The organism is Marivita sp. (assembly GCF_020055675.1).
Lineage (GTDB): Bacteria > Pseudomonadota > Alphaproteobacteria > Rhodobacterales > Rhodobacteraceae > Marivita.
This window is the reverse complement of record NZ_JAIPUS010000002.1, coordinates 169086-225803: the sequence shown is the minus strand read 5'-3', so window position 1 is coordinate 225803 and position 56718 is coordinate 169086. Positions and strand designations below refer to the sequence as shown.

51 protein-coding genes and 4 pseudogenes (1 of these 55 cut by a window edge) are annotated in these 56718 nt (G+C 62.4%); 30 read left to right on the top strand and 25 right to left on the bottom strand.

The annotated features are described in order from the left end of the window. A protein-coding gene (locus LCF59_RS02935) for a tripartite tricarboxylate transporter substrate binding protein (RefSeq protein ID WP_292285407.1) crosses the window boundary here: on the bottom strand, positions 1-569 show its 5' portion. Its footprint begins 385 nt before the window's first position; 569 of the gene's 954 nt are visible here — the first part of the coding sequence; the start codon lies at positions 567-569; its stop codon lies off the left edge, out of view. Positions 570-683: 114 nt separating this feature from the next. Between LCF59_RS02935 and LCF59_RS02930 the strand changes: the two genes are divergently transcribed. Next, positions 684-1589, top strand: coding sequence for a LysR family transcriptional regulator (locus LCF59_RS02930; RefSeq protein ID WP_292285405.1), 906 nt, complete (start codon positions 684-686; stop codon positions 1587-1589). On the opposite strand, the gene LCF59_RS02925 is transcribed toward LCF59_RS02930, so the two are convergent. From LCF59_RS02925 to LCF59_RS02915, 3 genes are all read right to left on the bottom strand, one after another. Beyond that, positions 1579-1941: an isoaspartyl peptidase/L-asparaginase gene (locus tag LCF59_RS02925; protein ID WP_292285464.1), complete on the bottom strand. Its 363-nt coding sequence runs from the start codon at positions 1939-1941 to the stop codon at positions 1579-1581. The two genes, LCF59_RS02930 and LCF59_RS02925, sit on opposite strands and share 11 nt — an antisense overlap. Before the next feature lie 863 nt (positions 1942-2804). Next, positions 2805-3995, bottom strand: coding sequence for a CaiB/BaiF CoA-transferase family protein (locus LCF59_RS02920; protein WP_292285403.1), 1191 nt, complete (start codon positions 3993-3995; stop codon positions 2805-2807). Beyond that, positions 3992-4960 carry a hydroxymethylglutaryl-CoA lyase gene (locus LCF59_RS02915; protein WP_292285401.1) on the bottom strand — a complete coding sequence of 323 codons (969 nt, stop codon included), beginning with the start codon at positions 4958-4960 and terminating at the stop codon, positions 3992-3994. The genes LCF59_RS02920 and LCF59_RS02915 overlap by 4 nt, the downstream gene beginning before the upstream one ends. Before the next feature lie 211 nt (positions 4961-5171). Here LCF59_RS02915 and LCF59_RS02910 point away from each other — a divergent pair, with 211 nt between their 5' ends. The 6 genes and pseudogenes from LCF59_RS02910 (at position 5172) to LCF59_RS02890 (ending at position 9429) form a co-directional block, all read left to right on the top strand. Then, a complete protein-coding gene (locus tag LCF59_RS02910; RefSeq protein WP_292285398.1) occupies positions 5172-6146 on the top strand; it encodes a tripartite tricarboxylate transporter substrate binding protein in 975 nt (324 codons plus the stop codon). Further along, on the top strand, positions 6143-6580 hold the full coding sequence (locus tag LCF59_RS02905) for a tripartite tricarboxylate transporter TctB family protein (RefSeq protein ID WP_292285396.1): 438 nt from the start codon (positions 6143-6145) through the stop codon (positions 6578-6580). Before LCF59_RS02910 ends, LCF59_RS02905 begins: the two co-directional genes overlap by 4 nt. Before the next feature lie 27 nt (positions 6581-6607). Further along, complete coding sequence (locus tag LCF59_RS02900) at positions 6608-8125, top strand: tripartite tricarboxylate transporter permease (RefSeq protein WP_292285394.1); 1518 nt, start codon at positions 6608-6610, stop codon at positions 8123-8125. Then, positions 8122-8304 (top strand): annotated as a pseudogene (locus tag LCF59_RS17775) (LysR family transcriptional regulator); the annotation flags it as partial. The gene LCF59_RS02900 and the pseudogene LCF59_RS17775, both read left to right, overlap by 4 nt. 60 nt (positions 8305-8364) lie before the next feature. Beyond that, entirely contained in the window at positions 8365-9018 is a 654-nt protein-coding gene (locus tag LCF59_RS02895; protein WP_292285392.1) for a LysR substrate-binding domain-containing protein, read from the top strand. A 21-nt stretch (positions 9019-9039) separates the two neighbouring features. Further along, on the top strand, positions 9040-9429 hold the full coding sequence (locus tag LCF59_RS02890) for a carboxymuconolactone decarboxylase family protein (RefSeq protein ID WP_292285390.1): 390 nt from the start codon (positions 9040-9042) through the stop codon (positions 9427-9429). Positions 9430-9739: 310 nt separating this feature from the next. On the opposite strand, the gene LCF59_RS02885 is transcribed toward LCF59_RS02890, so the two are convergent. The 7 genes from LCF59_RS02885 to LCF59_RS02855 form a co-directional block, all read right to left on the bottom strand. Continuing rightward, positions 9740-10360 (bottom strand): methyltransferase domain-containing protein, encoded by a 621-nt coding sequence (locus LCF59_RS02885; protein WP_292285388.1) that lies wholly within the window; start codon positions 10358-10360, stop codon positions 9740-9742. Between the two features lie 309 nt (positions 10361-10669). Then, positions 10670-11662, bottom strand: a complete 993-nt coding sequence (locus tag LCF59_RS02880) for an FAD-dependent oxidoreductase (protein WP_292285462.1) — start codon at positions 11660-11662, stop codon at positions 10670-10672. After that, on the bottom strand, positions 11662-12333 hold the full coding sequence (locus LCF59_RS02875; protein ID WP_292285386.1) for a cupin domain-containing protein: 672 nt from the start codon (positions 12331-12333) through the stop codon (positions 11662-11664). The genes LCF59_RS02880 and LCF59_RS02875 overlap by 1 nt, the downstream gene beginning before the upstream one ends. Before the next feature lie 455 nt (positions 12334-12788). Further along, positions 12789-14393, bottom strand: coding sequence for an amidohydrolase family protein (locus tag LCF59_RS02870; protein ID WP_292285384.1), 1605 nt, complete (start codon positions 14391-14393; stop codon positions 12789-12791). 4 nt (positions 14394-14397) lie between these two features. Further along, positions 14398-15693 (bottom strand): TRAP transporter large permease, encoded by a 1296-nt coding sequence (locus LCF59_RS02865; RefSeq protein WP_292285382.1) that lies wholly within the window; start codon positions 15691-15693, stop codon positions 14398-14400. Further along, positions 15690-16223, bottom strand: a complete 534-nt coding sequence (locus tag LCF59_RS02860) for a TRAP transporter small permease (RefSeq protein ID WP_292285380.1) — start codon at positions 16221-16223, stop codon at positions 15690-15692. Before LCF59_RS02860 ends, LCF59_RS02865 begins: the two co-directional genes overlap by 4 nt. A 56-nt stretch (positions 16224-16279) precedes the next feature. Further along, on the bottom strand, positions 16280-17272 hold the full coding sequence (locus tag LCF59_RS02855) for a TRAP transporter substrate-binding protein (RefSeq protein ID WP_292285379.1): 993 nt from the start codon (positions 17270-17272) through the stop codon (positions 16280-16282). Between the two features lie 102 nt (positions 17273-17374). On the opposite strand from LCF59_RS02855, the gene LCF59_RS02850 reads away from it, so the two are divergent. From LCF59_RS02850 to LCF59_RS02830, 5 genes and pseudogenes are all read left to right on the top strand, one after another. Continuing rightward, complete coding sequence (locus LCF59_RS02850) at positions 17375-18277, top strand: LysR family transcriptional regulator (protein ID WP_292285377.1); 903 nt, start codon at positions 17375-17377, stop codon at positions 18275-18277. A gap of 119 nt (positions 18278-18396) precedes the next feature. Continuing rightward, on the top strand, positions 18397-19980 hold the full coding sequence (locus LCF59_RS02845) for an amidohydrolase (RefSeq protein WP_292285375.1): 1584 nt from the start codon (positions 18397-18399) through the stop codon (positions 19978-19980). A gap of 11 nt (positions 19981-19991) precedes the next feature. Further along, positions 19992-20861: a GTP-binding protein gene (locus LCF59_RS02840; RefSeq protein ID WP_292285373.1), complete on the top strand. Its 870-nt coding sequence runs from the start codon at positions 19992-19994 to the stop codon at positions 20859-20861. Between the two features lie 109 nt (positions 20862-20970). Further along, a pseudogene (locus LCF59_RS02835) lies at positions 20971-21150 on the top strand (IS630 family transposase); the annotation flags it as partial. A 154-nt stretch (positions 21151-21304) separates the two neighbouring features. Next, complete coding sequence (locus tag LCF59_RS02830; protein WP_292285371.1) at positions 21305-22780, top strand: NAD-dependent succinate-semialdehyde dehydrogenase; 1476 nt, start codon at positions 21305-21307, stop codon at positions 22778-22780. A gap of 427 nt (positions 22781-23207) precedes the next feature. On the opposite strand, the gene LCF59_RS02825 is transcribed toward LCF59_RS02830, so the two are convergent. The 5 genes from LCF59_RS02825 to LCF59_RS02805 form a co-directional block, all read right to left on the bottom strand. Then, entirely contained in the window at positions 23208-24335 is a 1128-nt protein-coding gene (locus LCF59_RS02825; RefSeq protein WP_292285369.1) for a glycosyltransferase, read from the bottom strand. 551 nt (positions 24336-24886) lie between these two features. Continuing rightward, on the bottom strand, positions 24887-26038 hold the full coding sequence (locus LCF59_RS02820; protein ID WP_292285367.1) for an acetate kinase: 1152 nt from the start codon (positions 26036-26038) through the stop codon (positions 24887-24889). Beyond that, the gene (locus tag LCF59_RS02815) at positions 26035-27069 is read right to left on the bottom strand and encodes a putative sulfate exporter family transporter (protein ID WP_292285365.1); all 1035 of its coding nucleotides are present in this window, start codon (positions 27067-27069) and stop codon (positions 26035-26037) included. The genes LCF59_RS02820 and LCF59_RS02815 overlap by 4 nt, the downstream gene beginning before the upstream one ends. Positions 27070-27076: 7 nt before the next feature. Continuing rightward, complete coding sequence (gene xsc, locus LCF59_RS02810) at positions 27077-28855, bottom strand: sulfoacetaldehyde acetyltransferase (protein WP_292285363.1); 1779 nt, start codon at positions 28853-28855, stop codon at positions 27077-27079. 33 nt (positions 28856-28888) lie between these two features. Then, on the bottom strand, positions 28889-30514 hold the full coding sequence (locus LCF59_RS02805) for a GMC family oxidoreductase (protein ID WP_292285360.1): 1626 nt from the start codon (positions 30512-30514) through the stop codon (positions 28889-28891). A 114-nt stretch (positions 30515-30628) separates the two neighbouring features. Here LCF59_RS02805 and LCF59_RS02800 point away from each other — a divergent pair, with 114 nt between their 5' ends. The 4 genes from LCF59_RS02800 (at position 30629) to LCF59_RS02785 (ending at position 34804) form a co-directional block, all read left to right on the top strand. After that, a complete protein-coding gene (locus LCF59_RS02800) occupies positions 30629-31864 on the top strand; it encodes a TRAP transporter substrate-binding protein (protein WP_292285358.1) in 1236 nt (411 codons plus the stop codon). A 100-nt stretch (positions 31865-31964) separates the two neighbouring features. Then, the gene (locus LCF59_RS02795) at positions 31965-32633 is read left to right on the top strand and encodes a TRAP transporter small permease (protein ID WP_292285356.1); all 669 of its coding nucleotides are present in this window, start codon (positions 31965-31967) and stop codon (positions 32631-32633) included. 1 nt (position 32634) lies between these two features. After that, positions 32635-33993 carry a TRAP transporter large permease gene (locus tag LCF59_RS02790; RefSeq protein ID WP_292285354.1) on the top strand — a complete coding sequence of 453 codons (1359 nt, stop codon included), beginning with the start codon at positions 32635-32637 and terminating at the stop codon, positions 33991-33993. A 13-nt stretch (positions 33994-34006) separates the two neighbouring features. Further along, a complete protein-coding gene (locus tag LCF59_RS02785) occupies positions 34007-34804 on the top strand; it encodes an IclR family transcriptional regulator (protein WP_292285352.1) in 798 nt (265 codons plus the stop codon). 152 nt (positions 34805-34956) lie between these two features. Here LCF59_RS02785 and LCF59_RS02780 read toward each other — a convergent pair whose 3' ends face one another. After that, a complete protein-coding gene (locus tag LCF59_RS02780; protein WP_292285351.1) occupies positions 34957-36150 on the bottom strand; it encodes an alpha-D-ribose 1-methylphosphonate 5-triphosphate diphosphatase in 1194 nt (397 codons plus the stop codon). Continuing rightward, on the bottom strand, positions 36119-36361 hold the full coding sequence (locus LCF59_RS02775) for a hypothetical protein (protein ID WP_292285349.1): 243 nt from the start codon (positions 36359-36361) through the stop codon (positions 36119-36121). Before LCF59_RS02775 ends, LCF59_RS02780 begins: the two co-directional genes overlap by 32 nt. Positions 36362-36737: 376 nt before the next feature. Between LCF59_RS02775 and LCF59_RS02770 the strand changes: the two genes are divergently transcribed. From LCF59_RS02770 to LCF59_RS02725, 10 genes are all read left to right on the top strand, one after another. Next, complete coding sequence (locus LCF59_RS02770) at positions 36738-37553, top strand: sugar phosphate isomerase/epimerase (RefSeq protein WP_292285347.1); 816 nt, start codon at positions 36738-36740, stop codon at positions 37551-37553. An 11-nt stretch (positions 37554-37564) separates the two neighbouring features. Next, on the top strand, positions 37565-38359 hold the full coding sequence (locus LCF59_RS02765) for a metallophosphoesterase (protein WP_292285344.1): 795 nt from the start codon (positions 37565-37567) through the stop codon (positions 38357-38359). 205 nt (positions 38360-38564) lie between these two features. Further along, complete coding sequence (locus LCF59_RS02760; protein WP_292285342.1) at positions 38565-39899, top strand: extracellular solute-binding protein; 1335 nt, start codon at positions 38565-38567, stop codon at positions 39897-39899. Between the two features lie 99 nt (positions 39900-39998). Next, positions 39999-40880, top strand: coding sequence for a carbohydrate ABC transporter permease (locus tag LCF59_RS02755; protein ID WP_292285340.1), 882 nt, complete (start codon positions 39999-40001; stop codon positions 40878-40880). Then, positions 40877-41881 carry an ABC transporter permease subunit gene (locus LCF59_RS02750; protein WP_367273336.1) on the top strand — a complete coding sequence of 335 codons (1005 nt, stop codon included), beginning with the start codon at positions 40877-40879 and terminating at the stop codon, positions 41879-41881. The genes LCF59_RS02755 and LCF59_RS02750 overlap by 4 nt, the downstream gene beginning before the upstream one ends. Positions 41882-41891: 10 nt before the next feature. Beyond that, a complete protein-coding gene (locus LCF59_RS02745) occupies positions 41892-43001 on the top strand; it encodes an ABC transporter ATP-binding protein (RefSeq protein WP_292285337.1) in 1110 nt (369 codons plus the stop codon). Then, a complete protein-coding gene (locus LCF59_RS02740; RefSeq protein WP_292285335.1) occupies positions 42998-43864 on the top strand; it encodes an endonuclease/exonuclease/phosphatase family protein in 867 nt (288 codons plus the stop codon). Before LCF59_RS02745 ends, LCF59_RS02740 begins: the two co-directional genes overlap by 4 nt. After that, positions 43864-45120, top strand: a complete 1257-nt coding sequence (locus LCF59_RS02735) for an MFS transporter (protein WP_292285333.1) — start codon at positions 43864-43866, stop codon at positions 45118-45120. The genes LCF59_RS02740 and LCF59_RS02735 overlap by 1 nt, the downstream gene beginning before the upstream one ends. Beyond that, on the top strand, positions 45117-45692 hold the full coding sequence (locus tag LCF59_RS02730) for a DUF1868 domain-containing protein (RefSeq protein ID WP_292285332.1): 576 nt from the start codon (positions 45117-45119) through the stop codon (positions 45690-45692). The genes LCF59_RS02735 and LCF59_RS02730 overlap by 4 nt, the downstream gene beginning before the upstream one ends. After that, entirely contained in the window at positions 45693-45818 is a 126-nt protein-coding gene (locus LCF59_RS02725) for a hypothetical protein (RefSeq protein ID WP_292285330.1), read from the top strand. It abuts the gene before it with no gap. Positions 45819-45943: 125 nt separating this feature from the next. On the opposite strand, the pseudogene LCF59_RS02720 reads toward LCF59_RS02725, so the two are convergent. Together LCF59_RS02720 and LCF59_RS02715 are read right to left on the bottom strand one after the other, a co-directional pair. Beyond that, a pseudogene (locus tag LCF59_RS02720) lies at positions 45944-46759 on the bottom strand (ABC transporter permease). Next, a pseudogene (locus LCF59_RS02715) lies at positions 46752-47414 on the bottom strand (ABC transporter ATP-binding protein); the annotation flags it as partial. The pseudogenes LCF59_RS02715 and LCF59_RS02720, both read right to left, overlap by 8 nt. 55 nt (positions 47415-47469) lie before the next feature. Between LCF59_RS02715 and LCF59_RS02710 the strand changes: the two are divergent. Next, positions 47470-48510, top strand: a complete 1041-nt coding sequence (locus LCF59_RS02710; RefSeq protein ID WP_292285328.1) for an ABC transporter ATP-binding protein — start codon at positions 47470-47472, stop codon at positions 48508-48510. An 8-nt stretch (positions 48511-48518) separates the two neighbouring features. On the opposite strand, the gene LCF59_RS02705 is transcribed toward LCF59_RS02710, so the two are convergent. The 5 genes from LCF59_RS02705 to LCF59_RS02685 all read right to left on the bottom strand — a co-directional run bounded on the left by LCF59_RS02705 (position 48519) and on the right by LCF59_RS02685 (position 54452). After that, positions 48519-50237 (bottom strand): iron ABC transporter permease, encoded by a 1719-nt coding sequence (locus LCF59_RS02705; RefSeq protein ID WP_292285326.1) that lies wholly within the window; start codon positions 50235-50237, stop codon positions 48519-48521. 1 nt (position 50238) lies between these two features. Beyond that, complete coding sequence (locus LCF59_RS02700) at positions 50239-51219, bottom strand: ABC transporter substrate-binding protein (RefSeq protein ID WP_292285324.1); 981 nt, start codon at positions 51217-51219, stop codon at positions 50239-50241. Positions 51220-51620: 401 nt separating this feature from the next. Beyond that, positions 51621-52169, bottom strand: a complete 549-nt coding sequence (locus LCF59_RS02695) for a hypothetical protein (protein WP_292285322.1) — start codon at positions 52167-52169, stop codon at positions 51621-51623. Positions 52170-52243: 74 nt separating this feature from the next. Then, complete coding sequence (locus LCF59_RS02690; protein WP_292285320.1) at positions 52244-53125, bottom strand: DMT family transporter; 882 nt, start codon at positions 53123-53125, stop codon at positions 52244-52246. Between the two features lie 301 nt (positions 53126-53426). Then, the gene (locus tag LCF59_RS02685) at positions 53427-54452 is read right to left on the bottom strand and encodes a LacI family DNA-binding transcriptional regulator (RefSeq protein ID WP_292285318.1); all 1026 of its coding nucleotides are present in this window, start codon (positions 54450-54452) and stop codon (positions 53427-53429) included. A gap of 212 nt (positions 54453-54664) precedes the next feature. Between LCF59_RS02685 and LCF59_RS02680 the strand changes: the two genes are divergently transcribed. The 3 genes from LCF59_RS02680 (at position 54665) to LCF59_RS02670 (ending at position 56711) form a co-directional block, all read left to right on the top strand. Continuing rightward, positions 54665-54898 carry a hypothetical protein gene (locus LCF59_RS02680; protein WP_292285316.1) on the top strand — a complete coding sequence of 78 codons (234 nt, stop codon included), beginning with the start codon at positions 54665-54667 and terminating at the stop codon, positions 54896-54898. Positions 54899-54939: 41 nt separating this feature from the next. Beyond that, entirely contained in the window at positions 54940-56085 is a 1146-nt protein-coding gene (locus LCF59_RS02675; RefSeq protein ID WP_292285314.1) for a TRAP transporter substrate-binding protein, read from the top strand. 110 nt (positions 56086-56195) lie between these two features. After that, positions 56196-56711, top strand: coding sequence for a TRAP transporter small permease (locus LCF59_RS02670; RefSeq protein ID WP_292285312.1), 516 nt, complete (start codon positions 56196-56198; stop codon positions 56709-56711). The last annotated feature ends 7 nt before the right edge of the window (positions 56712-56718 follow it).

Sequence of the window (56718 nt, the reverse complement as noted above, 5' to 3'; positions counted from 1 at the left end):
CGGATACGTTCGCCGGTGCCTTCGTAGCCGACATATTTGAATTCGAGACCGTAGGCGTCCTCGATCATGGCAGCGTGCAGATGCGGCACCCCGCCAAGGGTCACGCCGATCGTCACTTCGCCGGGGTTTTCTTCGGCGTAGGCGACGAGTTCGTCCATCGTGCCGTATGGCTGGTCGGGATTCGTGACCAGGAACTGCGGCGAGGCCGTCATCAGCGCGATCGGGTCGAAGTCCTGCCAGGTGAGATCGGTGATGCCGGTGATCGACGCGGTCAGAAGCCCTTCGTGGACCTGGCTGATCGTGTAACCGTCGGCGTCGCGGCGCGAGGCTTCTTTCAGGCCCACGGTCCCGCCCACGCCGGGCATGTTAATGATCGGCATCTCTTCGCCGAGATAGGGGTCAACATTGTTGGACACGAGCCGCATAAGCGTGTCGCTGCCGCCGCCCGGTGACCAGGGAACGATGAATTCCACCGGCTTGGTCGGGTAATCTTGAGCCAATGCGGGCTGCGCCGCAGCCGCTGTGATCGCGAAACCGAGGCCCGCTGCTACACTCTTGAGTAACGTCATACTTGGATCCCTGTGCATGCTTGGTTGATAGATATGGCAGGGCTAAAAGACCAAGGCTTCTTCAGGAAGCGAATTTACTTTGCCATTTGATTAAGAGACTCTTAATTTAAGCACATGGATATTCGCCAGCTCCAGACCTTGGTGGCCGTTGCCGACACCCGCAGCTTTGCCGCGTCTTCGCGGATCGTGAACCTGACGCCATCAGCGATAAGCCAGCAAATCCAGTCCCTTGAGGGGGAGATCGGTGTCGAGATCTTCGACCGAACACGCCGCCCGCCGATCTTGAACGCCAAGGGCGAAGAGATCGTCCGGGCAGCACGTCAGATCGTGCAGATCATGGCCGAGGCGCGCCAGTCGATCTCCGGCGGCAGTACGGCCGGTGTGCTCAAGATCGGGTCAATCCGCACAATATCTATGCGCATCGTGCCTCAGGCCTTCGCCAGAACTGCGGAGCGTTTCCCGAACATCGCCTTTCATTTAACGGTTGGAATGTCGGAGGACCTGCTGTCCGACGTGGCGGCAGGTCGGCTGGATGCCGCCGTCGTCGCAGAGCATGTCGACATTCCTGGCGGGCTTATATGGACGCCGATCCTCGAGGAGCCTCTCCTTCTCGTGGCGCCGCCCGATCTGGAAGGTCTCTCGGGGCAGGACCTGCTGAAGCGGCTGCCCTTTATTCGATACGACACCAAGGTGCCCCTGGCGCGCCAGATCGACGTCGAGTTGTCGCGCCTTGGTGTGGAGCCGCAGGAAATCGTCGTGGCCAATACCATGCCCTCGGTTGTCGGATGCGTGCTCGCCGGGCTGGGTGTAGCTGTTGTCCCCACAAGCGCCATCCACGACAAAGCCAGCGCCGATCTCTACGTTCAGTCCTTCGGGGATACCCATGCGTATCGCCGGGTCGGGCTCGTACAGCGACAGGTTTGCGCGCGTGCGGCCGTGCTGAGTGAGATGGCGAACATTCTTTCGGAGCAAGCCATGTCGTCGGGGCTGACGACCAGCACCGCAGCCGCTACGTCGTGAGGCTTGCTGCAAGGTCCAGGAACATGCGGGCAGAGATGATGAGCAGAAAAACCACGAAGGCAAGCCTGAGGCCCCTAGCCGACCAGCCTGGCCTGATCCGCAGCGTTCCGGGCAAAGCCAGAATGGCCCCCACCATGCGTCTTCGGGGATAATCTTGTGCACGGTTGCGTGGGCCGAAGATGCCGGCAACGGTCCCGGCGCGGCGCGTTGTGTCCTCCATGATGGCGGCGTCCATCTCCTGCTTGCCGTCGTCGGTGACGACTGCGCCACGTCCGGCGTTGAACAATGGCTCTTCCTCAAGCGCGCCGACCGCCGCGGTGACGGCTTCGAGAGCCGGCCCGCCATTCCGCAGGACCGCCTCGCCGGCTTCGAGTGCGGGGCCGAGACCCGCGTGATACGCGCCTCAAGCTTCGGGTTGATCTTCGATTTCAGGATCGTTCCGGCGCCGCCGTGGATGGCAAGGGCGTAGGTCATCTGTGTCCTTCCAGTCCGGCTGCCCGCGCGCAGTGGCGGGCGATGTCGGCATGCGTGGGGACCCGGCAATCGCGCCTTTCGGCGGTGCGGTCCAGCAGTCTTTCCGGGATGAACATTCGGCTGCGATACCCCGTCACTTGCGGGGTGTAGGGCCGCTGCGTGCCAAAGCGGGGTGCACGAGTTGTCTGCAACCCAATGCCGAACTGTGGCGACATCGCCTTATCAATGACCTGTTCAATGCAACGGATCACAGGGCTTGGGACAGGTTCTTGCCTGTCCGTTTCGTGCGCAGATCGGCAGTGGAAGACGTGCTCGATAATCGCGGCTGCCCAGCCTGCGAGTGTTGAGCGCGTTCCCGAGACGGTCCGACATTTCCAGAAGATCCGGTATCGCAGAGACCGAAATCAATGTCGCTCTCCAGTCCTGCAAGAAGGCGCATCCGCAATCCCTGGAGACATTGCCGATGGGCCGCCCGCCTGTTTGTCACCGACCACCCTGCTGCCGCGCCAATTATCCCGCGCCCCGTGGAAGCATTGTGACCGCACGACGGGGCAAGGTGCTGTCGATTTTTGCATGATCCTGCGCATGGCGCTGGCAGGGCAGGGGGCTTCAAGTGGCGGAAATGTCGAAAGAAGACGCAAACGAGCGTGTTTTCCGCCGGGTCGGGAAAGCTTGCGCGTCGCAACAAATGCGTCACGCCCAGTCTTGAAGACCCCTTGGCGCGGGGTTCGTTCGCGTGCCTCAGCCGATAATACCATCCTTGCGCAGGGTCTGGATTTCATTGCGCGAATAGCCGAACTCGCCCAACACTTCTTCGCTTTGCGCGCCCAGGTCGGGTGTGACGTGGCGCACCTGAAGGGGCGTTTTCGACATCTTGACAGGAAAACCGGTGGTCTTGACAGTACCATGACCGGGGTGCGGGATATCCAGCACCATGTCCTGGGCGGCGACCTGGCCGTCGGCCAGTGCCTCGATCAGGCTTTGCACCTTGCCGCAGGGCACGCCTGCACGGTTCAAGCGTGCGATCCAATGGGCCTGCGTTTCGGCCACCAACGCGTCGTCGATCAAGCGGTTGAGGGTGGCACGGTTTTCAACCCGGCGTGTATTGTCTGAAAAGCGTGGGTCATCCAGCAGATCGGCCAACCCGATTTCGCCCAGAAACCGCGCCACGAAGATATCCGTGGAAGGGGCGATGGCAATATCGCCGTCGCTGGCGCGAAAAAGGCCATAGGGCGCAACGATCGGATGGTCGTTGCCGGTTCTGACCGGGTCCTCCCCAGTGGCCAGCGCGCTGGAGGACAGATAGGCCATCATCGACAGGATCGACATCATCATCGACGCTTCAACCCGCTGCGCCGGGCCGCCTTGGTCGCGTCCGCGCAGGGCCGCGACCGCGCCGAGTGCTGCGTAAAGCCCAGCGATCAGGTCGGTCAGCGGTGGAGCGGTGCGAAGCGGTCCCGTCTCATTGGTCCCGTTCGTGGACATATAGCCCGACATCGCCTGCGCGATGAAATCAAACGCGGGCCGATCGGCGTAGGGGCCGGTACTGCCGTAACCGTTCACGCTGGTCACGATCAGGTCCGGGTTGATTTCGCCAAGCCGGTCTTCGGTCAGGCCCATTTCGTCCAGAACGCCGGGGCGGAAATTCTCTGTCAGGATATCGGCCTCGGCCAGCAAACGCTCCAGCACCGCCAACCCCTCCGGCGTCCGCAAGTCGAGCGCGAGGGAGCGCTTGTTGCGATTGAACCCCGCGAAATACCACGACAGGCCGTCGCGGATATGCCCTTGGCCCCGTACCGGATCGCCGCGCCCGGGGCTTTCGACCTTGATCACATCCGCGCCGAGATCGCCGAGGATCATGGAGCAAAACGGCCCCGACAAGATACGAGTCAGGTCGATGACCCGTACGCCGGACAGCGGCAGCGCGCTCATCCCGTAGCCCCTTCTGTCAGGCCGGGGTCGAAGCGGCGCAGGCGCGGGCCGGATTTCATGACTTGCCCGGGCAAGTCGCGCCCGAGGACCTCCTGCGTGAGCATGGCCGCCGCGATCAGCGCGTCGAGGTCGACGCCGGTGTCGTAGCCGCTTTCGTTCAGAAGATAGACGAGGTCCTCCGTGCAGATGTTGCCGGTTGCGCCGGCAGCAAATGGACAGCCGCCAAGCCCGCCGACCGAAGCATCGTAATGCGTCACGCCCTCCGCCAACCCGGTCATGACACAGGCCAGGCCGACGCCCCGCGTGTTGTGGAAATGCAGGCCGATCCCGAGGCCGGGCGCCTCAGCCCTGATTGCTTGCACCGCTGCGCGCACCGTGGCGGGCGTCGCCATGCCTGTTGTGTCGCCCAGACCGACCGACGCTGCGCCGAGGTCCTGGTAGCGCCTGGCAATTCGCGCCACCTGTTCGGGGGGCACGACCCCTTCAAAGGGGCAGCCGAACGCGGTCGCAATGCCACCCTCTACGGCCACGCCCGCCCGGTCGAGAAGAGCAAAGGTTGCCTCGAAGTCCATCAATGAGGTGTCAATGCTGCGATTGACGTTCTTGAGGTTATGGGTCTCCGAGGCGGACACGACGGTATGCACAGCATCCACTCCGGCCCCAACCGCCCTTTCGGCCCCGCGCAGGTTCGGAATCAGGGCCGTGATCATCGATCCTTCGGGACGGTCGATGCCCGCGAGCACCGTCTCTGCATCAGCCAGCTGCGGCACTGCTCGCGGGCTGACGAAGGAGGTTGCCTGCATGTGGCGCAAACCGGACGCGAAGAGCGCGTTGATTATCTCGATTTTCTTTTTGGTGGGGATGAAACTTGCCTCGATCTGGAAGCCATCACGTGGTCCCACTTCGCAAATGGTGATCCGCGCCCCTTCGGGCACGGGGTGTTTGTTGATCGCTGTGGCGGCCATACCTTGGCATCCTTCCAAAGGGGGAACGTTCTAACATCATCCTGCCTCGGCGCAATTCGATGGTGCAAGAGGTCGCGCCATAGACATCATTTCTCACGATCCAGGAGGCGCTTTTCATGTTGTCTATACGACTCATGTCGCATGACCCCTTGAAAAATCCCCCAAGATCGCCTCCCCTCTGAGTCAGGTTTTATTTGGGAGGAGAAAATCAATGATCTTACGTACATTAACAACTGCCAAGCTTGCGGCCGCCATGGCCACGGCCGTGACGGTTACAGCGGCCCCGGTCAGCGCGAACGAGTGCATCGCACCATCCAACCCGGGCGGCGGCTGGGATTTCACCTGCCGCACGATCGGCCGCATCCTGACAGACCTCGATCTTGTGGACGGCAATGTGCAAGTCACGAACATGCCCGGTGGCGTTGGCGCTGTGACCTTCGCCATGGTTGCTTCCGAACGGCCTGACGACGCCGAGTTGATCGTCGCGACGTCGACAGTGGGCATCACGCAGATTGCGCAGGGACGTTACCCGGCGCCGCTGGGATCAATGCGCTATCTTGCGATGCTTGGGGCCGATGTCGGCGTGATCGCCGTGGACGACGACAGCCCGATCCAAAGCCTTGAAGAACTGAACGCGGCAATGATGGAAGACCCCACCGCGCTCGTGACCGCGGGCTCGTCCGGTGCCGGCGGGTGGGATCACATCCGCCTGTTGATGGTTGCGGACGAAGCGGGCGTCGACGATCTGAGCGCGGTCCGCTGGGTTCAGTTCGATGGCGGCACCGACGCCGTGACGCAAATGATGGGAGGCCAGATCGACGTGGTGTCGACCGACTTGGGCGAAATCGCGGGCTTTGTCGAATCTGGCGACATCCGGGTGCTCGCGGCGCTGAGCGACGACCCGATCCCGGCCTTCCCCGAAATCCCGACCGCGGCAAGTCAGGGTATCGATGTGACCGGCTACAACTGGCGCGGCCTCTACACGGGTGGCGATGTTTCCGAAGAGGAATACGCATCCTGGGTCGAGCGGCTGGAAACCCTCTATAACTCGGACGCTTGGCAGACTGCGGCAACCGAATCCGGTCTTGTCCCGATCTGGCGTGGCGGTGACGAGTTCGAAGCCTTCGTCCGCGAACAGGCCGATGTGATGGAACAGATCTCGCGAGATATCGGCGTCATCGAATGAGCATAAGGATCCTGGGCGTCGCGCTCTTCGTGATTGCGGCGCTCTACACCAGGCAGGCAGGCACCTACGCCGTCACCTTTGGTGACGTGCTCGGGCCGACAGTGTTCCCGATCATCCTGGGCATTCCCATGATGCTCCTTTCCGCCTCGTTGGTTGTGTTTCCTTCGGGGCAGGTCGACTGGCCTGCCCCGCAACGGATCGGGCGGCAGTTGGCTGCGCTCGCCGTGCTCGTCGGCTATACCATAACGCTGGAACCGCTGGGCTTTCCGCTGGCCACCTTCTTGTTGATTGCCCTGATCGGGATCATCCTTGGAGGTGCACCTTGGCGCTCGCTTTTGCTGGGTGTGATCATGGCACCGGCGCTTTGGGCGTTGTTCGATCAGGTTCTGGGCTTGCCACTCGATTTTCTGGGAGATCTCTTCGTCGCCCACTAGGCGGCGCGAAGATAAAGGGGACGTATCATGGAAATCCTGTCGCTGCTGGGCCAAGGCTTTGTGGTCGCGTTATCGCCGCTCAATATCGCCCTTCTGCTGATGGGCTGCTTCGTCGGCACGTTGTTGGGTGCGCTGCCGGGGCTGGGCCCGGTGAACGGTGTCGCGGTGCTGATCCCCTTGACGTTCGCCTTCGGCTTTAATCCCACATCATCGATGATCCTGCTTTCGGCGGTCTATTTCGGGTGCATGTATGGTGGTCGGATCAGTTCGATCCTGCTCAACATTCCCGGCGACGAACCGGCAATCATGACCACGCTCGACGGCTACCCGATGGCTGTGCAGGGGCAGGCCGCGAACGCGCTGGCCATCTCGGGTGTTGCCTCTTTCATTGGGGCCACGACCGCGGTGATCGGTTTGTCCTTGTTCGCTCCCATACTTGCACGCGCAGCGATCCATTTCGGTCCGGCGGATTATTTTGCGCTCTACATTCTCGCCTTTGCAACCATCGGCGGCATCGCGGGGGTCGACCCGCGCAAGACATTGCTGTCTGCGTTGATCGGTCTGCTGCTGGCCACCGTGGGCCTCGACCCGATATCGGGCGTGCCGCGCTATACCTTCGACAGCTTTCATCTCTATGACGGCATCGAACCGATCGTGGCCCTTGTCGGCCTGTTCGCGATCTCTGAAATCCTGATGCTCTTGGAGAAAAGCCTCAAAAACCGGCCCAAGGCCATTCCGGTGAGCAGTTGGCTACCGCAGTGGGGCACGATCTGGCGGACCCGCTGGGCGATGCTCCGCGGGTCGGGTGTCGGATTCGTCGCGGGGGTTCTGCCCGGCGCGGGGGCCTCGCTCGGCTCGTTCATGTCCTATGTCGCGGAAAAGCAGACATCGAACAAGAAAGGTACATTCGGCAAGGGCGATCCGCGTGGTGTGGCGGCTCCCGAAGCCGGCAACAACGCCGCTTCTGGCGGCGCGCTTATCCCGATGCTGAGTCTCGGTGTTCCGGGGTCCGGCACCACGGCTGTGCTTTTGGCCATGCTTATCTCGCTCAACGTGCAACCCGGGCCGTTATTGTTCGAACGTCAGCCCGACCTGGTCTGGGGCCTCGTGGCGTCGCTCTACATGGCCAATATCACGCTGTTGTTTCTCAACCTTCCGATGATCGGTATCTTTACCCGCTTGATGATGACGCCGACTTGGGCGCTGATGCCCATTGTCGCCGCCGTCACATTCGTCGGGGTCTACGGGATCTCCAACTCGGTCTTCGATCTCAAGATGATGGTTTTCTTCGGGTTGGTCGGCTATCTGCTGCGCAAGATGGACGTAAGCCTTGTGCCACTGGTGCTGGGCCTGCTCTTGGGTGGTGACATGGAACGCAATCTGCGCCGCGCGATGTCGATCTCGGATGGCGACTGGTCGATCCTGATTGCAAGCCCGATTTCCGTCGGCCTCTACATCGTGACAGTCGCCTTCCTGATGCTGTCAGTCTGGCTTGCCGTGCGCGACCATCGTCAGGCGAAGTCCGCCCCCCTGACAGAAGAGTGAGCGCAGGTTATGACCTGACGTCGCTCGCCCTGTTCCGGGCCGTGGCGGAGACCGGCAGCATCGCCCACGCTGCCGCGCGGCACAGCCTTGCGCCCTCGGCGGTGTCGAAACGCATCGCAGACCTTGAGGCGCATGTCGGTGCCCCGCTACTGTGCCGACATCGTCGAGGGGTGGACCTGACGTCGGCAGGTGCCGACCTTCTGCGCCATGACGAAGCGGTGCAGGAGGCTCTGGCGCGCATGGCCGCAAGCATGTCCGCCCATGCATCGGGGCTTCACGGCGCGATCCGCGTGGCGGCCAATAGCAGCGCGATTTCTCAGTTTCTTCCCGAGGATTTGGCCGAGTTCGTCACCAGCCGGCCTGACCTTCGACTCCAGCTTTCTGAAATGACCAGCCCTGAAGTCCTTGACTGGATCCGCACTGACCGCGCCGATATCGGCGTTTTCAGTGGACTCACCCCGGCCAAGGACCTCGTCAAACTGCCATATCGGCGCGACACGCTGGTTGTCGTCATACCTGCCGATCATCACCTTGCCGTGCGATCGAAAATCACGCTTGGAGAGATCGCCTCCGAACCTTTCGTTGCCCTTCAGACGGGCAGTTCCATTCAATCCTTCCTTGATCGCAAGGCAAGCGAGCTCGGCACCCGGATCCACACGCAGGTTGCCGTGCAAAGCTTCGATGGTGTTCGTCGCATGGTGCAGGCGCGCCTCGGCATCGCTGTACTGCCCTTCGGTGCGGTCGAGCCATATTTGGATGCAACACGATTGGCTATGGTCGCACTGGATGAGACATGGGCCACCCGTGACCTGTTTATCGCAATTCGTGATCGCGCGGCGCTCAGCCCGCAAACGAGCGCGTTGATCACAAGCTTGACCGGGCAACCGGTTTGATCCAGCAGAGGAGTGGACAAGATGAGCACCTTCGATAGAGACCTGTTCGAAATGGGACTGGCCCGCCGCAAGGCGACGTTGGGCGAGGCGTATGTGCAGCGCAGCCTCGACGGCGCAGACGACCTCACCCGACCTTTCCAGGAAGCGATGACTGCATGGTGCTGGGGGTTCGGCTGGGGCGATGACGCGATCGATCCGAAGACGCGCAGCATGATGAACCTCGCCATGCTGGGTGGCATGGGCAAGATGCATGAGTGGGAACTGCATTGCCGCGGTGCGATCGACAATGGTGTCAGCGTCGAGGAAATCCGCGCGATCTGCCATGTTGTGGCGATCTACTGCGGCGTTCCCCAAGCGCATGAGTGCTTGCGCAGCGCGCGAACGGTTCTTGAAGAGCGCAGCCTGATCTAGCGGCAGGCTATCGTTCGAAACAGCGTAAGCCGTAAAGCGATCCTCGAGCGCGCTTGCCGGGCACACCGCATTGGTCGTGCCGGGGCGCGGTCCCGAAACGGTGCGTTGCGCAGTTCAGGCCGAGAATTCAACCAGCCTGGGCGTTTTGGCGTGGGGAGATGATGATCGTCTGGCCGCCGCCACGGAAAAGGTCCCCGAAAGAGAAACCGTCTCGCGACGTGGCTGACGACGAAAGGCCCTGCCGCAGCGATCTTGGCAAGCCTTCACGACGCTACGAAACCTGAGAATGCCACGCGTTGGCGCTCTGCAATTAAAGCCGTCGCACCGCCCACACGCGCGCCCCGAGGCCGATCGCGGGCAGATGCTCGCCGTCTTCGGCCATGAGCTTCTCAAACCGGCTGTCGGAGATCGCTTGCGTCAACCGCGTTTCGAATTGCGGATCCTCGCGCGTGTGATCGTTCAGCGAGACGACAAAAATGCCGCCGGGTTCAAGATGCGCCAAGGCCTCGTCGAGATATTCGACCGGTGCCGCGCCGGCGCCGATCGCGCCCACCGCCACGATGGCCTTGTATTGCCGTCCGCCGGCGTCGAGAACGCCATCGGGTTCCGCGCGGAAAAGGTCGCGATACGCTCCTTTGGCGCGGGCTTTTTCCAGCATGCCGTCGGAGATGTCGTTGCCGTCGATCGTTGTGAAGCCCGCCTCTTTCAGTGCCATGCCAGAGATGCCGGTGCCGCAGGCGAAATCCAGGATCGGCGCGGTCTTGTCATCGAGATGCCGCGCAAGCGCCGCGGCGCATCGACCGGGCGTCCGGTAATCGTTCTCGCGCAGGTCCGCGTCATAACTGTTCGCCCAGTCGTCATAATAACGGCGCATACTTTCGCCGCCATCGGTGTTGTAGACGTTGTCCAGAAACGAGTTCGCGAGCGCCATCTTTATCTCCTTGTCCGTTATTGCGGCTGTCTGCGGATACCACCAATGGACCAATCATTCAATAAACGACGGTTCATGGTGAAAAAGCGACGCGCCCTGAGCCGGCAAAGGAAATTTGCTGATCGAGGATCAGGCGGGCGGACGAACTCTGCCGTGATCATTTTCATAAAACCGCGCGAAACGGCTGGCCCTGTGGCCTTTTCCAGCCTGCCTGAGCCGCGCTTGCCAGGCTCTGCGTAGAGAAAGGCCGTTTCAGGGCCGCGCCATTGCTGTCTCGAAGCCTGCCAAGAAATTCTGGCTGATGGCCAGTCAGGCCAATCGCTGAGCAAGGGTTGCGTGCGCCGCTTCCGCAGCAGCAAGGGCGCCTTCCAGGAAGCCACCATCAATTGATGAGGTTTCTGATCCAGCAAAGATCAGACGCGCTGTGGGTGGGATCGCGCTATAAGCCGGATGGCCTGGTGGTGGTGTGAGATCGGCCTGCGTCGCCGTGGCGACATCATCGCTCCAGTCTTTGACAAAAACGTCATTTGGTGTCGCCGCATCTGGCCCAAAAAGACGCGTCAATTGCGCGACAGCCGAGTCGCGGACCCCCGAGTCGCGCGCGGCCCCGGGACGGGTAAAGCCAAAGAGCGCGCCGACACCTTTGTCGACCGGTGACGCGTCGTGGATTTCGGCCAGGGGCCCGTGATGCGATATCGCATCGCCGTTCAGCCCGCTGTCCCGCCAGAACGGGGTATCATAGGTGGCGATGAGCTTGGCGTGACCGGCCATCCAAGTCGGCACATCGGGGACGGCAACACCGAAACCCGCCGTTAGCCGCGGCGGCAGTGCAAAAACGACACGCGCTGCGCGCATCTCGAAGGTGTCACCCACAACCGTCACGCCCGAGGCGTCCTCGGTCACGCGGCACACCGGGTGATTGATGCGCAGGCTGTCTCCAAGTTGGACGGCCAAAGCGTCGGTCACGCGCGCCAGCCCGCCTTCAATGCGAAGCGCGCCTCCCATGGTGGCGAAGTCGAGGTCACGGCGAATTGTGCCATTGGCATCCTCAAAGACAAGACGCCCAGACGCGTATTGTGGAAAGCTGCGCAGACCGAGACGGCTGGCAAGTGCGAGCATACGGTGGTTGTGCGGCCAGATCCAGGAAGGCCCGAGATCATACCCCTGGTGCGAAAGCACCCGCCCACCAGCGCGGTCGCGCGCTTCGAGAAGTGTCACGTCATGGCCCTCGGACCGCAGTGCAGTCCCCAGCGCGAGGCCGGACAGCCCAGCGCCGATGATACAGATCTCAGTTTGGTCCATCACGCAGGGTAGTCCGGCACGTGGCGCAGGTGCCCGGTCTTGAGCCAGACCCGCGCACCGGCGTCTCCGGCCGTCGCGTCGAAGGTGCTACCCACGGGTAGGCGCAGCCAGTCCCAGGGTCCCAGGGTGTCAACGCCATCAGAAAGCGATCCCGCGATCACGAAAACCTCAAGGCCACCCGACGCGTCCAAGGACCGCGTTGTTCCCGGCGCCCAGCGTTCGAGGGACACATGTTCGCGATCATCTTCGTGCAGGTCCAGCGTTTCGACCCCAAGGGCTGTCTCCGACCAATCGGTCTTGCGGCTGTCGATCTGGACCTGCGTGCGATCGGCCGCGTCGAACTGGTGCAACTTGACCAGAATGGTCGCCCCATCCTGTGCTGCCGGGGTATGCGACGACGTGGGCGGGTTGCGCACATAAGAGCCGGTGGCAAAGTCCCCATCCTCGTCCTGGAATGTACCATCAAGAACCAGGTATTCTTCTCCGCCATCGTGGGTGTGCGGGGAAAAGCTGCTGCCGGGCGCGAAACGCACGATCGTGGTGGCCCGGGCGACTTCGCCGCCGATCCGGTCCAGCATCCTGCGCTGCACCCCGGGCATAGGTGAATCGACCCATTCATCTTCCGCAAAACGAGCAATAGCCCGTTGGCTGAAATCTGCATTCAGATACATTGTCCGCAGCTCCTTTGAATTTCTCATACCAATCATGTAGCGAAACAAGCCTGTTTCAAGCCTGCCCGAGATCCGCATCTGATGCCTGCCAGATCGGCGGCACCTCCCACGAATTGGTCGCGTCTTCAAGGTTCTGCGCCGGGCTTGTCTTGGCGCCGAAGTGGACCCACGGCCTTTGGCTCTGACTGCGTTGGCCGAGCTTTGCCGCACCAGTCGCAGACTGGTAGGGGACGTGTCGATCCGCCGCCCGCTGCGCAGATATATGTCCGGGTCTGCGTAAAACATGCAGATGATCCCGCGCACTGGATGACCTGCAACCAAGTCGATTTTCGAAGCACGCCTGAGTCTGCACATGCTGGAGGACCAGGAACACCCGGGAACCTGCGCAGTTCGAGATATCAATCGTCACAAACACACTGCACAGGGCCAAAAGGCGCAGAACGTGGTGACGGCCTTTATCCAGCTTTTTGGAAATCGCGCAGCACGACACCTGTATTGTTGGCAGTGCGTTTCCCATTGCGCATGGACAGGCTGCCATTCACCAAAACATGCGCAATGCCCGAGGCATATCTGCGGGGGTGACGCGCCGTGGCATTGCTGCAAATCGCGGCCGGGTCAAAAACGCAGATATCGGCATGGTATCCTTTTTGCAGCTTGCCTCTCCCCTTCAATCCCAACCGGTCCGCAGGGATTCCGGTGATCTTGGCAATGCCTTGCGACAGGCTCAGAAGGCTTCGGTCCCGGACATAGTGTTGCAGGAACCGGGCCGCCCAGCCATAGCCACTGAGAGAGCCGATGTGGTCGCTCAGAATGCCGTCATTGGCGATAGCGACCGTATCCGAGATCACAGCGCATTCCGGTTGCTGAAGACAAAGATCGATATCCAGATTCAGGAAACTCTTGGAGGACCACATGGTGGCCATCATGTTCTCGCCTTCCTCAAGTAGGATATCAAGAACCGCGTCGTAGGGATCAACGCCGCGTATCCGACCTATTTCGTCAAAGCTTGCGCCCACAAGGTCCTTGTTTTCAGTGGCATTCAGCAGAATGATGTCCTGCCACTGCTGCGCTTTGACGATCAGCCACATGGGCTTGGGGTTGGCCTTGATCCGGTCGCGCGCCTCGGGGTCGGCAAGCCGTTTCAGGACATCGTCGATCCCGCCTGCCTGCGCCCATTTTGGCAGGATCGCGGCCATTAAAGTGTGGTTCCAGTCATGCGGGATCACGTCAAACGCAATGTTGCCATCATAGGTGCGTGCGATGTCGATCATCTCGAGCGTGTGTTCCATTGCGTGACTCGGCGCGCCGTACTTCGGCTGAATGTGGCTGATCTGCAGCCTTGCTCCTGCCTGGCGCGCGGTGCTCATGGCTTCGGTGAAACCCAGATCGTACTCGGTGTCGCGGTTGCGCACATGGGTTGCATAAAGCCGTCCGTGTTTCGCGGCAATCTCAACCATCGGGACAAGGTGATCGGGGGCGGCAAGGCTCCCCGGAAAGTATTCGAGGCCGGAGGAAAAGCCTCCGGCCCCTTCTTCCATGCATTGATCGACAAGCGTGGCCATTTTTGCCACGTCACCGGGGTCGCCTGCGTGCAACTCGCCGCCCAGAACCGCGCGGTGGATCGTGCCGTGACCAACGAAGGCTACGACGTTCACACCAAGGTCGGTGTCGTCTAAAACATCGAGGTATTCGCCGAATCCCAACCATTTTCGGTGCTTGGCTTTCTCGGTAAACCATGGCGCGACCTGCCTGATCGCAGCGTGTGAACAGACCGGTGCGCAAGAGATGCCGCATTGACCGATGACTTCGGTTGTTACCCCCTGATGCACCTGGCTTTCGGCACGGCCATCGGCAATGAGCGTGAAATCGGAATGCGTGTGCATGTCGATGAACCCCGGGGCCACGGTCAGGCCGGAGACATCAATCACCTCGGCGCCGGTGTCGTTGTGTATCGCTCCGACTTCAGTGATGATGCCGTCCTTGATGCCGACATCAACAATTTTGCCGTCCGCTCCGGTGCCATCAAACACCTCTCCACCTTTCAGGATCAGATCGAACATCAGGTTACCTCACGGATGCGGGTCCATAGACCCAGTTGGGCAGGAACAGGGTTAATTCGGGGAAAAGGATCAGAATGATCATGCCGACGATATAAGCCCCGATGAATGGCAGAACTGCCACCGAGATCCGTTCGAGTGAAATTTTCGAGATGCGCGAGGCAATGGTCAGATTTGCGCCCAGAGGTGGCGTCAAAAACCCGATTTCGCAGGTGATGACGGTAAATATGCCGAACAGCACCGGATCGATGCCGAGCGACACCACGAGCGGCAGGAACACTGCGGTGAACAGCACGATCTGCGCGAGGCTTTCCATGAAGGTCCCAATGAAGATGTAGAAAATGCCGATCAGCAACAGCACCAGGAACGGGCTTGTTGTAAGCGACATGATCCCGGCCTGCACCGCGGCCGGCACATCGTAAAAAGCGGTCAACTGGCCGAATGCGAGCGTCGGAGTGAGCAGGATGAGGATACCTGTCAGAAGCGCCGTGAAGCGCAGCGCTTCGAGCACTTTGCGTACCGTGAGTTCCCGATAGATAAAAAGACCAACAAACAGCGCATAGAACACAGCCACACCCGCAGCTTCTGTTGGCGTGAAAATGCCACCGTAAATGCCGCCAAGGATGAGCACTGGTGCGCCGATGGACCATTTTCCCTCCCAGGCCGCAGTGAGGAATGGACCCCAGCTAAACGGGGCGCCACCGCCGCCGTATCCGCTTCGGCGGGAGATGATGTAGGTTGTCATCATCAAAAGCGTGGTCACGATGAAACCGGGGATGATGCCAGCCAGAAAAAGGCGTGGGATCGAGGTTTCCGAGACAAGCCCGTAAATGATCATGAGGTTCGATGGTGGGATCAGACTGCCCAACGCGCCGGCGCTGGCAGTAATGGCGGCTGCGAAGGGAACATCGTAGCCCTCTTTTTTCATCGCAGGGACTGTGGCCGATCCGATCGCAGCGGTCGTCGCCGGTCCGGATCCGGACAACGCGCCAAAGAGCATGCAGGCAAACACCGTCACCAGCCCCATCGAGCCGCGATAGGCGCCAACCAGCTTGGTCGCGATGCCGATCATGCGGTTCGCCATGCCGCCGGTTTCCATCAACCGTCCGGCCAACACGAACAAGGGAATGGTCAGCAGTGGAAATGGCGTGAGGCTGTTGTACCCCGTCTGCGCCAGAAGCGTGTACGGGATTTCGATCAGGAACAGCGCCAAAGCGGTTGTCAAACCTACGGCGGCAAACAACGGCACACCGATCAGCGTCAGTACGACAAAGCAGATCGCGAGGATTGAGAGCTCGTTCAAAACAAATGCTCCTCTTCCGGAACATCGCCATCTTCAACCAGCATGCCGGGCAAACCATGCGCTCCGTCGCGATACCAGATCACGTAGGTCTGGATCAGCCGGGCCAGCATCAGGCTGTAGCCGATCACCAGGATGGTCTGCGGGTAGAACTCGTTGATTCCAAGACTCGGGCTGCGAGACGGGAACTTCCAAAGAACGGTGAGGTATTCCCAACTGACCCTGATCATGATGATGCTGAATGCGGCCCAAGCGAGATCGGCCAAGAAGACCGTATAGCGCCCGATCGCAGTCGGCAGGGCCTGAACCGCGACCAGAATACGGATGTGGAACCGTTCGCGCACGCACAACGAGGCGCCCATGTAGACGGCCCATACCATACAGATCGCGGCAGTTTCCTCCGTCCAGTGAAGGGCCACTTGGAACACGTAGCGCGCCAGAACTTGCGAGATCACCGCCACAGCGATGATCGACAACGCAATGCAGCACAGCGCCTCTTCGAAATGTTTCTCGAGCCATCTCAGAACGGCCATGACCTGCCCCTAGTCTGTATTGGGCGAGAGCCTGTTTCGGCTCCCGCCAGTCTTGTTTATTCGGCCGCGGCGTTGATCATGTTGACCAAGTTAACAAACTCTTCTCCACGCTCTGCCGCAACGGCCTGCTGAACCTCTTGAGCGGCTGTGATAAAATCCGCACGATCCGGGTCTGTCCGGGTCATGCCGCCTTCGGTCGTAAGCCACTCGCGGATTTCCTCGGTCTCGGTCCGGATCTCTTCACTGAACTGATTTCCCGCATCGACGGCGGCGCGCATGATCTGTTCACGCTGTTCTTCGCTCAGACGGTCCATGAAGGTCGAGGATGCAAAGAGCGGGGCCATCGACACGAAGTGTTCCAGGATCACCAGGTTCGGCATGAACTCGTAAAAGCTCATGTCGCGAATGAAGGACGTGCCGTTGTCGCCGCCATCCACGGTGCCCGTCTGCAATGCGGTCGGGGTTTCGGACCACGCGAGCGGCACGGGGTTCGCGCCGAAAGCCTCGAAGGTCTGCAGCATCACCGCGTTGTTCGGCGTGCGGATCTTGAGCCCATCCATGTCGGCCATCGTCTCGACCGGGCGGACCGAGTTGTAGAAATCACGATAAAGCGCGGGACCATAGCTCAGCAGATGTACGCCGGTATCGGCCAAAAGCTTCGACCGGATGAAATCGCCAACCTCGCCGTCCACGACGCGGGCTAGGTGATCTGTGTTCTGGAAGATGTACGGCAGCACGGTCACATCCATCAGCGGCCAATGTGGCGAGACGTTGTTGGCGGTGATGAAAAAGCCGTCCACCGTGCCCAACTGCATCGCGCGAAAGCCTTCGTCTTCGGTCGCCACCTGGTTGCAGCAGCGCAGGCGGACATCGACTGCACCGTCCGTATAGTCTTCGGCAAGTTCCTCGAAAATCGCGCCAAAGCGGCCATAGATTGAATCCTCGGGGGCGCCGAAGCCTACATTCATCGTGATGTCTTGCGCCGAAACCGCAGTGGTTGACATCGTCAGGGCCATCAGCGTGCCAAGCGTTTTGGTGTTAAATCGCATGTTCAGTCTCCTTGTTGTATATCTGGTTTTTCTTTCAGTTTTGCATGTGACGTGTTTAGGGCATAATATCAAATATGTCTTTTTTGATACTCTTGAGGCATCATGCGCTCTGACCTTCGTCTCGTGCGGTACTTTGTGGCTGTCGCGGAAGAACTGCATTTCCGGCGTGCAGCAGACCGGCTTGGTATCGCGCAACCCGCGCTCAGCCGAGCAATCCAGACTTTGGAAATGGAACTGGGCGTGCCCCTTTTTGTCCGGTCAAATCGAAACGTTCAGATCACCCCGGCGGGTCAGGTGTTTCTGGAACGGTGCATCGAAATGCTGAGCCTGATGCGCCGTGCCACCGAAGACGTGCGCAATGCAAATGATGGGCGGGTCGGAGCCTTGCGCATCGGGTATACCGATTTTGCGATTGCGGGCCCTTTGCCGACCCTGCTCAAGGGGTTTCAGGAACGCCAGTGCCAGATCACGCTCGACCCCCAGCACGGCGTGACGCTGACCCAATTGAGCCGGCTGGCAGAGGGTCAACTCGACATCGGATTCGTCACCGGGCCAGTGAACAAAAAAGGCTACGAAGAACTTCCTGTCCAATCAGAAGCCTTTGTCTGCGTTTGTGCCGACATCCATCCGTTCGCGCCGCGCCCGTCGATCCGTCTTGCGGATCTTGCGACCGAGGATTTCGTGCATGGGAGTTCAACCGATTGGCAGCATTTTTACGACTACCTTATCCCGCTGTGCCGTAGGGCCGGGTTCACGCCGCGCATCGTGCAAGAGGCATTCAATACGGCCGGTATCTTTGGCCTCGTATCCTGCGGGATGGGAGTGACTGTGCTGACCGAAAAGGTCTGTGGCGGGTTGCCCCCCGGTCTGGTCATGATCCCCATCGAGGACGTGAGCGAGCGCCTGTTGACCACGGCGATCTGGCGGCGCGATCACATGGGCGGCCCGACACGCCACTTTGTCGAATACCTGCGCAGTCTGCCTGTGCCGGGCTCGTTCGTTTGAGGCGGAATGATCCTCGAAACTCGTTGTCTTGGTGTCATTCTGCTGTAGGCTTGAGGGAGGGCAGCTTTGGGGTATCCATGTCAGAAATCAGGCTTTTTCAAGCAAAAGAAATCGTTACCATGGATCCGAACGTGCCGACCGCCACCCATGTCGCCGTGCGCGATGGGCGCATCCTCGCCATTGGGGATGCAACCTGCGCGGACCAATGGGGGGAGGTTACGCAGGATGCTTCACTTGCCGACGCGGTGTTGATGCCCGGGTTTGTCGAGGGTCACGCACATATGATGGCGGGCGCGATTTGGGATTTCGCGTATACTGGGTACCACGACCGGATCGACCCCGAAGGCCGCCTTTGGACCGGGCTGTCATCGCTCGAGGATGTCGTCACGCGTCTGTCCGAGATCGAGGCGACGCTGCCCGCCGATGCACCGCTGATCGGGTGGGGCTTCGATCCGATCTTTCTGTCGGATGACCGCCTCAGCCGCGCGCATCTCGACAAGGTGTCGACCACCCGGCCCATTGCGATCCTGTTTTCGAACTTCCACCTGATGTGCGTGAATTCCGCCGCGCTCGACATGGTGGGATATTCTGACGCGACCAACGCGGAAGGTGTTGTCAAAGGCCCCGATGGCGCACCGACTGGTGAGCTGCACGAAATGGCGGCGATGTTCCCGATCATGCGGCGGTTGGGGATCGACTTTCGCGCCTTGTCACAGAAGCAAAGTGCGATCAGGTCTTACGCTCAGGTCGCCACCCGGGCGGGTGTCACGACGGTAACGGACCTGTTTTCCCAGCTTGAGGACGAAGACCTTGACGTGATGATGTCAGTCACGGGCGAGACGGATTTTCCGCTGCGCATCGTGCCCGCTCTGGCGGCGAGCGGTGACCCTGCAACGCTTGCCACGCGCGCTTTGGACCTCAAAGCGAAGTCCACCGACAAGGTCCGCCTTGGCGCGGTGAAACTGATGACCGATGGGTCGATCCAGGGGTGGACCGCGCGGGTCAAATGGCCCGGTTATGTCGGTGGGCAGCCAAATGGCATCTGGAACATGGCGCCAGACCAGATTTATGCGACCTGTGCCGCGCTCCATGACGTTGGCGTTCAGATGCACGTCCATGTCAATGGAGACGAGGCCTCGGAAATCGTGATCGACGCATTGGCCAACGCCATGCGCCTTCGCGCCTGGCCCGACCACGGGCATGTACTGCAACACGGGCAGATGATGGATGACGCCCAATTCCAGCGCTGTGCCGACCTCGGCATCTCGGTGAACCTCTTTGCCAATCATCTCTGGTACTTTGGTGATCAGCACATCGCGTTGACCATTGGCGCAGATCGCGCGAACCGCATGGACGCTGTGCGATCCGCCTTGGACGCAAGCCTGACGGTCGGCATCCACTCAGATGCGCCGGTCACCCCGATGGGGCCGCTTTTTACGGCGTGGTGCGCGGTCAACCGACAAACCATGACCGGCAATTTGCTGGGTGCGGCGCAGCGTATATCGGTTTCAGAGGCGCTCTATGCAATCACGATGGGCGCGGCAAAAACCCTGAAGCTGGATAACGAGATTGGCTCGATTTCGGTCGGGAAACGTGCGGATTTTGCTATTCTTGAGGCAAACCCGCTAGAGGAAGACCCGGCAACGCTTAAAGACATCCGCGTTCTTGGAACGGTCTTTGGCGGAAACGCGACAGTGCTATGACACCCTTGCCGATGAGTGTGATTTCTGGCTACCTCGGTGCCGGGAAAACCACATTCATTAATCAGTTGCTGGCCGGAGATCACGGTTTGAGCCTGATGGTCCTTGTCAATGATTTCGGCGCTGTCAACATCGACGCGGCACTGCTTGCGTCGAAAGATGACGACACCATTGCCCTGACCAATGGGTGCGTATGCTGCACCATGGGATCGGACTTGTACCTTGCTCTCGGAGACGCGCTGGATCGCCGCCCGCGCCCCGATCACTTGATCGTCGAGGCCAGCGGCGTCGCAGATCCGTCGCGCATCGCCAACGCCGCCCGGGCCGAACCCGACATGCGTTATGCAGGAATTGTGACGCTGGTCGATGGTCAGGAATTTGATGGATTGGCCCACGACCCTCTGATCGGTCCGCAGGTCCGCGACCAAGTTGCAAGGGCGGACCTTGTCGTCATGACCAAACAGGTGTCAGACAAGTTGGAAACGCGTCTAAACGAACTCACCAATGCGCCAATTCTGCGAAACCCCGATAGCGCGGCGGTTTTGGAACTCGTGTTATCCGATCCGGTCCCCGCAACAGCGCTGGACCGCGTCGGCACGCATCCTGACTACACATCGTGGATCAGCGAAAAGCTCACCAACATTGACAAGGCAGCCCTGCATCAGGCGCTGACCCGTCGCCCGCCCGGGCTTTTTCGCGTGAAAGGCTGTGTTGTCGACAGCGCGGGAGCGGCGTGGGGTGTGCAAGTCGTGGGTCAGAATATCGAGATCACACCAGCCAACGATGCCGGCGCGCTAGCGCTTGTCGGGATCGGCCTCCGCGGGCGTGTCGACTTGGCCGAGGTTGAGGCCTGGTGGGCGTCGGTGATCAAATCTGATCACTGAGACGCCGAGCCAGCCATGGTCGGACAATTTTCCGGCAGACGCGTGCATGGACGCAACCATGTCCAGCTGCGATTTGCAAATTCTGCTCCCTGCGCATTGCCGCTGGTCGTCTGCCACTCACAAGACGCCGAAAATCCGGGTCCGGTGGGCGCAGCATCCGCACTGGCCCATCCACTTCACCCCGACCTCCACCAGTTGGATCAACCAGGTCGAACCTTGGGTCGCCGAACTCCGGAAACAAGTACAACGCGGGGTGCATCGCTCCTCCGCCGAACTGGAGGCCGACATCATGGTCATGGCCCGACAAAGCCGATCATTCGACAGTATGTCTATGCTTCGAGAGGCCGTTCGAAAGACGAGCCGACTGTTTTACCCGGCAACTACCGTTACAATTCCCGGAGCCATCCAGTTACACTGCTTCTGAACAAACAGGAGGGATTCTCATGCCGGTTACCGCTTTGGCCGCACACGACGATATCCAGGACAAGGGCCTTGTTCGGTCGCTTTCTCATGTAAACGGGGAGTGGTGCGCCGCCGAAGACGGCGACACCATCCCCGTTACCGACCCCGCGACGGGAGCCTGCGTGGGAGATGTGGCATCGCTGTCAGCAGAGGAATCGGCCGCCGCCGTGGATGCCGCGCACAGGGCATTCCCAGCCTGGTCGGCGCGGTTGCCGCAGGACCGTTCGGTCCTCTTGCGCCGCTGGTTCGACCTGATGATTGCTCACAAGGAGGACTTGGCGCGCATCATGGTCCTGGAACAGGGCAAACCGATCTCCGAGGCACGCGGCGAAATCGACTACGCCGCAAGCTTTCTGGAATATTACGCGGAAGAGGCCAAGCGCCCCGATATCGAAGGTGTGACCAGCCACCTGCCCGATGCCGAGGTCGAACTGTGGCTGGAGCCGGTTGGCGTCGCCGCGCTGATCACCCCATGGAACTTTCCGTCGGCGATGCTGACGCGCAAGGCCGGCGCGGCACTGGCGGCGGGCTGCACGGTTGTTGCGCACCCTTCGGGTGAAACCCCGTTTTCGGCCCTCGCCCTGGCAGAGCTCGCGGCCCGCGCGGGTCTGCCGCCGGGCGTTTTCAATGTTGTGACCGGGCGCGCCGCGACCGTTGTGCCGCCCTGGACCTCGGATGCCCGCGTGCGGGCGCTGTCCTTTACCGGATCGACGCGGGTCGGCCAGCTGCTCTATCGCAATTCGGCCGATACGGTGAAGCGTCTGGTGATGGAGCTGGGGGGCCATGCGCCGGTGATCGTGTTCAAGGATGCCGATCTCGATACGGCGGTCGAAGAGGCGATCAAGGCCAAGTTCGCCACGTCCGGCCAGGACTGCCTCGGTGCCAACCGCATCTACGTCGAACGCCCGGTCTATGACGATTTCTGCGCCCGCTTCATCGCCGCGACCTCGGATCTGAGCATTGGACAGGGCATGGATGATCCCGACATCGGCCCGTTGATGAACGAAGCGGCCGTCACCAAGCAGGAGGAGCATGTGGCCGACGCGCTGGCCAAGGGCGCGACGCTCGCCTGTGGCGGCAAGCGGCACGCGTTGGGCCCACTTTTCTACGAGCCGACCGCGCTTGTCGATGTGCCCGACAGCGCGGCGATCATGCAGGAGGAAACCTTTGGCCCGGTGGCGCCGATCACCCCCTTCGACAGCGAGGACGAAGTGATTGCCCGCGCCAATGCCACCGAATACGGGTTGATCGCTTATCTCCACAGCCTTGATCCGCGCCGCATCTACCGCATGACCCGCGCGCTTCAATTCGGGATGGTCGCGGTCAATCGCACCAAGGTCACAGGCGCGCCGATCCCGTTTGGTGGCGTCAAGCAATCCGGCCTTGGACGTGAAGGTGCCCGGCGCGGCATGGAGGAGTTCATGGAAATCAAATATGTCTGCCGCGACTGGGCCTGAGCAGCAGAAGATGGTTCGGTTTGTCCGGAAAGGTTCCGCCGACAGTCCCCAAGTGGTCTGGGCCCGACGTCAACCTTGCCTTGTCAGGATGGTTTCTCAAGTCTTTGGCCCTTCAAAAGGGTCTGTCTTTCGTGAACGGCGCCAATGCGACCAGATCGGTCTGCATTGGCGCCCACAGGTGGCGTTATACAGCCCCCGGATAAAAACCTGCAAAGCCGGGTTCGTGCAGTTTGGGTCCGCCCCCGGATCGCGCACAGCTCTGAAGGATGCGTGGATGGCCTCCGGCGCGCCACGAACATGTGAACCGGGCAATTGAAGACGCACTTTTGTCAAAAGTGAAGGAAGGTTCTCCCGGCAACTCAACCGATATGGCACGTTCGATGCCGTTGGGCGGGGGGCCACCGCACCGGTTCAGTGTGACACAGGTTCACTTGCTGAAGAGGTCTGAATAGGTGGAAACAGGGCCCGAGGTTTCGAGATAGGCCCTTGCGATGTGTCTTGCGTTTTCGGTCAGGCAACGCCGCCGTTCCTCATCGGCAAGGATCTCGCTCAGCTTGTCTGCCAAGTCGGAGAAATCCCAGCGACAGGCGATGTAGGTTTCCCCGTCGCGATAAAGATCGGGCTCGGTGCGCAGATGCGACATGTCCGGTTTGATCAGCACCGCGCCAGCAGCGATTGCCTCGATGTCGCGCCAACACAGCTCGCCATAGCCGAAGGGGCTGAAACACGCCTTCGAGCGTTGGAGTTCATCGGCAAACACACGGCGCGACACGCCGGTCCCTTTCGCCACACGCAGACCGCTCAAGCCATCCACCGTGCGCGCGGCGTGTCGGCGCATTTCTCCGTACCAGCCTTCGGCACCGATTCCGCCGAGGCGCGCATGCAAGTCGATTTCTTTCTCGGGGGACTCTTTTGCAGGTTCGGCCATCAGCGCGGCGCTCAGGTCCGGGTCGGTCAAAAAATTGGGCGCAAGACGCAGCTTGGAAAGTACCGAGGGTGGGACGCCCCAATCCGTTGTTTCGTCCTCCAGGCCGTAGAGGCGTCCGTAATACTCGGTGAGGTTCGTATGGCCATAGGTCGGGCGGGTAAACTGTGACAGGTCCGTAAAGACCGATTTCTTGTAATAGAGCGCGGTGCTTTCAAAAATCCCGCCCCAACGCAGATCGTTATTGGCGAAGCTGTCCAGATAGGCCTTGGTGACGCTGTCGGGCAGTTCGGCCAAAAGCCGCTCGAGCTTTTCATGGCGGTTTTTCGGATCGGTCAACCAGGTCTGCGCCAAGACATGTGTTGCGGTTGAAAGCCCATCGGGAATCCCGCGTTGCAACGCGTCTTCGACGGGCATGCAGCGGATGTCGACATCGTACCGTGCGCGGAACTCTTGGGCATAGTCCAGGAAGGGAAAAACCGATGCGTAGGAAATGCGGTTCGGCTCGAACAGGATCAGCAGGCGGCACGCGGTATCCCCGAAAAAGCGGCGACCGAATAACAGGCGGTGCAGCGCCCGGTGGCGGCGTTTTTCAGGTGCAGCGGCGACCGGTCTGATAAATCGATTCATTTTTGCGCATTCATGGCTTCAGCCGGCAGGTTGTCTTGAATTTTGGGAGCCTCGCTTGTGCAGCCAGACGTGGGAAACCCGCGTGAATTTTCAGTTGCCGGTGCACAGCAAAGCCCTTTGAATACCCCCGGGCGTCTCCTCGGTAGGTCCAGGATTTAGAGGACAATTTGTTTCAAGGCGTCCATCTCTTGCTCGAGCATCAAATCGCAAATCTGCCTCTGAAAATTTCACGTGTTCACCACTCAGGTGGCCGCGGCACGGTCCTCAAGCGGACCTCGCGGCGCCCGTTGTCATGAGGACCCATTCCAGCCTTGTTGTCAACGTTCAACCAACGTGACCCGTCAAGTGGCACTCCGCTTCCACACTTTTCGAGTTGTCGCGTCATGGGTTTTCAACGCGGCAATCGTCCAGACGCCCGGTCTTCCGGAGCCACTTGGCACGCATGACGGAAGCGGTGCAGATCAGATCGCTGGTCGGTCCGGCTCAATCCCGTGCAGTCGGAAATTTGAAAAAAGCTACGAGGGGCGCCGGCTGCCCGCTGCTGGAGATTTTCACCGGGCCGGGCGCGATCCGCCTGCGACGGGTTTGAGTACTTGTTCGGTCGCGGTCAGAATTCGGCGTTCCTCGTCGGCGGGGCAGACCAGGACATCGACGCCGCGCCCGTCGTGGCCCGGCAGAAAAGCGAGCCCTTCGGCGATCGCTTGCCGGATATCGGCCGCGTTTTCGCCAATGCCGCCGCTGAACACCACGGTGTCGAGCCCGCCCATGGCGCCGGCCAAGCGGCAGATCTCCTCGACAGCACGGGCGATGAAATGCGCGATCGCGCCGCGCGCGGTATCGCTGTCGCTGGCGGCAATGTCGCGCATGTCGCCCGACGATATCCCCGACAGACCACGCAGACCTGAATCGTGATAGAGCAGCCGCTCGAGGCTGGCCGCGTCGTACCCCTCGCGCAGCAGGTGCAACAGCACGCCGGGGTCGATATGCCCACAGCGCGTGCCCATTGTCAGCCCGTCAAGCGCAGAGAACCCCATGCTGGTCGCCACCGACCGTCCTCCCCGGACCGCCGTTACCGAACACCCATTGCCCAGATGTGCGATGGCGATGCGACGCTCGGACAGCGGGTAGTCCCGTACCGTCAGGCTGTCGCAGACCGATTCGCAGGCCAACCCGTGGAAGCCGTAGCGGCGCAGCCCGTCCGCGTAATACTGAGCCGGCAACGCGTAAGCGTCGTGCACCCAGGGTTTGCCGGCATGGAAGGCCGTGTCGAGACAGGCAACCTGGCCCGCATCGGGAAAGAGCGCGCGCGTCGCGCGGATGCCTGCGATCCCGTTCGGCTGGTGCAACGGTGCGAGCGGCACCAGTGCCTCGAGCCGGGCGAGAACGTCATCTGTGACGGCCACCGGCGCGGCAAAGTCCGGTCCGCCATGCACGATGCGGTGGCCAATGCCCGTCATCGGTAAATCGGGATGACGGTCGTGGATCACATCGCACAGCGCGGCCAGCGCGGTGTGGTGATCGCACGCGCCGAGCGCGCGGGTCTCTGGATCGCCCGCACGCGGGTTGAGCCGCAGGGTACCTTCGCCCGTGCCAAGACGTTCGGCGAGGCCTGACAGCAGCGGTTTGTCGGCCTGCCCGGAGGCGGCGAGCGCGAACTTGATCGAGGAACTGCCCGCGTTCAGCGCGAGGATCGCATCGGTCATGGTCCCAGCTCCAGAAAGCTGATGCCGGCCAGCACGAGCCCGGCGAGAAATAGCGTTTCGGCAACTATGAGCGTGATCGCCCCGCCGCCCACCTGCACGATATTGCGCAGGTCGGTCTTCATGCCGACGGCCGCGATGGCCGCCAAGAGCGCCCAGGAGGACAGGTTCGCCAAAAAGGCACTGGCGACCTCGGGGATCAACCCGAAGGAGTTGAGCGTCGCAAGGCCAAGGAAACCAGCCACGAAGCCGGGGATCAAGGGTGGGCGTGCCTCGTCCGCTTCCGGCGCCGCTTGCCGCCAGACCATGGCAATCACGATCACCACGGGGGCAAGGAATGACACCCGGATCAGCTTGACAAGTGTCGAGGTCTCGCCTGCGGTCTCGGAAATCGAGAAGCCCGCGCCGACGACCTGCGCCACGTCGTGCACAGTGGCGCCTATGAAGGCCCCGGCGGTCACCTCGTCGAAGCCAAGGGCCGTGGTCAGGATCGGGTAGAGGATCATCGCCACTGTCGAGAGCACCGTGACCCCGAGCACCGTGAACAGCAGGTTGCGCTCCGATTTCTGGTCGCTGGGCAGGACGGCGGCGATGGCCATGGCCGCCGAGGCGCCGCAGATCGCCACCGACCCGGCGGTCAGTATGGCAAAGCGCGGGCCTTGCCCGATCACCCGGGCCAATCCCACGCCGAAGAGAATCGTGGCAACTACCCCCAGCACGAGCAGCCCGATCATTCCCCAACCGAGCGAGGTCAGCATCTCGGCGCTGATCCGCGCCCCGAGGATGGCCACGCCGAAGCGCAGGACAGATCGCGCGGTAAAGCCGATCCCGGCCGCCGCCGAGGTCTCTTCGCTCAGGAAATTGAGCGCGATCCCGAACAGAAGCGCCATCAGCATCGCCGGTGCGCCGTAATGTTCGGCCACGAACTGCGCGGCCAGCGCCACCAGAACGGCGACCATGACGCCGGGAAAATACGCCTTGGCCCGCCCGGCCACCTGTTGGCCGGACGCGAGGGTGAGGGGTGGCAGGTTCACGCCCGGATCAGGCCGGCTGGTCGATCATGTCGGCGGGGTCGATCCCGGCGACCTCGACGGGATTCTTCATCGCGTCTCGGCGGAATGGGTCGCCCAGTTCCTGGTTGAGCATCGTCTCGATCAGTGTGGTGGTATTGTTTTCCATCTGATCGATGATCGCTTGGTGCAGCGCGGCCGTCAACTCTTCCATGGTGCGCGCCACCACGCCCTTGAGACCGCAGGATTCAGCCATGCGGGCAAAGCTGACCTGGGTGTCGAGTTCGGTGCCGACGAAATTGTCGTCGAACCACAGCGTCGAGTTGCGCTTTTCCGCGCCCCACTGGTAGTTGCGGAAGACGATCTGCGTGATCGCTGGCCATTCCGGTCGGCCGATCGCCGTAAGTTCGTTGACCGCGATGCCGAAAGCACCGTCGCCGGCAAAGCCCACCACCGGCACGTCCGGCTGGCCGATCTTTGCGCCCATGATCGAGGGCAACCCGTAGCCGCAGGGCCCGAACAGGCCGGGTGCGAGGTATTTGCGCCCCGCGTCGAAGGCCGGGTATGTGTTGCCGATGGCGCAGTTGTTCCCGATATCGGACGAGATGATCGCCTCGCGCGGCAATGCCGACTGGATCGCGCGCCAGGCCATGCGCGGACTCATCCAGTCGGGCTTGGCGGCGCGGGCGCGTTCGTTCCAGGTGGTGCCGGGATCGTCCTCCTCGTGGTCCATGGACGACAGCTGCTGCGCCCATTTCGACTTGGTCTCGGCAATCCTGCCGCGCCGCGCCTCCCGGCCCTCGTCACCCGCGCTATCCGAGAGTTGTGCCAGGATACCGCGCGCCACCTTGGCCGCATCGCCGACGATGCCGACCGAGACTGTCTTGGTCAGCCCGATGCGGTCGGGGTTGATGTCGACCTGGATGACCTTCGCGTCCTTCGGCCAGTAGTCGATGCCGTAGCCGGGCAGCGTCGAAAACGGGTTGAGCCGTGTGCCAAGGCACAGCACCACGTCGGCGTCGCGGATCAGCTCCATCGCCGCCTTCGAGCCGTTGTAGCCCAAGGGTCCGGCAAAGAGCGGGTGCGACCCGGGGAAGGCATCGTTGTGCTGGTAGCCCACGCAGACCGGCGCTTCGAGCCGTTCGGCCAGCGCCTTGCTTGTCGCGATGCCGCCCTCGGAGAGGACCACGCCGGCACCATTGAGGATCACCGGGTTCTTCGCAGCCGACAGCATCTCTGCGGCGTGCGCCACGGAGTTTTCGCCGCCCGGCGAGCGCTCGAATTCCAGCGCCGTGGGCAACTCGATATCGATCACATGCGTCCAGTAATCGCGGGGGATGTTGATCTGCGCCGGCGCCGAAAGCTGCTTGGCCTTTGAAATCACCCGTGCCAGCACCTCGGCCATGCGCGATGGGTCGCGCACTTCCTCTTGATAGGCGACCATGTCCTCGAACAGCTTCATCTGTTCGACCTCCTGGAAACCGCCCTGGCCGATGGTCTTGTTGGCCGCCTGCGGCGTGACCAGCAGCAGCGGCGTGTGATTCCAGTAGGCCGTTTTCACAGCCGTGACGAAGTTGGTGATGCCAGGTCCGTTTTGCGCGATCATCATCGACATGCGTCCGGTTGCGCGGGTGTAGCCATCCGCCATCATCCCCGCGCTGCCCTCGTGCGCGCAGTCCCAGAAGGTGATCCCCGCCTTCGGGAACAGATCCGAGATCGGCATCATCGCAGACCCGATGATCCCGAAGGCGTGCTTGATCCCATGCCGTTGAAGGGTTTTGACAAAGGCTTCTTCCGTGGTCATCTTCATGGGTTTCAATCCTTTCGAGATTGCATGTCGGGGTTAAGTGGCGCGGGCGCGCGCGCCGTGATCCTCGCGGATCATGTCGGCGGCTTTCTCGCCAATCATGATTGCCGGGGCATTGGTGTTGCCCGAGACGATCTCGGGCATGATCGAGCAATCGGCGACGCGCAGGCCATTGATCCCATGCACGCGCAGGCGGGCATCCACAACCGCATCCCGGCCTTGACCCATCTTGCAGGTTCCGGTGGGGTGGTAAATCGTGGTGGAATGGTTGCGCGCCCAATCAAGCGTGCCCTCGTAGTCGTCGAAATCAAGCGACGCGTCGGGGCGGAACTCTTCAGAGATCTTGCTGTCGAGAGGGGCGTGGCGTGCGATGCGCCGGGCAATCCTGACCCCTTCGACGATTGTTCGGCAGTCTGTCTCGGTCGAGAGGTAGTTGGGATGGATTTTCGGATATCCGGCCGGATTGCCCGGTGCGAGACGGATCTGCCCGCGGCTTTCGGGACGCAACTGGCAGACCGACATCGTGAAGGCCGAAAAGGGATGCACGCCTTCGCCGGGGCTGTCAGCCGACCAAGGTTGCACGTGGAACTGGATATCCGGGGTCTCGACATGATCTCCGGTGCGCATGAAACCTGTCGCGAGGCTCGCTGCCATGGCCATCGGCCCGGAGCGGAACATCGCGTATTTCACCGCGATGCGTGCTTGGTCGAACACGCTGCGCACCTCATCGTTCAGCGTGGGTTCATTACACTTGAACACCAGCCGGGCCTGAAGGTGGTCCTGCATGTTGTGGCCGACGCCGGGCAGGTCGCAAAGCGGCGCGATCCCGTGCTCCTTCAGGTGCGCGGCCTCGCCCAGCCCCGAGAGCATCATCAGGTGCGGCGACCCGATGGCCCCGGAGGAAAGGATCACCTCCCGCCCGGCGCTGACCACGTGCTCAACACCCGCGCGGTCGCGGTAAACCACTCCGGTGGCGCGGCTGCCGTCGAAGGTGATGCGGCTGGCCTGTGCATGTGTGAGGATGGTCAGGTTCTCACGGTTGCGAACGGGGTTGAGAAAGGCCACCGCGGCCGAACAGCGCCGCCCCTTGCGCGCGGTGAGCTGGAAATAGCCCACACCCTCCTGCGTCGCGCCGTTGTAATCGGGATTGAATGGATAGCCCGCCTCTTGCGCGGCCGCGACCCAGGCGTCGCAGATCGGCCGTTGCAGTCGCATGTTCGACACCGAGAGCGGCCCGTCGTCGCCATGGAAGTCGTCCGCGCCACGCTCCTGTTGTTCGGAGCGCTTGAACAGCGGCAGCACGTCGTCCCAGCTCCAGCCCGGATTGTCCATCTGCGCCCAGCGGTCGTAATCCTGTGGCTGACCGCGGACATAGAGCAGCCCGTTGAGAGAAGAAGAGCCCCCCAGCACCTTACCACGTGGCCAATCGAGTGCGCGGCCGTTCAGCCCCGGGTCCGGCTCGGTGCGGTAGCACCAATCGACGGACGGGTTGTGCATCGTCTTGAAGTAGCCGACCGGGATATGGATCCACGGGTTCAAGTCCCGCCCGCCCGCCTCCAGCAGGATGACGCGCGTTTTCGGATCGGCGGAGAGGCGATTCGCCAGGACGCAGCCCGCTGAGCCGGCACCGACGATCACGTAATCCGCTGACAGGTCGGGCATTTTTGGTCGATCCTTGTGCAATATTGGGCCGGCAAAGAATTTTCTTGCCAGGTTCAAGCTATTTCAGCATTATTGAGACTGCAAGTATCATTCTTGCAAATCAGGGAGGATGTCATGAAAGTATCTAAAGCGCTTGCCGGGATTTCCCGGCGGGACCTGTTTCGTCTGTCAGGCCAGTTCGGCCTGTCATCCGTGGTACTGGGCGCTGGCGCGCTGACCGGTGCAGTATCGGTGCCATCGCTCGCGAAGGCCGCCGAGAGCACCTACACCAAACGTTTCAGCAAGGAACCCAAGCACACGCTCAAGCTTGGCGCGTCGGGCTTCAACGCGCAGAACCTGCTGATCGAGCGGGCCGGCGTTCTTGCCTTCGCGCGCGACCTTGAGGAACGTACCGAGGGCGAGATCCGCGTCGAGTTCATCGGCGACAACCAAATCTGTGGTCAGCTCAACTGTGTCGAGAAGACTCAGACCGGCGTGATCGACATGTACGCCGCCTCGACCCAGAACTCGGCCGGTGGCGCGCCGTACCTTAACGTGCTTGACTATGCCTACATGTTCCCGAGCCGGGCCTCGCAGTATCATTTCCTGTATTCGCCGGAATCCCAGCGAATCCTGCGCGATCCGCTGGAAAGGCGGCACGGGCTCAAGTTCCTGTTCAGCCATTGCGAGCTGCGCGGCATTCAACTCGGCAGCAGCTTTGCCGACAAACCGACCGTCACCAAGCTCGAAGAGCTATTCGGAACCAAGAACCGTGTCACCGGCACGCAACTCGGCCGCATCGCCATGCAGCAGCTCAATCTCAACCCGGTGCCAGTGGCCTGGGAAGAGACGCTCGATGGTCTCAAGCAGGGTCTCATCGACGGGGCCGAAACATGGGCCTCGGCGGTGGCCTATGCCAACATGTCGCCGGTGGTGAGCCAGTCGGTCGACCTCAAGTTCTTCTGCGGAACCGAACACACCTCGATGTCCGCCCGCGTGTTCGACGAGATGGAGCCGCACCTGCAGGACGCGATCATGGAATCGGCGTATCTTGCGCAGGTCTACGCGCAGCACGCCAACGAGGCGGCGCTGGTCAACACCGTCGGCTTTTCGGATCCGCAATTGCCGGGCACGATCTTCGACCAGCACAATGTGCGACCGGCCTTCCTCGCCGACGATCAGATCAGGATGGCCGAGGAGATGTGCTCGCCCGAGTTCAACCCGGAACCCTGGGTGCAGTGGCGCGAGCGGCTCGACAACTGGGCCGGCGGTATCGACACGTATACGTCGATCTACAACGTCGCCCGCGAAGTGCCGGCCGACATGCCGGCCGAGAACGTCGAACCGCGCCGCTGGTGGCGCGCGGCCTGATCCGTTTGGCTCTGGTCGGGTCGCCGCGCGTGGGCGGCCCGGCCCCGACGGCCGCCGGCAGGTGCGGCCGAAACATACGACAATTCAAGGGGAGGCGTGCATGACCGGCTGGTTTCAGGGCACCGGAGAGATTTTCGCGGCCGTCGCGGCGGGCGATTCCTGGATGCTGAGCGAGGCGATGCGCGCACCGGGGGTCTGGCCACTGGGGCTTCTGGCGATGCTGGCGCTGTCGCTGGTGATCCTCGTCCTCTACCGCATCGTGCCATGGGCCGAGCGTAATTTCGAGCAGACGCTTATGGTGGTCTCCTATCTTGCCATTGGCGGAATCATCTTCGTGGAGGTGATCCGTCGCTTCGTCTTCGAGCTGCAAGCGCCGTGGTCCACGACCTTGCCGCCTTTCCTGTTCCTCATCATGACGTGGTTCGGCTGCAGCCTGAACGTCAAGCTGCGCACGCATCTGGCCTTTGCCGAGTTTCGCAGCAACATGCCGCGCGGAGGGCAGATGGCCTGTCTCCTGCTCGATGCGCTGCTCTGGATCGGCTTTTCCTGGGTGGTCGTCGTAACCGCCGGCAAGGTGGCCGCGAATTCGGCGGCGAATTTCCAGATCATGCTGGGCACGAACAATGTCATGCAATGGTGGTTCCTGTTGTCGGTGCCGCTGGCCTTTACCACTCTGGTGGCGCGGGTGATCGAGAACCTCGTTACCGACATCAAAAATTTTCGCCGGGGCAAGACGCTTATCACCCAGGCCGTGATCGGAGGCGACTGACATGGATCTCTCAACACTGGTCACGCTCATCTCGGTCGGCGTCACCGTCCTGTTCTTGCTGGGCGTCCCTGTTTTCCTGGTGATCGGCTACTGGGTGATCGGGGTCTCACTGGCTCTCGACATGCCGCTTCAGAACATCGGCGGGGCGCTGGCCGACGTCTTCACCGACGGCTTTGCACTGTTGGCGATGCCGCTCTTCATCCTGACCGGCGACCTGATCAACCGCTCCGGGATCGCGCGGCGGCTGTCGGATTTCGCGTATGCCTGCCTTGGCTGGATCCGTGGCGGGCTGTCGATGGCGACGCTGGGGGCCTGCGGGCTCTTTGCCGCGATTTCCGGCTCCAACTCGGCGACCACGGCGACCATCGGCTCGATGCTGCACCCCGAAATGGTCAAGGGCGGCTATGATGAACGGTTCTCGGCCGCGACGGCCGCGGCAGGCGGCACGGTCGGGATCATCATCCCACCCTCGATCATTTTCATCGTCTACGGGTTCCTTCTCAACCTGCCCATCTCCGAGCTGTTCGTCGCCGGGATCGTGCCCGGCGCGCTGATGGTGGTCGCGATGATGACCGCAGCCTTTCTGCTCAGCTGGAAACACGGCTGGGGTCACGTGATCCCCCTCATCCCGTCGCGGGTCATCAAGACCGCGATCGGCGCGTGGCTTGGATTCTTCGCCATCGGGTTGGTGCTCTGGGGGATCTACACGGGCAAGTTCTCGCCCACCGAAGCGGCGGGCGTGACGGTCGGGTTCTGCGTGATCGTGGGCTTTGTGAGCCTGCCGCTGCACAAGCTCATGGGCGGCGACAAGACCCGCGACGTGAGCGAAAAGAGCGTTTCCGAGATGCTCGTGGTCGAGGGGTTCAGCCCGCTGGAACTGCCCTCGATCACCATGCGCTCGGCGCAGATCACCGGAATCCTTGCGCCGCTCATCGCCGTTTCTGTCGTCATGCAACAAATCCTGTCGGTCCTCGGTGCCCAGGCGGTGATCGGCGATTTCGTCACCTCGATGGGCGGGTATTACGCGGTGCTTTTCACTGCAATGGCCATTGTCTTTGTCGGCGGTATGGTCCTCGAGAGCCTTCCGGTGACGATCATCCTCGCGCCGATCCTCGCGCCGATTGCCCATTCGGTCGGGATCGACCCGATGCAGTTCGCGGTGGTGTTCCTGGTCGGGGCGTCGATCGGCTTCATCACACCGCCTTACGGGCTCAACCTTTATGTCGCGTCCGGGGTGACGGGCGTTCCCTATTTCAAGCTTCTGCGGTACACGATGGCGTATATCGTGGCGCTGCTGCTGGTCTGGGTGCTGATCGCGCTTGTACCCCAGCTTTCGACAGCGCTGCTGCCACAACGATGAGGACGCTTCGCACATGGACAACGAGGCCGGCAAGACGGGCGCGATCCCCAGCAACTTGCGGCTCCTGCTGGTGATCGAACAGGTCGCGCGCGCCGGCGCACCGATCACCCCGACCGCCGCAAACGCGGTGCTGGGCCTGCCCAAGCCCACCATTCACCGGTTGTTCCAGACACTCGAGCAGGAAGGCTTTCTTCAGCGCGACATCGACGGACGCAGCTACGCTCCGGGCCCGCGCCTGCGTGAACTTGCCGGCGGGGTTCTGTCATCCCCGCGGATCCGTGCCGCACGTCAGGTCGTGCTGCGCAAGCTCAGCCGCGAGATCGGTGAAACCTGCAATATCGCGCTTCCTGACCGGGACGTCATGGTCTACGTCGAAAGGGTGGAAACCGAATGGCCGCTGCGCATTCAGCTCCCCATCGGGACCCGTGTGCCCTTTTACTGCACGGCCAGCGGCAAGATGTACCTGAGCACACTTGCGCCCAATCATCTCGACAAGTTCCTGGCGGCATCGCGGCTGGACGCGCATACGCCGAACACTTTGACCGAACCGGCCGCCTTGAAACAGGAAATGGCCGATGTCCGCGCACAGGGCTATGCGCTGGACAACGAGGAATTCATGCTGGACATGATCGCCATCGCGGTCCCGATCGCCGACAGCAATGGTCGGCTGATGGCAACGCTGTCCTTCCATGCGCCCACGCAGCGCTTCGACGCCGACAGGGCGCTGAGCTACCTCAGCGCGTTGCGCGATGCGGCGGTGGCATTGTCCGAGTTGACAATGACAGGAAATACCGATCCCGATCCGGCCTGAAAGACAGCTGGCAGCATTGGTCCGCGACGACGCCCCTCCGCGTTGAACTGGAACAACTCGACGGCCTTTGTGCGGAACCTGACTTGAACGCGCATTCGGGTCAGCACAAACAGGTGACCGGTCCATTGACAGGAGCGGCTTTGGCGGCTCGTTCAGGCGATCGCCGGTGCCGTTGCCGCGGTCAGGTCGAGCGTGCCGTTGTGATGGACGATTTCTCCGGCGCAAAGCGTCAGGATCACGCGGTCATTGGCATCGGTCACGAAGAGGTCGGCGCGCTTGCCCGGTCTGAGCTCCCCCCGGTCGGTCAGCCCCAGTGCCCTGGCCGGGTTGCAGGAGGCCAGCCGGACGGCCCCGGCCAGACCGGCGCGGTCATTGTTTGCCAGCGCCCGAACCGCGGCGAGGATGGCGCCGGGGTGATAATCAGAGGCGAGTATGTGCAACAGCCCGGCGGCGTGCAGGTCCCGCGCCGAAAGGTTGCCGGAGTAGCTCTGTCCGCGCATCGCATTGGGCGCACCCATGGCGGTCATGAGCCCGCGTTCGGCCGCGATCTGGGCGGCCTGCATTGTGACAGGGAACTCGGCGATCCGCGCCCCCAGATCGGCCATCATGCGGGCCTTCTCGACGGTATCGTCGTCATGACTGGCGAGGCTGACCCCATGGTCGGCACACATGCGCGACACAGCGGTCATGTTGCGCATCAGGACCTCTTGCGGGCGCGACCGGGTGGCGATCGTGGTGGTGACCTTCTGCCGGGCTTCGGTCTCTGATATTCCGTATTCGGCGGCCTTTGCCTTGATATGCGCTTCGATATTGCGGTACTGCCCCTGGCCCGGCGTGTGATCCATCAGCGATACTAGGTCCACATGCCCGTCATCGAGAAGCTTGCCCAGTACAGCGACGGCATTGTCGAAGGTGATGTCGAAGCGAGCGTGGATGCGGTGATCGACCCGGCAAGTGCGCCGCAGATCGTGCAACTCGCGGATAACCTTGTTGGTGTGTTCGCAGGAGCGGCGCTCGCCATCTACCGCCCCGTGCGAAAACGACACGGCGGCATAGGCCGTGGTGACGCCGGCGGCTGCAAGCCGCGCATCCAGCGAGGCGAGTGCCACCTCCATGGGAAAGTCCACGCGCGCTCGCGGTTCCAGCTCCAGCTCGATCATGTCGCCATGCATGTCGATGAAGCCGGGAAAGACGGTCAGACCCGGTCCGGTGACGCCACCGGGCATCGGGCGATCCACGATCTCCGCGATCCTGCCGGCCTCGATCCGCAACGATCCGCGCCGTAGAACGCGGTCGGCCAGGACCAAGGTTATATCAGAAAGCCACATCCGTCCGTTCTTTGTCATGGGGTGCCCCTCGGGTCTGGTTGACGACACGGTCGATTGGCTGGTCGACATCATCCGGGATGATGGAATACGCCAAGCATCGCGGTTCCGGCGTGTTTGAGTTTCTGGGCCGTGACCCCAGCGCCAACCGGACGCTTGCATCCAGCGAAGCGGTGGGATTGTCCTGCATCCTGAACGCCTGCGGCAGGATCAGCGCCGGCGCGGGGGTCATCTTTTGCTGTCTTGAGCAATGCTGTTGCGGTGCGTGGTTCACGTCTGGGTTGCCATCCGTATAAACATCCGAATGAATTTTGATTAGACCGCCGAGATGACAGTTGGGTGACAGTGCAGCAGGATTCTTCAGCGGGAGGCCACTTTTTTGGTAACGCCTGCGTTGGGTGGCGCGTGCCGTTCGGTGGGTCGCATGTATATCGGGTTCGGGCGGACAGGGCGCGGGCTGTACGAAACACTCAGCGCGGTCCAGCAGCCACGTCGCTGTTCCCGACACAAACCGACACAATACTTTCATGGCAATGTCATCGCGCCGTAGCGCGCCCGTCAGCAAAGCTTGGAATAGGGGCACGACAGTTCGCCAAAGGAGACCTGATATGGCTGCCCCCGTCATCGGCGCCGCGCTGCGCGTCGATCAACTCGCTGATTACCGTGATTGGTTGCTTGAAAAGCAGCGCGATCTGGAACTGCAAAGCTTTCATTCCGCCGAGGTGCTGACCGGTGACTGGCAGCCACTTGTCGAAGAGGCAAAACGCCTGCTGGACGGATATTCCGGCCGGCTGGGCATACACGGCCCGTTCATTGGGTTGAGCATCGCCTCGCCCGATCCGGATATCCGGGAGATCGTGGTGCGCCGCATGGATCATGGGCTGGATGTCTGTGCTGCCCTGGGCGCCACTCAAATGGTGATTCATTCGCCCTATACGACCTGGGGTCATAACAACTTCGACGACAAGCCCGGTGCCCGTGAGACGATCATCGCCAACGCGCAGGAGACCCTTGGCGGTACGGTGAGACGCGCCGAGGCGCTGGGCGTCACGCTCGTGATCGAGAACATCGAGGACAAGGACCCGGTCGACCGGCTGCGCCTGGCGCAGAGTTTCGACAGCACCGCGGTGCGCCTGTCCGTCGACACAGGCCATGCGCACTATGCGCACGGCTCAACGGGCGCGCCGCCGGTGGACTACTATGTGCACTCGGCAGGTGAAATGCTCGAACATATCCATCTGCAGGACGCCGACGGTTTTGCCGACCGGCACTGGGCGCTCGGTGAGGGCACGATCCGCTGGCATGCGGTGTTCCGTGCCATCGCGGCGTTGCAGGTCAAACCGCGCCTGATCCTGGAATTGCGCGACAAGGTCGGCATTCCGCCGTCCATGGCGTTGCTGGAATCGCTCGGACTTGGACAATAAGGATTCAGACAATGCTGAAATTCATCGTGCTCAGCGACCTTCACCTCGTGGACGAAGGCGAAACCTCGCAAGGGATGGACACGTATCGCCGCCTCGAAGAGGCGGTGGCATGGATCAACACCCGTCACGCAGACGCGGATTTCTGCGTCTTTGCCGGCGATCTGGCAGACATCGGCTTCAAGGGGGCCGTGCGCCCGTATGAACGCCTGAAGTCGGCCATTGGCCAGCTGGCCGTGCCGGCACATGTCACAATCGGCAACCATGACAGTCGGGCGACCTTTGCCGATGTCTTCGGCGCCGAAACCCAGGCTGAAACGGGGTGCATCGACAAGGTCGTCGATGCAGGTGGCTACCGCGTGATCCTGCTCGACAGCGTTGGGGAGGCGGAGGAGCACAGCCATGGCGGACAGCTCTCGCAGGCACAGCTGGACTGGCTTCGCAGACGGCTGGATGAGCATGCCGGCCCTGTCGTCGTGGTGCTGCACCACCATGCCAACCCGCTGCATGTGAAGGTCGACCGGATCATCCTGGAAAACGGCGAAGCCTTCGCGCAGGTCCTGAAAACCCATGATGACGTGCGCCAGATCATCGCCGGTCATGTGCATTTCACATCCTGCGGCCTTTGGCACGGGCTGCCCTTCACGACGTTGGCCGGCAATCACTACAGCGTTACCGTGCCGCTGGATGCCGAGGCCAGACCAGACTGGCTCTGGGGGCCGGGCCAGATGGCGATCGTGCTTGGCAACGAAGACCAGACGCTGGTCCATTTCGACAACTTCCTGGACGGGAACACAGTCCTGGCGTGACGCCTCCATGCCGCAGATGTGCGGGCCAGGCCGGGTGCCATGGCCCGCACACCTGGGAGTGTCATCTTCGCGATACAAAACTGATTCTTGGCGTCAAAAAAACTTGTCTCTTTCGTTGCAAAGCTGTGGCCGCGCTGTCGCCATTCCCGCCTAGCCTGACCGAGCCGCAGGTGCGGCACAGCATAATGACATCGGGGAAGTCTCAATGAAATCCACCTACATCAGCGCGTTTGCCGTGGCTGCCGTTCTTGGCGGTGCCGCGCAGGCGCAGGACAAGATCCAATTCGAATACTGGTATGGCCTCGGCGGCTATCTCGGGGACGTGGTGCAGTCCACCTGCGACCGGTTCAACGAAAGCCAGGACACCTACGAGATCACTTGCGTGGGCCAGGAAGGCTACGCAAACGCCGTGCAGAACACCATCGCCGCTTTCCGCGCCGATGAGCATCCGACACTCGTGCAGGCCTATGACGCCGGCACGGCCGACCTGATGATGTCAGGCGAATTCTACTCGGTCACCAAGATGATGGACGACTTCGACATCGAGATCGATTGGGACGATTACTTTCCGGGGATCGCCAACTACTACGCCGCCTCGACGGGGGAGCTGTTCGCGATGCCGTTCAACTCCTCCACGCCGATGATGTATTACAACATCGACGACCTTGAAGCGGCGGGCTTCGACGCGCCGCCGGCCACCTGGGAAGCGTTCGAGCAACTGCTCGTCGCGCTCGAAGAGGCACAGCCGGAAAAGTGCAACTACGCCTATGCCCCGTCGACATGGATCGATCTCGAGCAGCTCTCGATGGCTCACAACATTCCCGTCGCGACCAAAAACAACGGCTATGACGGGCTGGACGCGGAATACGTCTACAACACCACCCAGCATGTCACTCACATGGAGAACATCAAGCGCTGGCACGACGAGGGGTTGCTGGAATTGCGCACCTCTCAGGGTGGCCTGAATGCGCGCGACAGCTTTGCCCAGAATGAATGCTCGTTGTATTTCGGCTCCATCGCCGGGCACCAGACCGTGCACAACACCGCATCCGACGACATGAACTGGGATGTCGAAATGCTGCCCATCTACGAGGGCTTCGAGCGTCACAACACGGTCGTTGGTGGCGCCGCGCTCTGGGTGCTGTCGGGCAAGACGGAGAATGAGTATCGCGGAGCGGCCGAATACCTCAAGTTCCTCGCCACGCCGGAATCGTCGATCTACTGGTCGACCAATACCGGCTACATCCCGGTCAATGACACCGCCTACCAGGCGATGCTGGAGCAGGATTTCTGGGCCGAAGAGCCGTATGCCGGCCGCGAAAAGGCGATCGAGTCGCTCACCTACACCGAACCGACAGAGCTGACCGGCGGCATCCGGCTGGGCGGATTCATCCAGGCGCGCAGTGAATGGGTGAACGAGGTCCAGGCGGCGCTGGGCGGCGACAAGACGATGCAAGAGGCCCTCGATACCGCGGTCGAGCGGTCCAACGCGGTCCTGCGTCGCTTCGAGCGCACCTATCGCGGCAAGGAACTGCCCTGATCCGAAGGGTCCGTCGGCCGCCGCCTTCAGGGCCCGAGTTACACTCATCCCGTCCCGGGTTTTCCGGGGCGGGCCGTCATCCAAAACAGAGGGTCCGCGATGCGACGCGCCTATTTCAGGAACAACTGGATCGCCGCACTGGTGGTGGCTCCGCAGCTTCTGATCATCTTCGTCTTCTTTTACTGGCCGACCAGCCAGGCGCTTTACTGGGCGTTCACCTTCGAACAGCCCTGGGGTGGCGGCAACGAATGGGCGGGGTTCGAGAATTTTCGCAACCTGCTGACCGATGACCGCTATTGGCATTCGATCCGCGTTTCGATTGTCTACGCTGCTGGCGCCACGGTGCTGTCGATGTCGGCGGCCCTGATCCTTGCGGTTTTCGCCGACCGCCAGCTGCGCGGCTATCGCGCCTACCGAATCGGGGCGATCTGGCCCTATGCCGTCGCCGCGCCCGCCGTCGGGCTGGCGTTCCGTTTCATTTTCAACCCCAGCGCCGGGGTGATGTCCTATGTCAACGAGGCCTTTCCCGGCTTCTGGGATCCTATCCTGAACGGCGATCACGCGCTGATCATGGTGATGATTGCCGGGGCGTGGAAACAGGTCGCTTACAATTTCATCTTCTTTCTGGCCGGTCTGCAGGCCATTCCCCGCTCGCTGATCGAAGCCGGCGCCATGGACGGGGCGTCGATCCTGCGCCGGATGCGCGATATCCAGCTGCCGCTGCTGGCGCCGACCTTCTTCTTCGTGCTGGTGATCAACATCAATGACAGCTTCACCGACAGTTTCGGCATCGTCGACACCATGACCGCCGGAGGGCCGGCGCGGGCCACGAACCTGATGGTCTACAAGATTTACGTCGACGGGTTCCGGGGGCTCGATTATTCGGGCGCCGCCGCGCAATCGATCATCCTGATGCTTCTGGTGATCGCCCTGACCGTCGTCCAATTCCGCTACATCGAACGCCGGGTGCATTACACATGACGCAAACCGATCTTCCCCTCGTCGCCGCCGAGACGCCCCGCAACCTGTCCGCCCGCAAGCCTCGCCGCCCGGGACTGGTGGAGAACACGCCCGGCCTCGACATCGCCACGCATGTGATCCTGCTGCTGGGCATGTTCATGCTGCTGTTCCCAATGTATCTGGTGTTCAACGCCGCAACCCAGACACTGCAGGAGGTCAACGCGATCCCGTCACGGCTGACGCCCGGCGACCAGCTCTGGACAAATATCCAAGAGGCGTGGGTGACGCGCGACTTCGGACAGAAATTCCTGAATTCGCTCATCGTGGCAGTCGGCGTGGTCACGGGCAAGGTGGTGATCGCCTGCATCACCGCCTTCGGCATCGTGTTCTTCGACCACCGGTTGCGCATGCCGATCTTCTGGGCGGTGTTCATCACGCTGATGCTGCCGCTGGAAGTTCGGATCGTTCCCACCTACGCGGTCGCGGCCAATGCGCTGATGCCGTTTCAGGCGATCCTGGACTCGACCGGGCTCAGCTGGCTGATCAACACGGTTTCGGGCATCGAGGTCAATCTCGAATGGCGTATGCTCAACAGCTACACGGGTCTGATCCTGCCGCTCATCGCCACCGCCACCGGCACGTTTCTTTACCGCCAGTTCTTCCTGACCATCCCCGACGAACTGGTCGAGGCCGCCAAGATGGATGGCGCCGGTCCGCTACGCTTCCTGTGGGAGATCCTGGTGCCCTTGTCGCGCACCAACATCGCGGCGCTGGCCACCATCATGTTTGTCTTCAGCTGGAACCAGTATCTCTGGCCGCTGCTCATCATCACCGACCCGAGTTACGGCGTGGTGGCGGTCGAACTGGGCAAGCTGGTGCCGGACGCCAATACGACGGGCGGCGATATTCCGAAATGGAACATCGCGATGGCCGGCACGCTGATCGTGACGATCCCGCCGATCATCGTCGTCGTCTTCATGCAGCGCTGGTTTGTGCGCGGCCTTATCAACACCGACAAGTAGGAGCCAAGACATGGCCGATATCGACATCCGCGAAGTCCGCAAGTCCTATGGCAAGGACGAAGTGATCCACGGCGTCAACCTGCACATCGCCAATGGCGAATTCGTGGTCATCCTCGGCCCCTCGGGCTGCGGCAAGTCCACGCTGCTGCGCATGATCGCGGGGCTGGAAGACATAACCGACGGGGAGGTCGTGATCGGCGGATCCGTCGTCAACGACCTGGAGCCGCGGTACCGAGGCTGTGCGATGGTGTTCCAGAACTACGCGCTCTACCCGCATTTCAACGTGGCCGACAATATCGGCTACGCGCTCAAGGTCGCCGGCGTGAAAAAGGCCGAACGCATGGAGAAGGTCGCCGCCGTCGCGCGCTCTGTCGGGCTTGAGGACTTTCTGGACCGCAAGCCCGGGCAGTTGTCGGGCGGCCAGCGGCAGCGCGTGGCGATGGCCCGCGCGATCATCCGCGAACCCGGCGTTTTCCTGTTCGATGAGCCCCTGTCGAACCTTGACGCAAAGCTTCGGGTCCAGATGCGTCATGAAATCCGGCGCATCCACAGCCGCATCAAGGCGACCAGCGTCTTCGTCACCCACGACCAGCACGAGGGAATGACGCTGGCCGACCGGATGGTAATCATGAACAAGGGCACCATCGACCAGGTGGGCACACCGGCCGAAGTCTACCGGTATCCCGCGACGATCTATGTCGCGGGGTTCATCGGCTCCCCGGCGATGAACTTTCTGCCGGGCGAGATCGCTGCGGATCGCGCGGCGGTGATGCTCGGCGATGGCACCGCCATCCCGATCCCCGCGCAGGTCGCCCGTAACCGGGACCGGCAGATGGTCACGCTGGGCCTGCGGCCCGAGGATTTGACGCTTGGCGATGCGGGGGCCGGGACCGTCACCGCGCAGTTCGAATTCTATGAGGAAACCGGCGCCGCCGGCCTGTACCATCTGCTGATCGAGGATCTGCCGTTCCAGGTTCTGACCAAAGAGGCGCGACCGGTGCAAGAGGGCGCGCCGGTCGGTGTTGCCTTCGATTTCGACAAGCTGCACCTGTTCGACTCCGACAGCGGACAGCGGATCGACCTGCGGACCGAAACACGCGTTATGGAGGCGGCACAATGAAGCTCGCCAGCTACAACATCCAGTACGGCAAGGGCAAGGATGACCGCTATGATCTCAACCGCATCGTGGCAGAGCTTGGTGAGCCCGATCTGATCGCGCTGCAGGAAGTGGAGACGTTCACCCGGCGTTCCGGAATGGTGCACCAGGCCGAAGAGATCGCTGCGCGGCTGCCTCACATGCACTGGGTCTATGGGCCCGGTATCGACCTCGATGCCTCCGAAGTGGTTGACGGTCATCCGGTGCACCGCCGCCGCCAGTTCGGCAACATGGTGCTGTCGCGCTGGCCTATCCTGTCCTCGATCAACCACACCCTTCCCAAGATCGCGCTGCATTCGGTCTTTCATCTGCAGCGCACGCTGATCGAAACGGTGATCGACGCGCCCTCCGGCCCGCTGCGCTTCTGCTCGATCCATCTCGACCACGTCTCGCCGGACACGCGGCATGACCAGGTCACCTACATGATGGATATCCTGCTGCGCGGGCATGAACGCGGCGCATCGGCGGGCGGAATGGCCAATGCGGACTGGGCCGATGCCACCATGCCGCCGCAGCCGATGACGGCTATCGTCATGGGCGACATGAACTTCGAACCCGACGGCCCGGAATACACCCGGCTCGTAGGCGACCTATCGCAGAACCACGGCCGCACGGTCCGCGCCCACGGGCTCGCCGATGCCTGGGTGCTGGCGGGCCATGACGAAGCGGCCGGCGACACCATTCCCCGCGACGGCCGCGCGGCGCGGCGGATCGATCATTGCTTCCTCACCACCGACCTGGCCGAAACCGTGAAAGAGGCGCGGATCGGCGAGGCGGCGCAGGGCTCCGACCACCAGCCGATCTTCGTCACGCTCGACCGCGCCTGATGCGCGCCCCGACGCTGTCCTCGGCCCGCGCGCGGATGGGCGATCTGCGCGCGGTGCTCGCGATCCCGGCGTTTCGCGACTACCAGATCGGCAATCAGGCCCACACCGTGGGTTTTTGGATGCAGCGCATCGCCGTGGGCTGGACGACATGGCAGCTCACGGGGTCCGAGGCCTGGCTGGGCGCGGTCGCCTTTGCCGAGCTGTTCCCGTCGATCTTTACCGCGCTCTGGGGCGGGCGGCTGGCGGATCGGCACCCGTCGATGGCGGTGCTCATGTGGGTCGAGATCGCGACCGCCGGGGTATCGCTCGCGCTCGCCGCGTTGTGGGCGCTGGGTTTGCTGACCCCTTGGCTGATCGTGCTGCTTATGGCGGCGCTCGGGGCGCTGTCCGGGCTGGCCCTGCCGGCGCGCTTGTCGATGGCCTCTTGGCTGGCGCCGCCCGCGCTGCTGCCGTCGGCGCTGGCGATCAACTCGACCGGATTCAACCTTGCTCGGTTCCTTGGGCCGGCAGTGGCGGCGGCGATGATCGCCGTGGGCTGGCTTGGGGCGGTCTATCTCGTGACCACGTTGACGACCCTGGCCTTCGCTCTTGCGCTGTGGCGTTTGCGGGCTGTGCCTCGGCAATCGCCGGCGCGCGCGCCGCTGCCGCCGGCGACGACATGGGAGGTGTTCCGCGCCGTCGCCTTGACCCCCGTGGTGGCCGGGGTCATCGCGTTGCAGTTCGCCCAAGGCTTGCTGATCCGCCCGGCCTCGGAACTGTTCCCTGCCTTCGCCGAAGAAGTGTTCGCGCGCGGGGCGCAGGGCCTCGGGGCGCTGAACGCCAGCCTCGGCGTCGGCGCCATCGTCGGTGCGTTGGTCCTGTCCGGGGCGCGGGCGCCACGGGCGGCCCTGCGCCAAATCCTTAAACACAGCCTGATTTTCGCGGTGTCGCTTCTGGCCTTTGTCGCCACGCAGACCTACTGGCTGGCGCTGGCGATCCTGGTGCTGCACGGCATGGCCATGTCGGCCTCCAACATCGCTGCGCTAGCCTTCGTGCAGCTCAATACGCCGCAGGAACGGCTTGGACGGGTGCTCAGCTTGTACACCATCGTGTTCCGCGTGAGCCCCGCGCTGGGTGCGCTCGCCTTCGGGGTGCTGGCCGAAGCGGCGGGGCTGATGGCCTCCGGGCTTCTGCTTGGTGGACTGGGATTGATGATGACAATTGCGCTGGGGGTCTATGTCAGCCGGCCTGCAGCGCTCGAACGGGTGATGCAATGAACCAGATGGATATCCTGACCGGCGCGTGTGCCGCCGATACACCGCGCCCGCCCGGCGGGCTTGCGAAATTCGACGCGGATGGCGCGGTGCGCCGCACACCGGGCCTGACAACGCTGTGCCATATTGATCGAAGGTCCGAGGCCTTCGCCGCGCTGGTCAAGGCGCAGAATCTGCTGAAGGCCGGACCGCATGCGGACGGATTTGCCTGGTTGCCGCCCGACAGTTTTCACATGACGGTCTGGGACGGCGTGATCGACCATCGCCGGGGCCCTGGCGACTGGCCTTGCCACCTGCCCACAAACGCGCCCATTGACACGGTCGCAGCCGATTTTGCCCGCAGGCTCGACGGGTTCGCCGCGCCGCCGCGCTTTGTCATTCGCGCAACAGAGATCCGTGCCGGTTTTTCGGTCCGGGTCATCGGCGCCGACCCGGAACAGGAAGCCGCGCTTCGCGGAACGCGCGACGCGCTGTCCGAAAGGCTCGGCCTGCGCCGTACCGATCATGGGAGCTATCGCTTTCACATCACGCTGGGCTACCCGCTCCGCTGGCTGGAGTGGGATGCGGCGGCCTAGGTGGTGGCGCGCTCGGCCGATGCCTTCGCGCTGGCAGCCGACCGGCTGGAACGGATAGAGATCAGTCCTGTCGAATTCTGCCGGTTCGAGACCATGTATCGCTTCGACCCGCTTCGCATGCTGTGATCCCTTGCACCGGCAATGGCGGTCCGGGCGCTCTCCGTGTTGTGCCGGACCCTGTGCCGGCTCGTTCCGCCAATGGCAATCGCTGCGGCTGAGCGCCAACTGATCGGTTGTCCAGCGCCCGCGTGTCATACCCGCCAGGCCAAAAGCCGGCGTTCCGCCCAGGCGATGCCCGAACTGGTCACGACTCCCAGGGCCGACAGGATCACCACCCCGGCAAACAGCCGTTCCAGATCGTAGAGGGAACCGGCCTGCAAGATGTAGGCACCGATACCGTACTGGGCGCCCAGCATCTCGGCCGCGACGAGCAGAATGATGCCGATGGCCAAGCTGACGCGCAGGCCCGACAGGATGCCGGGCAGCACGATCTTGCGCAGGATCGAGCCCCACGCCAGGCCAAAGCTCTGACCCATGCGGATAAGCGTGCGGTCGACGTTGTCCACGGCGCCATAGGTGGACACCACCGTGGGCGTGAAGATGCCAAGCGCAATGAGCGCGTATTTGCTGCCCTCCTCGATGCCGAACCGGATCACGAACAGCGGCAACAGCGCAATCTTCGGGATCGGGAAAAGCGCCGCCACCAGCGGCACCAGCCCGGCACGCAGGATGCTGAACAACCCGATCAGCACCCCGACCACGATACCGGTGCTCACCCCCATCGCCGCGCCAAGGACCAGTCGGGTCAGCGACGGTGCCATGTGGGTCCAAAGCATGCCGCTGGTCCACAAGTCGCTGAATGTCGCCAGCACGTCGGACGGGCGCGGCAGCGTCAGGTTGGAAATCCACCCGGCGCGCGTGCCCCATTACACCAAGGCGATCAGGACCACGAAGGTGGCGATGCCGACACCGCGCACCCGCACGGGGCGGAATCCGCCGCCGCGATAGGGCACCGAACGCGCGCCGTTGTCGGTCGTGTCGCCCTGTGGAGCGGTGCGCTCAGGCATCGGCAAGCTCCGCGTCGGCGGCGGCCGCCTCGTCGCGCATCAACTGCCAAAGGCGCGCCTGTTGTTGGTCCAGCGCCGGGTCGCCCAAGCGGCGCCGGCCAAGCGGTGTGTCGATCTCGACGATCTCGCGGATCACGCCGGGCCGGCGCGACAGCACCATGATCCGGTGGCCCAGGCGCACTGCCTCGGCCAGGTTGTGGGTGACATAGACGGCGGTGAACGGCTCTCTTGTCTATAACGAGACAAGATCATCCATCAGAAGCTCGCGGGTCTGGCTGTCGAGCGCCGAAAGCGGCTCATCCATCAGCATGACGGCCGGAGAAACGGCCATCGCGCGGGCGATGGCGACACGCTGCTTCATGCCGCCCGAAAGCTGCTTGGGCAGGGCGTCGCGGAACTCGGTCAGGCGCGTGCGCGCCAGCACGTCGTCGATGATGCGGGTCATCTCGGACCGCGTCAGGTGTTTGTCTTCCAGCACCAGCCGGATGTTGCCTGCCACGCTGCGCCGGGGCAGCAGCACGAAGTCCTGGAAGATGTAGGTCAATGGGTTCAGGCAGCCCACGGGCTGCGCCCCTTGTTGCAGAACCGCGCCGCGCTCGGGCACCTCGAGCCCGCCGAGAAAGCATGAAGATTTGATGACCGGCGTTGTCGACCTGGCGCGGATAGGGCACAAGCGATCAGGTTAACAGCGTGACCATAGCGGGGGCTGCGTGAGTATCGTCATTTCCGGCCTGTGCAAGGCGTTCGGCGGCCAGGCCGCTGTCGATGGGGTTTCAATAGACCTTGCGGCAGGCGAATTCCTGGTGGTTCTGGGTCCGTCGGGCTGTGGCAAGTCGACATTGCTTCGCCTGATCGCCGGCCTCGACCGTCCCGATACCGGGGAGATCCACATCGACGGGCAGTGCATCGCCGGGCCGGGAATCCAGATGCCTCCAGAGGACCGGGCCGTGGGCGTCGTCTTCCAGTCCTACGCGCTCTGGCCGCACATGAGCGTGCGCGACAACGTGGCATTCCCGGCCGAGGCGCGCGGGCTGTCGCGGGCCAAGGCGCGATCCGAAGCCGACAACCATCTAGCGACGGTAGACCTCACTGGATTCGCGGACAGGGTGCCGGCGGCCCTGTCGGGTGGACAAAGACAACGGACCGCCCTGGCGCGCTGCCTTGCCGGGGGCGCCCGCACAATCCTGATGGACGAGCCGCTGGCAAATCTCGACCCGCATCTGCGGGCACGGATGGAGGCCGAGATTGCCGGGTTTCACCGCGAAACCGGGGTGACGACGTTGTATATCACCCATGACCAGCGCGAAGCGATGGCGCTGGCCGACCGCATCGCCGTCATGGACCGTGGCCGGTTCCTGCAGGTCGCGCCACCCCAAGAGATCCACGACCGCCCGGTCAGCGAAAGCGTGGCGCGGTTCATCGGGCGTGCGGCGGTGCTTGACGCGGCGATAGACTGGTCCAGTGCGGCTTTGACGGCGCAGGTGGGTCCCTTTTGCGCTATCGCGGAAGGCGCAACACAGACAGGGCCGGCACGCATCGTTATCCGGCCCGGCGATGTCACACTGACTGATCCGGGTGGCGCGGACGCCCCCGCCTGCCTGCGCGATGTCTTCTATCGCGGCGGCACATGGGAAGCCCTGGCCGAGGTGGAGGGACTCTCCGAGCCGGTGCCCGTATCGGCCGCCAGCCCGCTGCGCAATGGTGACAGGCCGGGCCTGTATTTGCGTTCGGCCTGGGTTCTGCCGGGCTGAGCGCTAGTTCAGAGCCGCCAAGGCACCACGCCGGATGGCAGGTGCCGGCCAGCCCGGTCAAGCGCCAGCATCAGACCCACCGTCGCCAGGACCGTGATGCAGGACATCGCCGCCGCGAGCGTGGTATAGCCGCCATCCTCGTAGTTGAAGATCGTCGTTCCGATTGTCTCGTTGCCGGTCGACCACAGCAGCGCCGACACCGTGACTTCGTTATAAGCGGTAAGGAACATCAGGATTGCGCCAGACGCCGCCGCAGGCGCAAGAAGCGGGCCGAAGATCCGCCGGATCCGCTGTCCGAAGCGGGCCCCCGACACCCGGGCCGCATCGTCGAGCGCCGGGTCGAGCTGCCCGAAGGCGGCCGTTACAGGTTTGAGCGCGATCGACAGGAAGGCCGTCAGGTAGGCAAGAAAGATGATGCCGAGCGTGTTGTAAAGCGACAGGCCGATCACTGGCAGCGGCCGGATGAAGGCCAGGATGAACGCCACCGAGATCACCAGCCCCGGGATGGCGTAGCCCAGATCGGCCAAGGTCGCGAAAGCCGTGCCGACGCGCCGGGGCAGCCAGGCCGCGCGGCCCAGGAAATACGCGATCAGCACCGACACGCCCGCCAGTACCGCCGCTGCGGCACCCGCCGTCAGCGTCGAGTTCAAGAAAGCGCGCAAGGTCGAGGCTTGCCGGAACAGGATTTCTGCAAAGTTCGACAGGGTCATGGTGTCGGGTGTCAGCGGCAATCCGTATGTGCGCACCAAAGCCGTCGCCGTGAGCGCCGCCAGAGGCAGCAGCAGCGTGGCCGCCACGTAGACGAACAGTGCGCCCGCAACCAGCGGCCGTCCCCGGCCCAACATGATCTGAAGGGGGGGCTGTGGCGGGCCGGTCACCTGCGCGCGCATCCGACGCGCCAGCCACATCTGCACCGCGATGGCGAGGCAGGCCACGGCAGCAAGAATGATGGCGATGACCGCCATGTCGGTCAGCACGCTTGGCCCGAAGCTGGACAGGCGGCGCCAGATCAGCACGGGCAGGGTGGTGTAGCGCGCCGGAATGCCAAGGATCGCCTGTATTCCGAAATTTCCCAGCGCCGAGACAAAGGCCAGCATGAAACCCGCGACAAGCGTCGGCGCCAGAAGCGGCAGCAGGATACGCCGCAGCAGCCGGACGGGCCTTGCGCCGGCGATGCGCGCGGCCTCGACCATCTCGCGCGGCAGGCTCTTGAGCGCGGCGAGGACAACGAGGAAAACCAGCGGCATGTGCTGGACCGTCAGCAGGAGCATCACGCCGAACGGGGTATGGAGCGGATGTGGGCTGCCCGCCGGCGGGGCGATCCCCAGCGTGGTGAGCACCGGGCTGCCGGGGCCGAGCGCCTGAACCCAGGCGATTGCGGTGACCTGCGGCGGGATCATCATCGGCAACAACAGCAGGAACACCCACACGCCCTTGCGCCGCACATCCGTCAGGCCCATCACCAATGCCAGCACGGTGCCGATCAGCGTTGCCACAAGCGCGGAGACGGCCGAGGATTCAAGGCTGTTCCAGGCTGCACGCTGCACCGACCGGCTGCCAAGCGCGTCCACCAGGGGTCCGAGACCGGGAACGCCCCCCTCGCTCAGCCCGACCCGCAGCAGCAGTCCCAGCGGGAAGACGAAGAGCGCCAGCCCGAAAAGCACCAGCGCGGCGAGGGTCACCCCTTCGCCGCGCCGCATGTCAAAAAGCGCGCGTGGCCGCGCCATGTCAGCCTCCGAAGATGTCAATGAAGCGCTGCTTGTTCTCCATGTCGTTTGCCAGTGCCTGCGCCGGGTCGAAGTCGATCAGCTTGATCTCGTTGCGCGGCGGAAAGCCTTCGGGCGGCGTGATCGCCGGATGCGCCGGCAAGTAGCCCTGATCGGCCGCCAGTTGCTGGCCCTCGGGCGACAGCAGAAAGTCGATGAAGGCTTTCGCCGCGTCGGGATTGCGGGCGGTGGACAGGATCGCCGCAGGCTCAGTCACCGCTGACACGCCTTCCTCGGGGAAGACGAATTCGACTGGTGCACCGTCCAGCTTGTTGCGGATCGGCAGGAAGTCCACGACGAAGCCGTAGAGCTTTTCACCGCCCGCCACGGCCCTGTAGGTGCCGCCGTTGCCACCCTCGGGGATGGCGCCCTGATCGGCGAGGCCTTCATAGAGGTCCCACCCCAGATCGGGATGCGCCGTCAGCGCGGCCATGTGGATGGTCGCGGCCCCCGAAGTGAGCGGCGAGGGCATGGCGATCTGGCCCTGCGCTTCGGGCTTGAGCAGGTCGAGATAGCTCGACGGGATCATCTCGGCGGCGGTGTTGTAGACGATGCCGGTGGTGATCAGCTTGGTCGAGAAGTAGTGCCCCTCATCATCCATGATCGCCGGGTCGTAGGCGGAAATGTCGGCCTCGGGATAGGCCATCAGGCGGCCCTCAGCCTCGAGCCCCTCCATCGTGACCATGTCGGCGATCAGAAGAACGTCGGGCTGCGCGTTGCCCGCTTCGAATTCAGCGCGCAGCTTGGCCATCACGCGGGTGGTGCCGTCGCGGAACCACTCGACCTCGACGTCGGGATGGGCGGCCTGGAAGGCATCGACCGTCGCTTGCGCGTCAGCATTGGGCTGCGAGGTATAGAGCGTCAGTGTGCCGGAGACGTCCTGTGCCGCCAGCGGCGCGCCGACGACGGCTGCAAGGGCAGCGACGGAAAACATACGGGTCATGATGGTGGCTTCCTCTTTTCATGGGTCTCAGTGGCGCCTGTTTAGATCCTGCATGTGTCGTTTTCTTGAATGTCGGCGCAAGCCCGTTCAATGCCAAAACCTGTCGATTGAGTTGGAAAAGGCGTCCCGAACCCTTGGGGCAACGGGACAGCGGAAATTGGTCGGTCCAGACCCCGATCCCGGTTCAATGGCGGGTCGTGGCAATCGGTGGGAAAATCTGGCTTGCCGTCGCTCGACCACTCCACATGCCGCAAGATGCACGAATGGCAGAAATGCGAAAATCGAGGCGAGATGCGCGTGGCATGATCGTCGGAACGCTTTACAGGAAACTGGATCATGCGATCACGTCGCGGAAAGCGGTGATCAAAGGGACTGTCTAAGGTATTGCCGCCTGCTTGAACTCAGACATCGTCGAGATCGATCCGATCTGCGATCTCCGGCGCGATCAGCCCGGCGTGCAGTGCCAAAAGGATCAGCTTTGCGTCCAGCGTGTCACCGTCATCTAGTGCGGCTTCCACGCGGGTGTCGATGCGATCGGCATCCTGCGAGCTGTTGCTGGTCGCAAACTGTTCATGCCCGAGCATGCAATAGGCCAGCAACTGTGAGGCCTCGGCGAAAGCCACGTCCTGATTCCTGGGGCCGTCCTCCCGCGTGTTGAGCCTTATCACGGTCAGCTTGACGGGCTCCGGCACAAGTAGCGGATGCACGCCGGATCCTCGGAGCGCGTCATCAAGGGCGCGGATGGCGGCAGAGGGACCCAGCATGTCGAAAAGGCGAAACATGGGGGCGGTCCTATCAGGTTTTCGGCGCGCCGACATCTCTATTTCGGCATGCCGGTGGATGATGCGCGCGGTGATCCGCGCCAGCAGATATGTCTCTTGGGTCTTGACGTTGCGCGCCGAGGAACCGAGCCGTGCCATTGGCCAGAACGCGATCGGTCTTGTCCGCACTCTGGCAGGCATGCCCTGCGTTGCAGCGGTTTTTCTTCATCCGGGCTGTCGCCTTCGTGCTCAGGTTCCAGACCCTAGGACGCCTGTCTTGCCTCGCGCCGTATTATGATGATCCCGCTGGCAGCGATGATGGCCGCCCCCGATATTGTCCAGGCCATTGGAATGTCGCCCCAGATCAGCCAACCCAATCCGGTGGCCCATATCAGCGCCGTGTAGTCGAACGGGGCAACGATAGCGGCGGGCGCCATGCGAAAGGCTTGTCCGATCAGCGCGAGGCCAAGGCTTCCCGAGACGGCGATCCCGACGAACAGCCCGAGATCGCCCTGCTGAACCGGGCTCCAGTTCATGACGGCAAAGGGCGCTGCGTAAATCATTGGAAACAGCATGGCGAAGAGCATCATGGTCCAAAGCCTTTCGGCGCGGTCGATCCAACGCGCACTGATCATGAAGACGGCATAGCACAGTGCCGTTCCGACTGGCAGAATGGCGGACAACTGGAACGCAGCGCTGCCGGGGCGCACAACCACGAGAACACCGACGAACCCCAGAAGCACGGCGCCCCAGCGCCGCCAACCGACATGCTCGCCCAGAAGTGGCACCGAAAGCGCGGTTATGAAGATCGGGGCCGAAAAGACCAGTGCCGTTGCCTCGGCCAGGGGCATATAGATCAACGCCGTGAAATACAGCGCAGCGCCCGCGACCATCAGCGCCCCGCGCAGGGCATGCAATCGAAGGTGCCTTGTGCGCAGGCTGGCTGTGCCGAAGGCGGTCAGTATCACGGCACCGATAATCGGGACCGCGATCAGATTGCGCAAGAACACGATCTGAATCGGCGTGTAGCGATCGGTCAGAAGCTTGGCGATCGCATCGTTGATCACCAGAAACGCCACGCCGGCGCAGATGGTCAGGATTGCCAGCGGTGTTTCGCGGGCGTTCAAGGCAGCGAGAGTGCGCATTCCGGTTCCATATCAGATAATTGGCCTGACCGGGCTATCAGATACACCGGATGGATACGAGCCTGTCGTGTTCCATGCCCCGCGTCTCCGGGCCTTGAGAGCCAACGGGTAGAGCATGGGGCTGGTCTTCATCACCAACGATTTGCGGTTGATCTTTTCCACTTGTGACCGGCTTCTCGTGCGCTGTGCCGGGCGTTGCTGGATGCGGGCGCCCCGAGGAGATCGCAGCGCAGCCGCGCGCGCCCTGAAAAGCGGGCCTACGTCCTTCAGAGCCACCTTCAGTGGCAACCGACCCGGGGATTCACACGCTGCCGAGCGAGCGGCGCAAGCGGATATCGGTCGGCAGCTTGACGCTGGCCGGGGAGGTTCTCTCACGCAGCATCTCGATCAACATTTCTGCCGCGCGGCGCCCCATTTCGCGGTGGGGCACATGCACGGTGGTCAGTGCTGGTTCGGCCAGCATGGCGATCTCGATATCGTCAAAGCCGGTGATCGACACATCACCCGGCACGTCGAGACCCATGTCACGCGCCGCGCGGAGGGCCCCGATGGCCAGAACATCGTTGACGCACATGACCGCGGTGGTTTCAGGGGCCGAAGCCATTACCTGCCTGAATGCGATTTCACCTCGCTCGATTCCGTAGGGCGTCTCGATCAATGTCATCGCGTCGACCGGCAAACCCGCTTCTGACATGACCTGGCGAATGCCCTCGACCCGGCCGCGAGCGCGGTCATTGGATGCGGTCGGCGCCGTGATACAGGCGATGTTGCGGTGGCCTTTACCGATCACGAGACGGGCGAGGTCCCCCATGGCCGCGCGGTTGTCAAAGCCGATGGCGGGGTGATCCTTCTGTTTCGAATAGGACCATGCGATAAGCTTCGGTACGGCGCGCTGCGACAGGAAGTCATAGAGCTCCGGGCTCCTGTCGTACCCGATGAGCAGAAGGCCATCGGCACCGCGGGCCACCAGCGCGCGCACCTGTTCCTCTTCCAAACAGGCCTGGTATGCGGAGGAGGAAATGAGAAGCGTTTTCCCGTGGCGTCCCAATTCTTCCTGAAACGCCTGGATGCCCCGGGCGAAGACGGCGTTTTCCATCGTGGGAATGACAGCACCTACCGTGTTCGTCTGTTTGGCCGCCAAGGCGCGGGCCCCGAAATTCGGAGCGTAGCCAAGGTCTGAAACGGCCTTGAGCACCCGCTCCCGCGTTGCGCCCGATACCAGATCGGGTGAGTTGAGGCAGCGCGAGACGGTTGCCGTCGACACATCCGCGCGCCGGGCAACGTCGGCCAGTGTGGGAATGGTGGGTCCGGTCGGTGAAACGGCCATGGAGCAGGTGCTTTCCTTGCAGCCTCGAGGTGCCTTTCGGGGGGCGAGTGGGGCGAAGGTGCTGCCACTGTTCGGTCCCGCAGGCAACGATCACCGCTATCAATAACGGACTCCCGTATGTTTTGGAAGCCGGATGAAAGGGCTTGCATGAAAATATGTAAGCGCTTACTTTTTTCTTGATTCGCCGGAATTTCGGGCGGCAGGGAGGGGAAATGCCGTACATTGTTGCGCTTGTTCTGGTTGCAATGTTCACCGTGAATGTGACCGTCAGCGCGTTGGGGAATGCACCCGCCGTAGGCAATGTGGCCGAGATGGTGATCCTGCTTGCGGCGGCGGTCGCGTACTCGGTGGGCATTCTCAGGAGCGAGGCCCGCGAGAAGACCCGCAAGGAGGCGGATGAGACGGACCCGGCAGAAGGCCCGTCCATCAACACGGATATGCGGTAAGGCCGATCTAACGGCAAAATGATCCAAAGGGAGGACTAGACATGGATAAATCGGAACAACAGCTGGCTTCGGTCGGGCGTCGGAATTTTCTGAAATTGACGGCGTCGGGTGGGTTCACCGCCGCCATGATGGCCGGGGCCGCCGGTGTGCTCTGGTCTGATCAGGCCGTCGCACAGACCGCGGCCGAAGAGCGCGATCGCGAAGCCGCCGCCGACCATGTCATGACGCTTGCCACCGCCTATGTTCTGGGCGCGACACGCAGCTATCCGATCATGCAGCTGGATTTGAAGGAAAACATCCAGAACATGACCAATGGCAAAGTTTATGTGAAGCTGGCACCAGGGGGGCAGCTGGGTGCCGGTGGCGCGCTTGCACAAGCGGTACAAGGCGGCACGATCCAGTGCGCGCAGCACTCGCTGTCGAACTTTGCGCCCTTCGCGCCTGTCGTGGACCTGATCAACCTGCCGTATTTCTGCGGCTCGAACCAGCGGTTCACGAACCTGACAAGCTCGGACACCTGGAAGGCCGAGGTCGATCCCAAGATCGGCGCATCCGGTTTCAAGGCGCTCATGTATATCGTGATCGACCCGCGCGTTGTCGCGGTGCGCCAGGGGGGTGATGCGATCCTCACGCCGGGTGACATGTCGGGCGTCAAGTTCCGCGTGCCGGGCTCCAAGATGCTCCAGCAATACTACGGCATGGTCGGCGCGAACCCGACGCCGGTAGCCTGGGGCGAGACGCCCTCGGCGATCCGTCAGGGCGTGGCAGACGCGCTCGACCCGTCGGTCGGCGCGCTGCATGTCTTCGGCTTTGGCGAAATCCTGAGCCACGTGACATTCACGCAGGCCGTGCCGGATAGTCAGGTCTACTCGATCAACCTCGAATGGTTCGAGGGCCTGCCGGTGGATGTCAGGGAAGGCATCGAATTCGCCGGGGAGGTGACCCAGCAACAAAACCTCGCGAAGGTGCCTTCGTCCCGGTCCTATGCCATGTCGCAACTGATTGCCAATGGCGTGGAGTTCCACTCGCTCAGTGACGACCAACTGGCGGAATGGCAGGACGCGGGCGGCTACCAGAACAGTGAATGGGACGACTTCAAGACCGATCTCGCGGGCTCGATGGAGACATTCGCGAAACTCGAGGAAGCCGCCGGCACCCTTGGTCGCTACTACGTGCACGACGCGTAAACCCCCGGTCGCCGGCGCAGCCCCTGCGCCGGCGCACGCCTTCTTTCCAAACTCGCGACGGGTCTCAGCCTGGCCGCATCGGGCTTTGGTTGTCCGCACTGGAGAGCGTCATGTCAAAGATCTTCAAAGCCATCGACGAGAACGCGGAGCGCTGGCTCCTGCTTGTCTTCTACGTGATGCTCGTGGGCACGATGTTCATCGAGGTCATTCGGCGGGAGGTCTTCTCCTACTCTTCGATCTGGGGCGAAGAAATTGTCCGCTACTCTTTCATCTACCTTGCCTGGATCGGCGCGGCGGCCGCGGTCAAGGTGCGCGGTCATATCCGTATCGACGTGCTGATGCATTACGTGCCTCGGAAGGCAAAGACGCTGCTCTACATTTTCGGCGACATCGTCATGTTCGTCGTTGCCTGCATCGCGCTCTACTGGTCGTTCGAGTCGGTGCATGTTTCGTGGAAATTCAACTCGGTGACGCACGGGCTGCGGATCAGCCAGGTCTGGTTTCTCATGGCTGTGCCCATCGGCTTCTTTCTCATGATCCTGCGGCTGGTACAGAGCTTTCTTCGCGACCTTTCCGACCTTCGAGCGGGCCGTCCCGTCTACGAAGGCAACAAACTGTTCGATTGAGGGGGCT

Bases quoted from the DNA above. Each gene is read 5' to 3' on its own strand.
- LCF59_RS02780 (WP_292285351.1), bottom strand. From the start codon at position 36,150: ATGACAAAGAACGGACGGATGTGGCTTTCTGATATAACCTTGGTCCTG.
- LCF59_RS02680 (WP_292285316.1), top strand. From the start codon at position 54,665: ATGCCGTACATTGTTGCGCTTGTTCTGGTTGCAATGTTCACCGTGAAT.
- LCF59_RS02760 (WP_292285342.1), top strand. From the start codon at position 38,565: ATGAAATCCACCTACATCAGCGCGTTTGCCGTGGCTGCCGTTCTTGGC.
- LCF59_RS02670 (WP_292285312.1), top strand. From the start codon at position 56,196: ATGTCAAAGATCTTCAAAGCCATCGACGAGAACGCGGAGCGCTGGCTC.
- LCF59_RS02805 (WP_292285360.1), bottom strand. From the start codon at position 30,514: ATGCCCGACCTGTCAGCGGATTACGTGATCGTCGGTGCCGGCTCAGCG.
- LCF59_RS02875 (WP_292285386.1), bottom strand. From the start codon at position 12,333: ATGTATCTGAATGCAGATTTCAGCCAACGGGCTATTGCTCGTTTTGCG.
- LCF59_RS02675 (WP_292285314.1), top strand. From the start codon at position 54,940: ATGGATAAATCGGAACAACAGCTGGCTTCGGTCGGGCGTCGGAATTTT.
- LCF59_RS02690 (WP_292285320.1), bottom strand. From the start codon at position 53,125: ATGCGCACTCTCGCTGCCTTGAACGCCCGCGAAACACCGCTGGCAATC.
- LCF59_RS02775 (WP_292285349.1), bottom strand. From the start codon at position 36,361: ATGACCCCCGCGCCGGCGCTGATCCTGCCGCAGGCGTTCAGGATGCAG.
- LCF59_RS02880 (WP_292285462.1), bottom strand. From the start codon at position 11,662: ATGGACCAAACTGAGATCTGTATCATCGGCGCTGGGCTGTCCGGCCTC.
- LCF59_RS02730 (WP_292285332.1), top strand. From the start codon at position 45,117: ATGAACCAGATGGATATCCTGACCGGCGCGTGTGCCGCCGATACACCG.
- LCF59_RS02855 (WP_292285379.1), bottom strand. From the start codon at position 17,272: ATGCGATTTAACACCAAAACGCTTGGCACGCTGATGGCCCTGACGATG.
- LCF59_RS02850 (WP_292285377.1), top strand. From the start codon at position 17,375: ATGCGCTCTGACCTTCGTCTCGTGCGGTACTTTGTGGCTGTCGCGGAA.
- LCF59_RS02770 (WP_292285347.1), top strand. From the start codon at position 36,738: ATGGCTGCCCCCGTCATCGGCGCCGCGCTGCGCGTCGATCAACTCGCT.
- LCF59_RS02910 (WP_292285398.1), top strand. From the start codon at position 5,172: ATGATCTTACGTACATTAACAACTGCCAAGCTTGCGGCCGCCATGGCC.
- LCF59_RS02795 (WP_292285356.1), top strand. From the start codon at position 31,965: ATGACCGGCTGGTTTCAGGGCACCGGAGAGATTTTCGCGGCCGTCGCG.
- LCF59_RS02800 (WP_292285358.1), top strand. From the start codon at position 30,629: ATGAAAGTATCTAAAGCGCTTGCCGGGATTTCCCGGCGGGACCTGTTT.
- LCF59_RS02905 (WP_292285396.1), top strand. From the start codon at position 6,143: ATGAGCATAAGGATCCTGGGCGTCGCGCTCTTCGTGATTGCGGCGCTC.
- LCF59_RS02745 (WP_292285337.1), top strand. From the start codon at position 41,892: ATGGCCGATATCGACATCCGCGAAGTCCGCAAGTCCTATGGCAAGGAC.
- LCF59_RS02765 (WP_292285344.1), top strand. From the start codon at position 37,565: ATGCTGAAATTCATCGTGCTCAGCGACCTTCACCTCGTGGACGAAGGC.
- LCF59_RS02825 (WP_292285369.1), bottom strand. From the start codon at position 24,335: ATGAATCGATTTATCAGACCGGTCGCCGCTGCACCTGAAAAACGCCGC.
- LCF59_RS02900 (WP_292285394.1), top strand. From the start codon at position 6,608: ATGGAAATCCTGTCGCTGCTGGGCCAAGGCTTTGTGGTCGCGTTATCG.
- LCF59_RS02920 (WP_292285403.1), bottom strand. From the start codon at position 3,995: ATGAGCGCGCTGCCGCTGTCCGGCGTACGGGTCATCGACCTGACTCGT.
- LCF59_RS02915 (WP_292285401.1), bottom strand. From the start codon at position 4,960: ATGGCCGCCACAGCGATCAACAAACACCCCGTGCCCGAAGGGGCGCGG.
- LCF59_RS02740 (WP_292285335.1), top strand. From the start codon at position 42,998: ATGAAGCTCGCCAGCTACAACATCCAGTACGGCAAGGGCAAGGATGAC.
- xsc (WP_292285363.1), bottom strand. From the start codon at position 28,855: ATGAAGATGACCACGGAAGAAGCCTTTGTCAAAACCCTTCAACGGCAT.
- LCF59_RS02870 (WP_292285384.1), bottom strand. From the start codon at position 14,393: ATGTTCGATCTGATCCTGAAAGGTGGAGAGGTGTTTGATGGCACCGGA.
- LCF59_RS02700 (WP_292285324.1), bottom strand. From the start codon at position 51,219: ATGACCCGTATGTTTTCCGTCGCTGCCCTTGCAGCCGTCGTCGGCGCG.
- LCF59_RS02895 (WP_292285392.1), top strand. From the start codon at position 8,365: ATGGCCGCAAGCATGTCCGCCCATGCATCGGGGCTTCACGGCGCGATC.
- LCF59_RS02790 (WP_292285354.1), top strand. From the start codon at position 32,635: ATGGATCTCTCAACACTGGTCACGCTCATCTCGGTCGGCGTCACCGTC.
- LCF59_RS02840 (WP_292285373.1), top strand. From the start codon at position 19,992: ATGAGTGTGATTTCTGGCTACCTCGGTGCCGGGAAAACCACATTCATT.
- LCF59_RS02785 (WP_292285352.1), top strand. From the start codon at position 34,007: ATGGACAACGAGGCCGGCAAGACGGGCGCGATCCCCAGCAACTTGCGG.
- LCF59_RS02860 (WP_292285380.1), bottom strand. From the start codon at position 16,223: ATGGCCGTTCTGAGATGGCTCGAGAAACATTTCGAAGAGGCGCTGTGC.
- LCF59_RS02705 (WP_292285326.1), bottom strand. From the start codon at position 50,237: ATGGCGCGGCCACGCGCGCTTTTTGACATGCGGCGCGGCGAAGGGGTG.
- LCF59_RS02930 (WP_292285405.1), top strand. From the start codon at position 684: ATGGATATTCGCCAGCTCCAGACCTTGGTGGCCGTTGCCGACACCCGC.
- LCF59_RS02685 (WP_292285318.1), bottom strand. From the start codon at position 54,452: ATGGCCGTTTCACCGACCGGACCCACCATTCCCACACTGGCCGACGTT.
- LCF59_RS02755 (WP_292285340.1), top strand. From the start codon at position 39,999: ATGCGACGCGCCTATTTCAGGAACAACTGGATCGCCGCACTGGTGGTG.
- LCF59_RS02830 (WP_292285371.1), top strand. From the start codon at position 21,305: ATGCCGGTTACCGCTTTGGCCGCACACGACGATATCCAGGACAAGGGC.
- LCF59_RS02750 (WP_367273336.1), top strand. From the start codon at position 40,877: ATGACGCAAACCGATCTTCCCCTCGTCGCCGCCGAGACGCCCCGCAAC.
- LCF59_RS02820 (WP_292285367.1), bottom strand. From the start codon at position 26,038: ATGACCGATGCGATCCTCGCGCTGAACGCGGGCAGTTCCTCGATCAAG.
- LCF59_RS02845 (WP_292285375.1), top strand. From the start codon at position 18,397: ATGGATCCGAACGTGCCGACCGCCACCCATGTCGCCGTGCGCGATGGG.
- LCF59_RS02890 (WP_292285390.1), top strand. From the start codon at position 9,040: ATGAGCACCTTCGATAGAGACCTGTTCGAAATGGGACTGGCCCGCCGC.
- LCF59_RS02735 (WP_292285333.1), top strand. From the start codon at position 43,864: ATGCGCGCCCCGACGCTGTCCTCGGCCCGCGCGCGGATGGGCGATCTG.
- LCF59_RS02885 (WP_292285388.1), bottom strand. From the start codon at position 10,360: ATGGCGCTCGCGAACTCGTTTCTGGACAACGTCTACAACACCGATGGC.